The sequence below is a fragment of the Streptosporangium canum genome (assembly GCF_900113865.1).
Lineage (GTDB): Bacteria > Actinomycetota > Actinomycetes > Streptosporangiales > Streptosporangiaceae > Streptosporangium > Streptosporangium canum.
The window spans coordinates 252,548-309,421 of the sequence record NZ_FOQY01000001.1; the positions used below are offsets into that span (position 1 = coordinate 252,548).

Annotated in this window: 52 protein-coding genes (2 of these 52 only partly in view); 18 read left to right on the forward strand and 34 right to left on the reverse strand. The window is 70.1% G+C overall.

Annotated features, from left to right (window positions below; translation table 11 throughout):
* A protein-coding gene (locus tag BM085_RS01050; RefSeq protein WP_093885161.1) for an MFS transporter crosses the window boundary here: on the reverse strand, nt 1-444 show its start. It extends 1,008 nt beyond the left edge of the window; only the first 444 of its 1,452 coding nucleotides appear in the window; it begins with the start codon at nt 442-444; its stop codon lies off the left edge, out of view.
* A 60-nt stretch (nt 445-504) separates the two neighbouring features.
* Between BM085_RS01050 and BM085_RS01055 the strand changes: the two genes are divergently transcribed.
* Complete coding sequence (locus BM085_RS01055; RefSeq protein ID WP_245789048.1) at nt 505-933, forward strand: MarR family winged helix-turn-helix transcriptional regulator; 429 nt, start codon at nt 505-507, stop codon at nt 931-933.
* Between the two features lie 257 nt (nt 934-1,190).
* On the opposite strand, the gene BM085_RS01060 is transcribed toward BM085_RS01055, so the two are convergent.
* The 6 genes from BM085_RS01060 to BM085_RS01085 form a co-directional block, all read right to left on the reverse strand.
* Nucleotides 1,191-2,471: a thymidine phosphorylase gene (locus BM085_RS01060; RefSeq protein ID WP_093885163.1), complete on the reverse strand. Its 1,281-nt coding sequence runs from the start codon at nt 2,469-2,471 to the stop codon at nt 1,191-1,193.
* A gap of 2 nt (nt 2,472-2,473) precedes the next feature.
* Nucleotides 2,474-2,872 carry a cytidine deaminase gene (locus tag BM085_RS01065; RefSeq protein ID WP_093885164.1) on the reverse strand — a complete coding sequence of 133 codons (399 nt, stop codon included), beginning with the start codon at nt 2,870-2,872 and terminating at the stop codon, nt 2,474-2,476.
* On the reverse strand, nt 2,872-4,161 hold the full coding sequence (locus BM085_RS01070; RefSeq protein ID WP_093885165.1) for an ABC transporter permease: 1,290 nt from the start codon (nt 4,159-4,161) through the stop codon (nt 2,872-2,874). The genes BM085_RS01065 and BM085_RS01070 overlap by 1 nt, the downstream gene beginning before the upstream one ends.
* Nucleotides 4,158-5,303, reverse strand: a complete 1,146-nt coding sequence (locus tag BM085_RS01075; protein WP_245789049.1) for an ABC transporter permease — start codon at nt 5,301-5,303, stop codon at nt 4,158-4,160. The genes BM085_RS01070 and BM085_RS01075 overlap by 4 nt, the downstream gene beginning before the upstream one ends.
* Nucleotides 5,300-6,850, reverse strand: a complete 1,551-nt coding sequence (locus BM085_RS01080; protein WP_093885166.1) for an ABC transporter ATP-binding protein — start codon at nt 6,848-6,850, stop codon at nt 5,300-5,302. Before BM085_RS01080 ends, BM085_RS01075 begins: the two co-directional genes overlap by 4 nt.
* Nucleotides 6,851-6,986: 136 nt before the next feature.
* Nucleotides 6,987-8,054 carry a BMP family lipoprotein gene (locus tag BM085_RS01085; protein WP_093885167.1) on the reverse strand — a complete coding sequence of 356 codons (1,068 nt, stop codon included), beginning with the start codon at nt 8,052-8,054 and terminating at the stop codon, nt 6,987-6,989.
* A gap of 640 nt (nt 8,055-8,694) precedes the next feature.
* Here BM085_RS01085 and BM085_RS01090 point away from each other — a divergent pair.
* Nucleotides 8,695-9,000: a hypothetical protein gene (locus BM085_RS01090; protein ID WP_143120754.1), complete on the forward strand. Its 306-nt coding sequence runs from the start codon at nt 8,695-8,697 to the stop codon at nt 8,998-9,000.
* Between the two features lie 106 nt (nt 9,001-9,106).
* Here BM085_RS01090 and BM085_RS01095 read toward each other — a convergent pair whose 3' ends face one another.
* On the reverse strand, nt 9,107-10,348 hold the full coding sequence (locus tag BM085_RS01095) for an amidohydrolase (protein WP_093885169.1): 1,242 nt from the start codon (nt 10,346-10,348) through the stop codon (nt 9,107-9,109).
* 486 nt (nt 10,349-10,834) lie between these two features.
* Here BM085_RS01095 and BM085_RS01100 point away from each other — a divergent pair, with 486 nt between their 5' ends.
* Nucleotides 10,835-12,250 carry a peptide ligase PGM1-related protein gene (locus BM085_RS01100; protein WP_093885170.1) on the forward strand — a complete coding sequence of 472 codons (1,416 nt, stop codon included), beginning with the start codon at nt 10,835-10,837 and terminating at the stop codon, nt 12,248-12,250.
* On the opposite strand, the gene BM085_RS01105 is transcribed toward BM085_RS01100, so the two are convergent.
* Entirely contained in the window at nt 12,209-12,427 is a 219-nt protein-coding gene (locus tag BM085_RS01105; protein WP_093885171.1) for an SCO4848 family membrane protein, read from the reverse strand. The genes BM085_RS01100 and BM085_RS01105 overlap by 42 nt on opposite strands.
* A gap of 94 nt (nt 12,428-12,521) precedes the next feature.
* Between BM085_RS01105 and BM085_RS01110 the strand changes: the two genes are divergently transcribed.
* A complete protein-coding gene (locus tag BM085_RS01110) occupies nt 12,522-13,625 on the forward strand; it encodes a D-alanyl-D-alanine carboxypeptidase family protein (RefSeq protein ID WP_245789050.1) in 1,104 nt (367 codons plus the stop codon).
* Between the two features lie 71 nt (nt 13,626-13,696).
* On the opposite strand, the gene BM085_RS01115 is transcribed toward BM085_RS01110, so the two are convergent.
* From BM085_RS01115 to BM085_RS01125, 3 genes are all read right to left on the reverse strand, one after another.
* Nucleotides 13,697-14,632, reverse strand: coding sequence for a YihY/virulence factor BrkB family protein (locus BM085_RS01115; protein WP_093885173.1), 936 nt, complete (start codon nt 14,630-14,632; stop codon nt 13,697-13,699).
* Nucleotides 14,633-14,816: 184 nt separating this feature from the next.
* Entirely contained in the window at nt 14,817-15,821 is a 1,005-nt protein-coding gene (gene trpS / locus BM085_RS01120; RefSeq protein WP_177244907.1) for a tryptophan--tRNA ligase, read from the reverse strand.
* 14 nt (nt 15,822-15,835) lie between these two features.
* Nucleotides 15,836-17,302: a hemolysin family protein gene (locus BM085_RS01125; protein ID WP_281249800.1), complete on the reverse strand. Its 1,467-nt coding sequence runs from the start codon at nt 17,300-17,302 to the stop codon at nt 15,836-15,838.
* A gap of 155 nt (nt 17,303-17,457) precedes the next feature.
* On the opposite strand from BM085_RS01125, the gene galE reads away from it, so the two are divergent.
* Nucleotides 17,458-18,417, forward strand: coding sequence for a UDP-glucose 4-epimerase GalE (galE, locus tag BM085_RS01130; protein ID WP_093885175.1), 960 nt, complete (start codon nt 17,458-17,460; stop codon nt 18,415-18,417).
* A 110-nt stretch (nt 18,418-18,527) separates the two neighbouring features.
* Here the strand turns inward: galE and BM085_RS01135 are convergent, their stop codons facing one another.
* From BM085_RS01135 to BM085_RS01145, 3 genes are all read right to left on the reverse strand, one after another.
* The gene (locus BM085_RS01135; RefSeq protein WP_143120755.1) at nt 18,528-19,346 is read right to left on the reverse strand and encodes a DUF11 domain-containing protein; all 819 of its coding nucleotides are present in this window, start codon (nt 19,344-19,346) and stop codon (nt 18,528-18,530) included.
* 194 nt (nt 19,347-19,540) lie between these two features.
* A complete protein-coding gene (locus BM085_RS01140; protein ID WP_093885177.1) occupies nt 19,541-20,518 on the reverse strand; it encodes a malate dehydrogenase in 978 nt (325 codons plus the stop codon).
* Nucleotides 20,519-20,559: 41 nt separating this feature from the next.
* On the reverse strand, nt 20,560-22,017 hold the full coding sequence (locus BM085_RS01145) for an MDR family MFS transporter (protein ID WP_093885178.1): 1,458 nt from the start codon (nt 22,015-22,017) through the stop codon (nt 20,560-20,562).
* A gap of 55 nt (nt 22,018-22,072) precedes the next feature.
* Here BM085_RS01145 and BM085_RS01150 point away from each other — a divergent pair, with 55 nt between their 5' ends.
* Nucleotides 22,073-22,597 carry a PadR family transcriptional regulator gene (locus tag BM085_RS01150; RefSeq protein ID WP_093885179.1) on the forward strand — a complete coding sequence of 175 codons (525 nt, stop codon included), beginning with the start codon at nt 22,073-22,075 and terminating at the stop codon, nt 22,595-22,597.
* On the opposite strand, the gene BM085_RS01155 is transcribed toward BM085_RS01150, so the two are convergent.
* A complete protein-coding gene (locus tag BM085_RS01155; protein WP_093885180.1) occupies nt 22,584-24,875 on the reverse strand; it encodes a bifunctional serine/threonine-protein kinase/glutamate ABC transporter substrate-binding protein in 2,292 nt (763 codons plus the stop codon). The two genes, BM085_RS01150 and BM085_RS01155, sit on opposite strands and share 14 nt — an antisense overlap.
* 245 nt (nt 24,876-25,120) lie before the next feature.
* Here BM085_RS01155 and BM085_RS01160 point away from each other — a divergent pair, with 245 nt between their 5' ends.
* Nucleotides 25,121-26,677 (forward strand): sigma factor-like helix-turn-helix DNA-binding protein, encoded by a 1,557-nt coding sequence (locus BM085_RS01160; RefSeq protein WP_177244908.1) that lies wholly within the window; start codon nt 25,121-25,123, stop codon nt 26,675-26,677.
* Nucleotides 26,678-26,887: 210 nt separating this feature from the next.
* Here the strand turns inward: BM085_RS01160 and BM085_RS01165 are convergent, their stop codons facing one another.
* From BM085_RS01165 to BM085_RS01175, 3 genes are all read right to left on the reverse strand, one after another.
* Nucleotides 26,888-28,102: an NADP-dependent isocitrate dehydrogenase gene (locus BM085_RS01165; protein WP_031160870.1), complete on the reverse strand. Its 1,215-nt coding sequence runs from the start codon at nt 28,100-28,102 to the stop codon at nt 26,888-26,890.
* A 113-nt stretch (nt 28,103-28,215) separates the two neighbouring features.
* Nucleotides 28,216-28,485, reverse strand: coding sequence for a DUF3017 domain-containing protein (locus BM085_RS01170; protein WP_177244909.1), 270 nt, complete (start codon nt 28,483-28,485; stop codon nt 28,216-28,218).
* Between the two features lie 60 nt (nt 28,486-28,545).
* The gene (locus tag BM085_RS01175; RefSeq protein ID WP_093885183.1) at nt 28,546-29,667 is read right to left on the reverse strand and encodes a citrate/2-methylcitrate synthase; all 1,122 of its coding nucleotides are present in this window, start codon (nt 29,665-29,667) and stop codon (nt 28,546-28,548) included.
* A gap of 181 nt (nt 29,668-29,848) precedes the next feature.
* Here BM085_RS01175 and BM085_RS01180 point away from each other — a divergent pair, with 181 nt between their 5' ends.
* Nucleotides 29,849-30,502 carry an FHA domain-containing protein gene (locus BM085_RS01180; protein ID WP_037933708.1) on the forward strand — a complete coding sequence of 218 codons (654 nt, stop codon included), beginning with the start codon at nt 29,849-29,851 and terminating at the stop codon, nt 30,500-30,502.
* Between the two features lie 4 nt (nt 30,503-30,506).
* Here the strand turns inward: BM085_RS01180 and BM085_RS01185 are convergent, their stop codons facing one another.
* From BM085_RS01185 to purN, 4 genes are all read right to left on the reverse strand, one after another.
* Nucleotides 30,507-31,355: a bifunctional methylenetetrahydrofolate dehydrogenase/methenyltetrahydrofolate cyclohydrolase gene (locus tag BM085_RS01185; protein ID WP_093885184.1), complete on the reverse strand. Its 849-nt coding sequence runs from the start codon at nt 31,353-31,355 to the stop codon at nt 30,507-30,509.
* A 21-nt stretch (nt 31,356-31,376) separates the two neighbouring features.
* Entirely contained in the window at nt 31,377-31,550 is a 174-nt protein-coding gene (locus tag BM085_RS44120; RefSeq protein WP_177244910.1) for a hypothetical protein, read from the reverse strand.
* Between the two features lie 163 nt (nt 31,551-31,713).
* Entirely contained in the window at nt 31,714-33,258 is a 1,545-nt protein-coding gene (gene purH, locus BM085_RS01190) for a bifunctional phosphoribosylaminoimidazolecarboxamide formyltransferase/IMP cyclohydrolase (RefSeq protein ID WP_093885185.1), read from the reverse strand.
* A 46-nt stretch (nt 33,259-33,304) separates the two neighbouring features.
* The gene (gene purN / locus BM085_RS01195) at nt 33,305-33,925 is read right to left on the reverse strand and encodes a phosphoribosylglycinamide formyltransferase (RefSeq protein WP_093885186.1); all 621 of its coding nucleotides are present in this window, start codon (nt 33,923-33,925) and stop codon (nt 33,305-33,307) included.
* 79 nt (nt 33,926-34,004) lie between these two features.
* Between purN and BM085_RS01200 the strand changes: the two genes are divergently transcribed.
* The 4 genes from BM085_RS01200 to BM085_RS01210 all read left to right on the forward strand — a co-directional run bounded on the left by BM085_RS01200 (nt 34,005) and on the right by BM085_RS01210 (nt 37,854).
* The gene (locus BM085_RS01200; RefSeq protein WP_093885187.1) at nt 34,005-34,415 is read left to right on the forward strand and encodes a hypothetical protein; all 411 of its coding nucleotides are present in this window, start codon (nt 34,005-34,007) and stop codon (nt 34,413-34,415) included.
* A 183-nt stretch (nt 34,416-34,598) separates the two neighbouring features.
* On the forward strand, nt 34,599-35,060 hold the full coding sequence (locus BM085_RS42600; protein WP_143120756.1) for a hypothetical protein: 462 nt from the start codon (nt 34,599-34,601) through the stop codon (nt 35,058-35,060).
* Nucleotides 35,057-36,397 (forward strand): KGGVGR-motif variant AAA ATPase, encoded by a 1,341-nt coding sequence (locus BM085_RS01205; protein ID WP_093885188.1) that lies wholly within the window; start codon nt 35,057-35,059, stop codon nt 36,395-36,397. The genes BM085_RS42600 and BM085_RS01205 overlap by 4 nt, the downstream gene beginning before the upstream one ends.
* Nucleotides 36,397-37,854 carry a hypothetical protein gene (locus BM085_RS01210; RefSeq protein WP_093885363.1) on the forward strand — a complete coding sequence of 486 codons (1,458 nt, stop codon included), beginning with the start codon at nt 36,397-36,399 and terminating at the stop codon, nt 37,852-37,854. The genes BM085_RS01205 and BM085_RS01210 overlap by 1 nt, the downstream gene beginning before the upstream one ends.
* A gap of 125 nt (nt 37,855-37,979) precedes the next feature.
* Here BM085_RS01210 and BM085_RS01215 read toward each other — a convergent pair whose 3' ends face one another.
* From BM085_RS01215 to icmB, 4 genes are all read right to left on the reverse strand, one after another.
* Complete coding sequence (locus tag BM085_RS01215) at nt 37,980-39,641, reverse strand: cell division protein PerM (protein ID WP_093885189.1); 1,662 nt, start codon at nt 39,639-39,641, stop codon at nt 37,980-37,982.
* A 163-nt stretch (nt 39,642-39,804) separates the two neighbouring features.
* Nucleotides 39,805-40,680 carry a succinate--CoA ligase subunit alpha gene (gene sucD, locus BM085_RS01220; protein WP_031160883.1) on the reverse strand — a complete coding sequence of 292 codons (876 nt, stop codon included), beginning with the start codon at nt 40,678-40,680 and terminating at the stop codon, nt 39,805-39,807.
* Nucleotides 40,680-41,861, reverse strand: coding sequence for an ADP-forming succinate--CoA ligase subunit beta (gene sucC / locus BM085_RS01225; protein ID WP_093885190.1), 1,182 nt, complete (start codon nt 41,859-41,861; stop codon nt 40,680-40,682). Before sucC ends, sucD begins: the two co-directional genes overlap by 1 nt.
* A gap of 131 nt (nt 41,862-41,992) precedes the next feature.
* Complete coding sequence (icmB, locus tag BM085_RS01230; RefSeq protein ID WP_093885191.1) at nt 41,993-42,400, reverse strand: coenzyme B12-dependent isobutyryl CoA mutase small subunit; 408 nt, start codon at nt 42,398-42,400, stop codon at nt 41,993-41,995.
* Between the two features lie 244 nt (nt 42,401-42,644).
* Between icmB and BM085_RS01235 the strand changes: the two genes are divergently transcribed.
* Entirely contained in the window at nt 42,645-43,394 is a 750-nt protein-coding gene (locus BM085_RS01235) for a hypothetical protein (protein WP_093885192.1), read from the forward strand.
* Between the two features lie 60 nt (nt 43,395-43,454).
* Here BM085_RS01235 and BM085_RS01240 read toward each other — a convergent pair whose 3' ends face one another.
* A complete protein-coding gene (locus BM085_RS01240; protein WP_093885193.1) occupies nt 43,455-45,908 on the reverse strand; it encodes a PQQ-dependent sugar dehydrogenase in 2,454 nt (817 codons plus the stop codon).
* A 269-nt stretch (nt 45,909-46,177) separates the two neighbouring features.
* Between BM085_RS01240 and BM085_RS01245 the strand changes: the two genes are divergently transcribed.
* The 3 genes from BM085_RS01245 to BM085_RS01255 all read left to right on the forward strand — a co-directional run bounded on the left by BM085_RS01245 (nt 46,178) and on the right by BM085_RS01255 (nt 49,138).
* Nucleotides 46,178-47,035: a hypothetical protein gene (locus BM085_RS01245; protein ID WP_143120757.1), complete on the forward strand. Its 858-nt coding sequence runs from the start codon at nt 46,178-46,180 to the stop codon at nt 47,033-47,035.
* Nucleotides 47,036-47,201: 166 nt separating this feature from the next.
* Nucleotides 47,202-48,068: a hypothetical protein gene (locus tag BM085_RS01250; protein WP_093885195.1), complete on the forward strand. Its 867-nt coding sequence runs from the start codon at nt 47,202-47,204 to the stop codon at nt 48,066-48,068.
* Between the two features lie 155 nt (nt 48,069-48,223).
* Entirely contained in the window at nt 48,224-49,138 is a 915-nt protein-coding gene (locus tag BM085_RS01255) for a hypothetical protein (protein WP_143120758.1), read from the forward strand.
* Nucleotides 49,139-49,209: 71 nt separating this feature from the next.
* Here the strand turns inward: BM085_RS01255 and pcrA are convergent, their stop codons facing one another.
* A complete protein-coding gene (gene pcrA, locus BM085_RS01260; protein WP_425443252.1) occupies nt 49,210-51,462 on the reverse strand; it encodes a DNA helicase PcrA in 2,253 nt (750 codons plus the stop codon).
* A 122-nt stretch (nt 51,463-51,584) separates the two neighbouring features.
* Between pcrA and BM085_RS01265 the strand changes: the two genes are divergently transcribed.
* The gene (locus BM085_RS01265) at nt 51,585-52,304 is read left to right on the forward strand and encodes a PIG-L deacetylase family protein (RefSeq protein WP_031160900.1); all 720 of its coding nucleotides are present in this window, start codon (nt 51,585-51,587) and stop codon (nt 52,302-52,304) included.
* 49 nt (nt 52,305-52,353) lie between these two features.
* Nucleotides 52,354-53,094 carry an ABC transporter permease gene (locus BM085_RS01270; protein ID WP_093885198.1) on the forward strand — a complete coding sequence of 247 codons (741 nt, stop codon included), beginning with the start codon at nt 52,354-52,356 and terminating at the stop codon, nt 53,092-53,094.
* Here the strand turns inward: BM085_RS01270 and BM085_RS01275 are convergent.
* From BM085_RS01275 to BM085_RS01295, 5 genes are all read right to left on the reverse strand, one after another.
* A complete protein-coding gene (locus BM085_RS01275; RefSeq protein ID WP_093885199.1) occupies nt 53,048-54,133 on the reverse strand; it encodes a CPBP family intramembrane glutamic endopeptidase in 1,086 nt (361 codons plus the stop codon). The two genes, BM085_RS01270 and BM085_RS01275, sit on opposite strands and share 47 nt — an antisense overlap.
* Before the next feature lie 91 nt (nt 54,134-54,224).
* Nucleotides 54,225-54,488, reverse strand: coding sequence for a WhiB family transcriptional regulator (locus BM085_RS01280; protein WP_031160905.1), 264 nt, complete (start codon nt 54,486-54,488; stop codon nt 54,225-54,227).
* 101 nt (nt 54,489-54,589) lie between these two features.
* Nucleotides 54,590-55,243 carry a neutral zinc metallopeptidase gene (locus tag BM085_RS01285; protein WP_093885364.1) on the reverse strand — a complete coding sequence of 218 codons (654 nt, stop codon included), beginning with the start codon at nt 55,241-55,243 and terminating at the stop codon, nt 54,590-54,592.
* 85 nt (nt 55,244-55,328) lie between these two features.
* Nucleotides 55,329-56,798 (reverse strand): glutamate-cysteine ligase family protein, encoded by a 1,470-nt coding sequence (locus BM085_RS01290; protein ID WP_093885200.1) that lies wholly within the window; start codon nt 56,796-56,798, stop codon nt 55,329-55,331.
* A 38-nt stretch (nt 56,799-56,836) separates the two neighbouring features.
* A protein-coding gene (locus BM085_RS01295) for a response regulator (protein WP_031160912.1) crosses the window boundary here: on the reverse strand, nt 56,837-56,874 show its end. 601 nt of this gene lie beyond the right edge of the window; only the last 38 of its 639 coding nucleotides appear in the window; the start codon falls outside the window, past its right edge; it ends in the stop codon at nt 56,837-56,839.

Consider the following 56,874-nt stretch of genomic DNA (forward strand, 5'->3'; position numbering starts at 1 on the left):
GCGGGCCGGGCCCTCGGCGAAGGTCGTGGTGATGATGGACAGCGCGGCGGGAGCGGTGAAGGCGGCGCTGATCCCCTTGATGAAGCGGGCGGCGATCAGCAGCGTGCCGTCGCTGACCAGGCCGCCGAGCAGAGAGGCCACGGCGAAGACCGCCAGCGCGACCAGGAAGACCCTGCGCCGCCCGAGCAGGTCGGCGGTGCGGCCCCCGAGCAGGAGCAGACCGCCGTATCCGAGCACGTAGCCGCTGACCACCCATTGCAGGGAGGAGGTGGACAGGCCGAGGTCGGCCTGGATGGACGGCAGGGCGACGCCCACCATCGAGACGTCGAGGGCGTCGAGGAACACGACGGCGCAGAGCACCGTGAGCGCGGCCCAGAGGCGCGCGTCCCAGCGCCCGCCGTTGGAGGAGGGGATCATGTCGGCCAACAATACATGCAGACGCATCTAATGCAAGTGAATTTAATTCGCATGCATTTAATGTTCGCGCATGGTACGATCCGCGGCATGAGCGAGGAGTACGCCGTCCGCGCGTGGCGAGATGTGCTGGCCAAACATGCCGCTGCCGCCTGCGCGCTGGAGCGTGAGCTCTCCGAGCGACACCGGCTCGGGATGAGCGAGTTCGAGGTCCTGGAGCGGATGGTCGAGGGCGGCCAGGAGAAATACCGGGTCCAGGAGGTGGCCGACGCGGTCCACCTGAGCCAGAGCGCCTGCTCACGGCTGATCGCCCGCCTGGAGAAGTCGGGCCTGGTCTGCCGGGGCATGTGCGAGGCCGACCGGCGGGGCGTCTTCGTCCTCATCACCGACGAGGGCCGCGCGCGTCACGCGGCGGCGCTGACCACCCATCGCACCGTGCTGGCGGACATCTTCGGCCCCGAGCGGCCCACACACTCCGAGCAGCCCACACGGTCCGAACGCGCCGCCGTCCAGGCCTGAGCGCCTCACCGCCCGAGCCCGAACGGCCCGCCGTCCGAACGCGTGCCGCAGGACCCGCCGCCCCTGGGCGCCGCCGTACCCGGGCGGGTGCCAGAACGCCCCGGGAGGGCTCCGTGGGGCCGTCTCCCCTGCCTTGACAAGTCTCAGACGCCCCAGACGCGCCACCGGCGTCCGGACCCCTCTCCGGACCGTTCAGCCCCGCGGACAGGGCCGCCTCCCGGCCCTGCCGGGCGGGGAGGCGGTCCGTCGGGCGTCGCTCAGGCGGTGATGCGGTCGATCACCAGGGGGAGCAGACCGGGGTCGGCGGTCTCGCCGATCACGTAGGCGCCCTCCAGCGCGGCGAGCGCCCGCTCGAAGCGGGACGTCTCGTCGGCGTGCAGGGTCATCAGCGGCTGCCCCTCGCGGACCAGGTCGCCCGGCTTGGCGTGCAGCATGATGCCCGCGCCGAAGGACACCGGGTCCTCCTTGCGCTCACGGCCCGCGCCGAGCCGCCAGGCGGCCAGGCCCACGCCGTACGCGTCGAGTCCGGCCAGCACCCCGGACGAGGGCGCGGTGATCTCCAGGGTCTCGGCAGCCCTCGGCAGCAGGGCGTCCGGGTCGCCGCCCTGCGCGCTGATCATCCGGCGCCAGGCGTCCATCGCCGAACCGTCCTTCAGCGCCCGCTCCGGGTCCTTGCCCCCGGACAGGCCCGCGGCCTGCAGCATCTCGCGCGCCAGCCGTACGGTCAGCTCGACCACGTCGTCGGGCCCGCCGCCGGCGAGCACCTCGACGGACTCGGTGACCTCCAGGGCGTTGCCCACGGCGCGGCCCAGCGGCCGGTCCATGGCGGTGAGCAGCGCGACGGTCTCGACGCCGGCGTCGGTGCCCAGCTCGACCATGGTCGTGGCCAGCTCGCGGGCCCGCTCCACGGTCTTCATGAAGGCACCGGAGCCGACCTTGACGTCCAGCACCAGCGCCCCGGTGCCCTCCGCGATCTTCTTCGACATGATCGAGGAGGCGATCAGCGGGATCGACTCGACGGTGCCGGTGACGTCGCGCAGCGCGTAGAGCTTCTTGTCGGCCGGGGCCAGCCCGTCACCCGCCGCGCAGATGACCGCGCCGGCCGCACCGAGCACGTCGAGCATCTCCCGGTTGGACAGGGACGCCCGCCAGCCCGGGATGGACTCCAGCTTGTCCAGGGTGCCGCCGGTGTGGCCGAGTCCCCGGCCGGAGAGCTGGGGCACGTAGCCGCCGCACGCGGCGACCAGCGGGGCCAGCGGCAGCGTGATCTTGTCGCCGACGCCGCCGGTGGAGTGCTTGTCGGTGGTACGGCCGGGCAGCGCCGCCCAGTCCATCCGGGCCCCGGACCGGATCATGGCCTGGGTCCACTCGCCGATCTCCCGCCGGGTCATGCCGTTGAGCAGGATCGCCATCGCGAGGGAGGACATCTGCTCGTCGGCGACGACGCCCTTGGTGTAGGCGTCGATCACCCAGTCGATCTGCTCGACGGACAGCTCCCGGCCGTCCCGCTTGGTGACGATGACGTCGATCACGTCCATGCTCAAGCCCCCCGGCTCAGATCTTCGGGTCCGAAGGCGTACGGCAGGATCTCCGCCATCGGCTTGGGACCGTCCACGGTCTCCACGAGCAGCCCGGCACCGCCGAACTCGTACAGGAGCTGGCGGCACCGCCCGCACGGCATGAGCAGCTCCTCGTGCCCGTCCACGCAGGTGAAGGCGATCAGCCGGCCGCCGCCGGTGGCCTGCAGCGCGGACACCAGCCCGCACTCCGCGCACAGCCCGACGCCGTAGGAGGCGTTCTCCACGTTGCAGCCGGACACGATCCGGCCGTCGTCCACCAGCGCGGCGGCGCCGACGGGGAACTTGGAGTAGGGGGCGTAGGCGTTCGCCATGGCCCGTACGGCCTCCGCCTTCAGCGCGGCCCAGTCGATCAGGTCCATCAGTGCTGTTCCCCTCGGCGATAGCGCACACCGTCGGCCTTGGGCATTCGCAGGCTCTGCGAAGCCGCCGAAAGAACCAGCAGCGTCAGCACGTGCGGCGTGATGAAAACGAACTCGTTGGGCAGCTTGTCGACGGTCATCCAGAGCCAGAGCAGCACGATGGCGGCGAGCGAGGCCGCCACCGCGCCGGTGTACTGCCTGACACCGGGCTCGCCCGCGGCCAGGCGCCTGCGGACCTCCGCGCCGGTGTAGATGAGCAGCAGCAGTGCGCCGAAGAGCAGCAGCCCGGTGACGGCCTGGGAGCTGCGTAGCTGCAGGCCATCGGCATAGCCGAACAGGGAGGCGCCGGCGGCGAGACCGCCCGGCCGCCAGTTACCGAAGATCATTGCCGCCAGGCCGATGAACCCCCGGCCCGCGGTCTGCCCCTCGACGTACTTGGTGGTGACGAAGACCAGGAACACGCCGCCGAGACCGGCCAGCGCGCCCGAGATGACGGTCGCGACGTATTTGGTCAGGTAGACGTTGACACCCAGCGACTCCGCCGCCCACGGGTTCTCTCCGCAGGAGCGCAGCCGGAGCCCGAAGGCCGTGCGCCAGAGCACGAAGAACGTCAGCGGGATCAGCGCCACCGCCAGGATGACCAGCACGTTCACATCATGCGTGAGGCCGCGCAGGATCCCCGCGACATCCGAGATCAGGAACCAGTGCGTGCTCTCCAGCTTCCCGAGCAGATCGGGACCGTCGGACAGGAGCGGCAGGCTGACGCTCGGCGCCTCGGAGGCGAGTGTGGGCGACGTCGTGATGCCCGCGCCCTTCTCGGCCGCGGGCGTGCCCTGGGCGTACAGCACCTCGGACAGGAAGCGGGTGACGCCCGGCCCCAGGAGGTTGATCGCCACGCCGCTGATGATGTGGTCGACGCCGAACGACACGGTCGCGATCGCGTGGATCAGGCCGCCGAGCGCCCCGCCGATCAGACCGGCGATCAGCGCCGCGGCGGCTCCCCACTGGTAGCCGGCCCATCCGGCGAACCAGGTGCCGAGCACCATCATGCCTTCGAGGCCGATGTTGACGATGCCCGCCCGCTCGGCCCACAGGCCGCCGAGTCCGGCCAGCGCGATGGGCACGGCGAGCAGCAGGGCCGCCGCGAACGTTCCCGACGAGGTGAGATCGGGGGCGTCCGCGACGACGCGGGCGAGCGACAGGAGCAGGATGAGCAGCGCCACACCGATGAGCGCCAGATGGTAACGGCGCACACGGCGGGCCTCGGAGGCTGCCACGGACGTGGTCATGCGGCCACCTCTGCTTGGGCTTGGCTGGTGGTGTCGAGTTGGCGGGCGGCCCGCCGTTCCTCCTGGCGCATCGACATCCGGCTGGTGATCTCGTTGGCGATCACGACCAGGAGCACGATCGTGCCCTGGATGATGGCGATGACCGAGGGCGGGATGTCGGCGAACTGGAGCGGGGCGGCGGCCCGGTCGAGGAAGCCGAAGAGCAGCGCGGCCACCGCGATGCCGACCGGCTTGTTCCTGCCGAGCAGGGCGACCGCGATGCCGAGGAAGCCGAGGCCCGCGGTGAAGTTCGAGCCGTAGGCGTGGGTGCGGCCGAGGATCTCCGGCATGCCGATGAGGCCGGCGATGGCGCCGGAGAGGACCATCGCGGAGATCACCATGCGCTTGGGGTTGACCCCCGAGGCGAGGGCGGCCGAGGCGTTCAGGCCGCTGGCCTTGAGCTCGAAGCCGAACCTGGTCCGTTCGAGCACCACCCAGATGATCACACCCACCAGGATCGCGACGGTCAGGAAGCCCCACAGGCCACCGCGCGGGGCCGGCAGGCCGAACATCTCGAACAGGAAGTTCAGGTTGGGGAACCAGGCCGACTCGGGCAGCTGCGGGGTGGACGTCGTGAGCTGGCCGGCCTCCCGCTCCCCGGTGAACGGGCCCCGGACCAGGAAGGCGGCGAGGTTGATCGCGATGTAGTTGAGCATGATCGTGGAGATCACCTCGTTCACGCCGCGCGTCACCTTGAGCACGGCCGGAATCAGCGCGTAGAGACCGCCCACCAGCATCGCCACGACGACGATCAACGTGATCTGGATCGGGCCGGGCAGCACGAACTGGGAGCCCACGAACGCGGCGACGATCGCCGCGATGCGGTACTGGCCCTCGATGCCGATGTTGAAGAGGTTCATCCGGAAACCGATGGCGACCGCGAGACCGGCGATGAACAGCGGGACGGCGCGGTTGAGGATGAAGGCGACGGCGGTGGCCACCTGCGCCTGGGTGTCGCCGAAGTCGAACATCGCCTCCAGGGCGGTGATCGGGCTGGCCTCGGCCGCGAGGATCGCGACACTCGATATCGCGACGGCCAGCAGGACCGCCACCGCCGCGCCCGCCAGGGTCAGCAGCGTGCGTTGCAGCCTCGCGGGCATCATGACTGCTCCTCGGCGATGGCGCCGGTCATGTATCCGCCGAGCTGCTCGGGGGTGACCTGACTCGGGTCGAGGCGGGCGACCATGCGCCCGCTGTAGATGACGTGAAGACTGTCCGACAGGCCGATCAGCTCGTCGAGGTCGGCGGAGATCAGCAGTACGGCGAGACCCGCGGCGCGGGCGGTGCGCAGGTGGTCCCAGATCGCGGCCTGGGCGCCGACGTCCACCCCACGGGTCGGATGGGCGGCGATGAGGAACTTCGGCGCACCGCTCATCTCCCGCCCGACGATCAGCTTCTGCTGGTTTCCGCCGGAGAGCGCCAGGGCGAGGGTGTCGATGCTCGGCGTACGGACGTCGTATTCGGCGACGATGCGCTCGGTGTCCTTGCGCGAGGCCGTGCGGTTCACCCAGATCCCCTTGCGGGCGGGCTCCCTGGTCTGGTGGCCGAGCACCCGGTTCTCCCACAGGGGCGCCTCCAGCAGGAGTCCCTGGCGGTGCCGGTCCTCCGGGATGTAGCCGATCCCGGCCTCACGCCGGCGGAGCGTCGACCAGGTGGTGATGTCGTCCTCGCCGAGGACGATCCGTCCCCGGCTGAGCGTCTGCAGGCCCATAATGGCCTCGATCAGCTCGGACTGGCCGTTGCCCTCGACCCCCGCGATGCCCACGACCTCGCCGGCGCGCACCGGGAAGCTGACGTCCTCCAGGAGCGGCTTGGCGGCTCCCCGCTGGACCGTCACGTCCCGCACGTCGAGCACGACGCGGTCGGTGACCGTGGACTCCCGGGTCTCCGGGGTGGGCAGCTCGCTGCCCACCATCAGCTCGGCGAGCTGCCGGGCGGTGACCGAGGCGGGATCGACGGCGGCGACCGTGGTACCGCGCCTGATCACCGTGATCGCGTCGGCGATGCTCAGCACCTCGTCGAGCTTGTGCGAGATGAAGATGACGGTGAGGCCCTCGGCCTTGAGCTCGCGCAGGTTGGCGAAGAGCTCGTCGACCTCCTGCGGCACGAGGACGGCCGTGGGCTCGTCGAGGATGAGGATGCGGGCGCCGCGGTACAGGACCTTGAGGATCTCCACCCGCTGCCGGTCACCGACGCCGAGGTCCTCGACGATCCTGTCGGGGTCGACCCGGAGCCCGTGGCTCTCGGCCAGCTGGTTGATGCGCTTGCGCGCGCCCGCGGTGTCCAGCAGGCCGCCCTTGCCCGGCTCGGCGCCGAGGACGATGTTCTCCAGCACCGTGAGGTAGTCGGCCAGCATGAAGTGCTGGTGCACCATTCCGATCCCCGCCGCGATCGCGTCGCTGGGAGTGCGGAAGTTGACGTCCTCGCCGTGGACGCGGATCCTGCCCTCGTCGGGCCGCTGCATGCCATACAGGATCTTCATCAGCGTGGACTTGCCGGCGCCGTTCTCACCCACGATGGCGTGGACCGTACCGGGTTCGACGGCGATCCGGATGTCATGGTTGGCGACGACACCGGGGAAGCGCTTGGTGATTCCCTCCAGCTCCACGGCGGGTGGCGCCGCGGCGAGGGTGTCCGAGCTCGTCGACAATGCGTTCTCCTGGAGAGCCTGGCCGGCTCACGGAATCGTGGTGGAGAGAGGGAGGAAGGCGAGGGGCCAGGGTGTGGCCCTCGCCTTCCGGGGGACGTTCCCCCGCGTATCCGGCCGGATACGCGGGGGAACGGATTCACGGCTTCGCCGGAACGGTGACCGAACCGTCGACGATCTTCTTCTTGGCCTCGTCGACCTTGGCGGCGACGTCGTCGATGAACCCGCCGGAGGTGGACAGGCCCACGCCGTCGACCTTCAGGTCGTAGACGGTGTTGGAGCCGCCCTTGGCGCCGCCCTGGAAGGCCTTGATGAACTCGAACACGCCGACGTCGACGCGCTTGATCATGGAGGTCATGATGACCTTCTTGAGGTCGGCCTCCTTGACCGTCTCGTACTGGTCGGAGTCGACGCCGATGGCCTGCTTGCCTGCCGCGGCCGCCGCCTGGAAGACGCCCAGGCCCGAGTCGCCGGAGGCGTGGTAGACGATGTCCGCGCCGTCCTGGTACATCTTCTCGGCGGCGATCTTGCCCTTGTCCGGGGCCTTGAAGCCGCTGAAGTCGCCATCGGGGGTCAGGTACTTGACGTCGATCTTGATGTCCGACTTGACCGACTTGGCGCCCGCCTCGAAGCCGGCCTGGAACTTCTTGATCAGGTCGTTCTCGACGCCGCCGACGAAGCCCAGGTGGCTGGACTTGCTCTTGTCGGCCGCCGCCACGCCCGCCAGGTAGGAGCCCTGCTCCTCGGCGAAGAGCAGACCGGTCACGTTCGGCGCGTTGGAGGCCGAGTCGACCACCGCGAACTGGATGTCCGGGTATTCGGTGGCGGCCGCCTTGATGTCCTCGCCGTAGGCGAAGCCGACGCCGATGATCGGGTTGTAGCCCGCGTTGGCGAGCTGGCGGAGCAGATCACCGCGGTTGGAACCGTCCGCGGCGGGGCTGAGGTCCTTGATCTCGGCGCCCAGTTCCTTCTGCGCACGCTCCAGGCCCGCGTAGGCCGAGTCGTTGAAGGACTTGTCGCCGCGGCCGCCGACGTCGAAGGCGAGACCGATCTTGAGGCCGGCCGCCTTGGGGGCCTCGCTGCTCGCCCCCTGGGTCTCGGTGCTCGCTCCCGAATCGCCGCTGCCGCCACCACACGCGGCCGCAGCCATGAGCATGGCCCCCGCCGTAGTGGCCATTGCCATCTTGCCGAACCGACTGCGAAGCAAGGTGACTCCTCCGTCTCTCCGCCGTACCAAATTTTGTGCACGCGCGAAGAAACGCACGGCAACCCTGCACGGAAGATAGTTGGTCGGATAGAGCACTCCAAACCAGCACCCGAGTCCGCAACCTGCCTGTTACCGACCTCATTCGCGACTGTGACCAGAGCGGACGCCGCCCGACGGGACCTCCGGCCGGGGTGCATCCGCCACGGCGGGCCCGCCACCCGGCCCGCCAGGCCGACGTGAGACACCTCATCCCGCTACCTGTCGAGCCCCCTCCCCGCCGATGACACCCACGACGGACCGCCCGGCCCTCCACCTTCGCCGGCCCGTCGGGAGACATCGGGCACAGGGCTCGGCCCACTTCCTTGGCACATGCCTCTTAATACACGCTCCGGCCTTTCCGCGAAAGGTCCGCGCACGGATTCACCATTCGATTCCAGAAAGGCTCTCTCCGTACGGAAACGACTACGTCAGGCAACGACGCCCATACCGTTGACAATTCGGGGACCACACTTTTACATAAGAGAGGTTGATCATGGCGATGGCCTCCGCGGAGCGCCGTTCACATGGTCGGCCATGCGCTCGTGGACGTGCGACAACCGAAGGGAATTCGGCTATGGCTATGCGGAAGATCAGATCAGCCATGACGGCTCTGGCCGGCGCGGGGTTGCTTCTGACGGCGAGCGTCGTCACAGCTCCGGGCGCCCAGGCGGAAGTCTGGGACTGCCATGTCTCCTACGACAGCGAGGAAGCCTCGGCGTGGTGCAACGGGGGCTATGGGACCTACCGGGTGAAAGCCAATTGCGCTTCGCCCAGATATCCGTACAACATCACGATTTACGGCCCGACCAAGAGCAAACTCCGGGACCAGGATTACGGCCCCTTCTCCAGCGTGGCGGCGAGCGACTATAACTGCAACATCACCAGCGCGACTTATCAGATCTTCTGAGAACGGGCCCGGGTCGCGTATCCCCGATCCGGTTCACCGGTGATTGTCAGGCATGACCGCCCGGGTCCTCGGTATGAAAGCCCGTTGACCCCGGGCGGTCAGCGCGCTACTTGTCCAGGTTCAGTGCCACGAGCGGCTCGCTGACGCTGGGACGCCGCCCCTCCCAGAGAGCGGTCAGCGCGGTCGCCGCCAGGAACCGCACGCCGGTGCCGATGCAGGTCTCGTCCACGTCGAAGGTGCCCTGGTGGATGTCAGCCAGGTGGACCGAGCCCGGCTTACGGGTGCCCAGCCGGGCGTAAGCGCCGGGGATGGACTCCAGGTACCAGCCGAAGTCCTCGCCGCCGAGGCTCTGCGGCGTCGGCACGGGAGCGCCCTCGCCGAGCACGCCGACCGCGGCCTCGGTCAGCATCTGCACACTGACCTCGTCGTTGACCACCGGCGGCACGCCGCGGGCGTAGTCCATCCGGGCCTCGACGCCGTAGGCGCCCGCGACCGAGTCGAGCAGCTCCTTGATCAGGTCGGGGGCCGCGTGCCAGGCCTCCTCGTCCAGGCAGCGCACGGTGCCCTCGGCGACGCCGTCGTCCGGGATCGCGTTGGCCACCGAGCCCGCCTCGACCCGGCCCCAGACCAGGCTCAGCGACGAGCGCGGGTCCACCCGGCGCGAGAGCCCGGCCGGCAGCTCCGTGAGGATCTTGGCGAGGGCGAAGACCAGGTCGGCGGTGAGATGGGGCCGGGCGGTGTGCCCGCCGGGGCCGGTCACCCGGATCGAGACCCTGTCGCAGGCGGAGGTGATCGGCCCGGTCTTCAGGCCCACCTTGCCGACGTCCGTCCGGGGGTCGCAGTGCAGGCCGAAGATCCGGTCGACGCCGCTGATGCCGCCCGAGGCCATGACCTCCAGCGCCCCGCCGGGAAGCTCCTCGGCGGGCTGGAAGATCAGCCGGACCCGGCCGGGCAGCAGCCCGGCCGCCGCCTGCTGGGCCAGGAAGAGCCCGGTGCCGACCAGGATGGTGGTGTGCACGTCGTGACCGCAGGCGTGGCAGACACCGGGGACGGTGGAGCTGTAGGGCACGTCCTTCTCGTCCGGCACGGGAAGCGCGTCGATGTCGGCCCGCAGCGCCACGGTCGGCCCGTCACCGCTGCCGACCTCGCAGATCAGGCCGGTGCCACGCGGCAGGACCGAGGGCACGAGACCGGCCGCGGTCAGACGGTCGGCGACACGCTGCGTCGTGCGGTATTCGGCGAACGCGAGCTCGGGGTGCATGTGCAGGTCACGACGGAAGTCGATCAGTTCCTGCTCACGCCCGGCGAGGAACGTGTCGAGTTCTCCCCGAAAATTACGCCCCCGCATTGGTCACCGTCCTATCCGCGCCAGCAGCCTGAATCCTCGACGCACCGTGCCACTGCCCAGAATCACGTGATCCATGAGACAGCCCGAAAAAAAGTGATCGTCGCACCGGTGGGCCGGAGTGGGTGCCATGGGCCACGCCAGTGCGACTGATGAACCGTCGGCACAGGAGGGCGGACCAGTGTGAGGCCACCGGGCGTGCTGACGATGACATCGACTTTATCTCTCCTCCACGGCCCCTCGCCGACATCTGAGCCAAATGTTTTGCCGTCCCATCCCCTACTCCGGTGACTCCTGACCCACACGGACCAGAGGCGATGGCCCGGATGGGCTAGGGGCGGTAGCCGTACCGGGTGGTGCCGCGGCGGCGGTGGCCGCTTCCGGCCCCGTTGAAACCTCGGCGACCTGGCAATTTACGTGACCTCAGGTGCCAGTCATCGAACCCGAGGGAGTGATGCAAACCGGAAGAATGCGTGCTTCACTCCGCATATGATCACTAATATCCCGTTCGGGGAGAAGCATTCCAGATTAAGCATCTTCGAACCGAACGAGGGGACCCTGGTGGTCATCCCGTCACTCTCGCTCCCTCAGGACGAGCTGCGCAGGATCACCGGCGCCCTGTGCTACGAGGAGCGGCTGCTGTTCCTCCTGCTCACCCTCAGGCAGCCGGACGTCGAGGTCGTCTACCTGTCCTCGGCTCCGGTCGACACCGCGATCGTGGACTACTACCTGGGCTTCCTCGACGACCCCGACGAGGCGCGCACCCGCCTGCAAATGATCAGTTTGGATGATCCGCACACGGGGCCGCTCACCGTGTCGCTGCTGCGCCGCCCGGATGTCGTCGCGCGGATCCGCGCGGCGCTCGGCCGTACGGCGGGCGCCTGGATGGTGCCGTTCGTGGTCAGCGAGGCCGAGGAGCGGCTCGCCGAGATCCTCGGCCTGCCGATCTACGGCCCGGCCACCTCGCTGGCCCACCTCGGCTCCAAGAGCGGCGGACGCATGATCGCCGAGGAAGCGGGGGTGCCGATGGCCCGGGGCTTCGCCGACCTGCGGTCGCTGACCGAGGTGGAGCACGCGGCCCGTGCGCTGAGCCCCAGCGCCAAGCTGATGGTCAAGCTCAACAACAGCTACTCCGGGCTGGGCAACGCCGTCGTGATCAAGGATGAGCGGCCGCTCACCGCCTGCCACACGAGCTTCTCGGCGGCGGACGAGAACTGGACGACGTTCGCCGAGAAGATCGCCGAGCGGGGCGCGGTGATCGAGGAGTTCATCGAGGACCGGCCGTTGTACTCCCCCAGCGCCCTGGCCAGGATCACCCCCGGCGGCGCCTACGACGTGGTCGCCACCCACGAGCAGCTCCTCGGCGGCCCGAACGGCGACCTCTACCAGGGCTGCGCCTTCCCCGCCCGGCCGGAGTACCGGGCCCAGGTGGGCGAGTGCGCCGAGCGGATCGCCCGGGTCCTCGCCGGCCGGGGCGTGGTGGGCCTGTTCGGCATGGACTTCTTCGCCGTCAAGACCGACGCCGGCTACCGGGCCCTGCTGTGCGAGATCAACCTGCGGATCGGGGGCACCACGCACCCGTTCGGCGCCGCCCTGCTCACCACCGGCGCCTCCTACGACCCCGGCACCGGCACGCTCGTGCACGGCGGCCGGTCCAAGTACTACGTGGCGACCGACAACTGCACCGCCACCTGCCTGCGGGGCCGTACGCCCGCGGAGGTCGTCGAGCTGATCGACGACAGAGGTCTCGGCTTCGACCGCGAGGCCCGCACGGGCAACGTGCTGCACCTGCTCGGCGCGGTCCCGGAGTACGGCAAGCTCGGTTTCACCAGCATCGGCGACTCGGCCGAGGAGGCCGCCGAGCTACACCAGCGGACGCTTCGGGCGCTTAACCAGTCCGCGTAGGCCGATCACGCCCAGCACGACCGCCAGGACGAGGTTCACCGCGATCAGGATGCCGTGCACCACGTAGAAGGCCGTCGGGTGGCCGTCCGCGAGGTTGAAGCCGAGGCTGATCCACTCGAAGATCATGAAAGCGGCGAGGGCGACCAGGAATCCAGCGATCTTTCGCGACATTTGCATGACATCAGTATTCCGTTGCCTGCTCTGTTCCCAGGTCAGCGTGTGGGTCATCACATGCGAATCGGTACGAAGCTACCCTGAGATCACTATGGGGATGAAATACGTCGCGCCCGTTGGGGTGCTGCTCGCGGCGACCACCTTCCTGGGCGTTTCCGCGCACGCCGAGAGCGGGCCCGTCGGCGGTAAGGATCTCGGCGGCCGGGGCCTCGTCGTCCCGGCCGGAGTGAAGGCGCCTCCGAAGACGGCCGCGAAGTCCTACGTGATCGCGGACGCCGAGACCGGGGAGGTGCTCGCCGCCAAGGACCCCCACGGGCGCTACCTCCCGGCGAGCACGCTCAAGGCCCTGACCGCGCTCACCCTCATCCCCAAGCTCGACAAGGACCGGAAGGTCAAGCCGAGCAGCCGCGCCGTGAACGAGGAGGGCAGCGCCGTCGGCCTGGTCTCCAAACCCATCTACACCGTTGAGGACCTGTTCAAGGCGTTGATGCTGGTCTCGGGGAACGACTGCGCGATGGCGCTGGCCGAGGCCAACGGCGGCGTGGCCAAGACGCTGCAGGACATGAACGCCGAGGCCCAGCGGCTCCAGGCCTTCGACACGGTGGCCAAGACGCCGAGCGGGCTGGACAAGCCGGGCCAGAGCAGCTCCGCCTACGACCTGGCGCTGATCGCCCGGGCCGGGCTGGCCAATGACGATTTCCAGCGATATATCAGCACGAAGGTCGATAAGTTTCCCGCACCCAAGGGCTACTACGAGATCGGCAACCACAACAAGCTGCTCTGGCGCTACAAGGGCATGATCGGCGTCAAGAACGGCTGGACCTCCAAGGCCCTGGGCAGCTTCGTCGGCGCGGCCCGGCGGAACGGCCACACCGTCATCGTGTCGATCATGCGGCACAAGGGTTACTTCTGGGACGAGGTCGCCGACCTGCTCGACTGGGGCTTCGCCACCCGCGGCAAGGCCGTCCCGGTCGGCCGGCTGGTGGACCCGCTCCCCGAGCCCACCCCCCTGCCGACCGGTCCGGCCACCCCGCTCGCGACGCCCGCGCGTCCGGTGGCCTCGGCGCCCCCGACCGGCGGCACCGCGGGAGCCGCGTCCGGCTCCGGCGGGATCCCCGCCGTGGGCCTCTACGCGCTGGGCGCGGGCCTGCTCGGCGGCGTGATCTGGCTGGTGTACGGCATCCGCAGGCGGTCCCGCTAGACCTGCTCCCGCCTGCCCCGCCGCCTCGGGCGGGGAGCGCGGCGGCCGCCCCGCCCGAGGCGGCGGCCGCGCTACTGGACGGGGACGCCGCCGGTGGGGATCGGGGTGGGCTCGGGCGGAGGGCCGAGCGAGGCGGTCTCCGTCCAGGCCGCCGCGTAGAGGATCACGCGGGCCGAGAAGTTGATCCAGATCAGCAGCCCGACCATCACCGCGAACACCCCGTAGATGGGGTTGTTCAGCGTCCTCGACAGGATCAGCGCGGCGAGCTGCTTGAGAAGACCGAAGGCGAGCGCGCCCAGCAGCGCGCCGCGCAGCACCACCCGGAACGGCTGCCTCGACCGGCCCATCCAGCGCAGGACGATCACGAAGAGGACGGTGTCCGCCAGGATGCTGACGGCCAGGCCGACGAGCCAGATCGAGCCGCTGCCGATCACCGACTCCGACAGGCCCAGCCACTCGGACACGATCCCACTGGCCTGGGTGGCGAAACCGCCGACCAGCACCGAGGAGATCATCGTGATGCCGATCAGGATCAGGGCGGCCAGGTCACGGAGCTTGGCCAGGAAGAAGTTGAGGGGCGGCTCGGTGGTCATGGAGATCTCGCGCAGCGCGCCGCGCAGGGCGTCGACGGCGCCGAGCCCCGCGTAGAGCAGGCCGACCAGGCCGATGATCCCGGCGCTGGCCCGGGAGTCGGCGATCTGCTGGATCGGGAGCTGGTCGGCGAGGCCGGGCAGATACTGGTCGATGGCCTGCTGCAGGGTCCGGATGGCGTCCGGCCGGACGGACAGGAAGAAACCGAAGACCGCGAACGCCAGCGCGATGATGGGGAAGAACGACAGGAACGCGAAATAGGTCACCGCCCCGGCCAGCCGGTCACCGAACTGGATCTGGTACCGATGCACGGTCCTGATCAGATGATCGAACCAGGGCCACCGGACCCGGGTGGAGCCGACCTTCGACCGGCCCCACTCACGGAGCACCTCGATCCGTTCCTGCACGCTCGTCACTCGCGTCACCTACCCAATAACCGCCCCGCCGTACGTGGAGGAGACCACGTCCTGCGGGTGATCTCCGGCAGCGGCGGAGCGGCGGGCGGAACGAGCACCGGAGGGTCGGCGGACCGAACCCCGGGCAGGTCAGAGGATGGGCGGAACGAGCACCGGAGGATCGGCGGACCGAACCCCGGGCAGGTCAGGGGGTGGGCAGGAAACCCACCCGGTCGCGGACCTTGGCCATGGTCTCGGCGGCCACCGCGCGGGCCCGCGCGGCGCCGACGGCGAGCATCCTGTCGAGCTCGGCCTCGTCGGCCAGCAGCTTCTCGGTCCGCTCCCGGATCGGCGTGAAGGTGTCGACGACGGCCTCGGCCACGTCCTTCTTGAAGGCGCCGTACCCCTGCCCGGCGTAGCGGGCCTCAAGCTCGGGGATCGGCGTGCCGGTCAGCGCGGACTGGATGCGGAGCAGGTTGGTGACGCCGGGCTTGTTCTCGTCGTCGGCCAGGACCTCCGAGCCGGTGTCGGTGACCGCGCGCATGACCTTCTTGCGGAGCGGCCCCGGCTGCTCCAGCAGGTCCAGGATGCCGCCGGGCGAGGACGACGACTTGGACATCTTGGCCGTCGGGTCCTGCAGGTCGGTGATCTTCTCGACGCCCTCGACGATATGCGGCTTGGGCAGTGTGAAGGTCTCGCCGAAGCGGTGGTTGAAGCGCTGCGCGAGGTCGCGGGTGAGCTCCAGGTGCTGTTTCTGGTCGGCCCCGACCGGGACCTGGTCGGCCTGGTAGAGCAGGATGTCGGCGGCCTGCAGGATCGGGTAGGTGAACAGCCCGACGCTGGTGGAGCCCTCGCCGTATCTCGCCGACTTGTCCTTGAACTGGGTCATCCGGCCGGCCTCGCCCATGCCGGTGAGGCAGATCAGCACCCAGGCCAGCTCGCTGTGCTCGCGGACGTGGCTCTGCACGAAGACCGTGGAGCGCTCCGGGTCCAGACCGGCGGCGAAGAGCTGGGCGGCGGCGACCCTGCTGCGCCTGCGCAGCGTCTCCGGCTGGTAGTCCACCGTGATCGCGTGCAGGTCGACGACGCAGTAGAAAGCGTCGTAGCCCTCCTGCATCGCGACATACTGCCGCACGGCACCGAGGTAGTTGCCCAGGTGGAAGGAGTCGGCAGTGGGCTGGATTCCGGAGAGGACACGGGGACTGGCCATAGCAGGTAATTGTGTCAGGTGTCCGGAGTGAACGGCGCCTCCGGCCCGAAAGCGGCCGGCGTGTCCGGCGGCGAGGCGCCCCGGGCCCGAGTGCCCGGCGCGGAGTCCGGCGGGCAAGCGTCCGGTGTGCCCGGCGCGGAGTCCGGCGGAGGAGCGTGCGGTGTGCCCGGCGCGGAGTCCGGCGGAGGAGCGTGCGATGTGCCCGGCGGGGGAGTGTCCGGTGTGTCCGGCGGGACGGTCCGGCGCTTGATGCGGACCCGGGAGACCCGGCGGCCGTCCATGTCCGTGACCGACATCTCGAACCCGGGGATCTCCACCCGCTCCCCCAGCGTCGGCAGATGCCCCAGAGCCGCCATGACGAACCCGCCCAGGGTCTCGTAGGGGCCGTCGGCCAGCCGGATCCCGGTCTCGGTCGCCACCTCGTCGAGGTTGGCCAGCCCGTCGAGCTCGACCTCCCCGGCGGGCAGCACGACCTGCTCGTCCGCGACGTCGTGCTCGTCACGGATGTCGCCGATGAGCTCCTCGACCAGGTCCTCCAGGGTGACGATCCCGGCGGTGCCGCCGTACTCGTCGACCACGATCGCCAGGTGGTGCCCCTCCCCGCGCATCTCCGACAGCGTGGCCAGCACCCGCTTGCTGGTGGGGACCAGCTTGACCGGCCGGATCGGCACCAGCTCGCTGATCGGCTCGATCGACCCGGTCAGCACCGGATCCAGCAGGTCCCGGATGTGGATGAAGCCCACGATGTCATCGTAGGAGTCGCGGTAGACGGGGAAGCGGGAGTGCGGCATGGCCGCGGCCAGGACGGCCGCCTCGGCCAGCCGGGTGTCGACCGACATGAACTCCACCTCGGTGCGCGGCAGCATCACCTCGCGGAGCTGCCGCTTGCCCGCCGCGAAGACCTCCGCGATCAGGTGCCGCTCGTCCGCGGTGAGCTCCTGGTGGCCGGCCACCATGTCGCGCAGTTCCTCGGTGGAGATCTCCTCGCGGTCGGCCTCCGGGTCGCCGCCGAGCAGTTTGACCACGCCGTCGGTGGACTTGGACAGGGCCCAGATGATCGGCCGCGACAGCACGGCCATCCGGTCCAGGAACGGCGCGACCAGCAGCGAGATCCCCTCGGCCCGCTGCCGGGCGATCCGCTTGGGCGCGAGCTCTCCCAGCACCAGCGAGGCGTAGGAGATCGCCAGCGTCACCAGCACCAGGGAGAGGGGGGCCGAGACGGCTTCGGGCACGCCCCAGCCGTCCACGACCGGGATGAGGTCCTTGGCGAGGGTGTCGGCGCCGAACGCCGCCGACAGCATGGTCGCCACGGTGACGCCGATCTGCACCGCCGACAGGAACCGGTTGGGGTCGCGGGCGAGCTTGGCCGCCGTCGCCCCTCTACGGCCCCGGGTGTCGAGCCTGCGCACCTGGCTCTCCCTGAGGGAGACCATGGCCATCTCGGCGGCGGCGAAGAATCCCCCGATCAATACGAAAAGCATGACCAAGGCGGTGTTCGCCAGGACGCTGTTCACGAGACTGTCTCCGTCATGGCCGTCGCCCGTTCCGACTGTGGCCGATATTTGATGTGCCAGCATATGCTGGCAGTAGCCTTACAAAAATAAACACATTCAGACATCATCAAACAGGAGGCTCCGTGAAGCTGCTGGTCACCGGAGGCGCCGGATACATCGGGAGCGTCGTCGCGGCGCAACTCGTCGAGGCGGGCCACCAGGTCACCGTGCTGGACGACCTCTCCACCGGCCACGCGGACGCGGTGCCGGCCGGCGCCCGCTTCGTGGAAGGGTCGATCACCGAGGCCGCCGACGTGCTGCCCGGGATGGACGGCGTGCTCCACTTCGCGGCGAGGTCCCTGGTCGGGGAGTCGGTGGAGAGGCCCGGACTCTACTGGGCGCACAACCTCGGCGGGACCCTGGCCCTGCTCGACGCCATGCGGACCGCCGGGGTCGGCCGGATCGTGTTCTCCTCCACCGCCGCCACCTACGGCGAACCGGAGCGCTCCCCGGTCGTGGAGACCGACCCCACCCGGCCGACCAACCCCTACGGCGCGTCCAAACTGGCGGTCGACACCGCCCTGACCACCTTCGCCGGGCTGTACGGCCTGGCCGCGGTGAGCCTGCGCTACTTCAACGTGGGCGGCGCCCACACCGGCGGGGACGGGCGGGTCTACCGCGAACGGCACACCGTGGAGACCCACCTGATCCCCAACCTCCTCGCCGTCGCGCTCGGCGGGCGCGAGTCGGTCAATGTGTTCGGCACGGACTACCCGACCCCGGACGGGACATGCGTCCGCGACTACATCCATGTGGGCGATCTGGCACGGGCCCACCTGCTGGCCCTGGAGGCCTGCTCGCCGGGGGAACACAAGATCTACAACCTGGGCAACGGCACGGGTTTCTCGGTGCGCGAGGTCCTGGCGGTGTGCCGCGAGGTCACCGGGCACGAGATCCCGGCGGTCGTGCGCGAGCGCCGGGCCGGCGATCCGGCGGTGCTGGTGGCCTCCTCGGAGAAGATCCAGCGGGAGCTCGGCTGGAAGCCGGAGCATCCGTCCGTCCGGGACATCGTCGCCGACGCCTGGGCCGCCCTGCCCCGCTGACCGCAGCCCCGCGAGTCCCCGGACATCGATGATCAAGCGCCGTGACCCCGGGCCGCGCGGGGCTTTCCGCCGCCGGCCGCTCCCGTCCTCGATCTCCGTGGCCGATACGCCTAGCGCAGGTTGATACGGGCCATGTTGTTGGCGGGGCGGCGGTCGCCCACGTGGGTGGAGTAGACCGTCGCCTTGGCCCTCAGCGCGCGCCTGGGGGCGCGGAAGGCGAGGCGGAGGCTGACCCGCTTGCCGGAGCGGACCGCGCGCAGTTTGCAGCCGACCAGGCCGGGATACGACCGGCACCGCGCCCCCTTCGCCGACAGGAAGCGCGCCCTCTTGGTGTGGAAGAAGAGGGCGGCGTCACGGACGACCCGGGGCCCCCGGTTGCGGACCACGGCACCCATCATGAACAGCCGGCCGGCACGCGCCCTGCGCGACAGCCGGACCGCCAGGTCCGCCCCCTCGTCCACCGGGGTCAGCGTGTGGTCGGAGTTGTTCACCTCGTTCGCGTCGACGATCTCCGAGGAGAGCGTCGCGGTCGCCTCCAGCGGGCCGCGCGCCCCCGGACGGACCAGGCCGCTGATCGTCACCCCGCCGCTGGTCCCGGCCATGACGTCCTGCTGCGAGGCGCAGACCACCTCGCTGGCCGTCGCGCCCGGACGGCACTCGGCGACGTCGACGCGGAGGATCTCCACCCCTGCGGGCAGATTGATGGTGAGCAGGGGCAGCACGGCGTCCTCGGGCCCGGTGTTGTGCACCTCGGCCCGGTAGAGAAGCGGCTGCCCCGGTTGCGCGATCCTCGGCGAGGTCTCCAGCCGGACGGACAGATCCGCTCCGCTGACGTCCCTTTTCCCCGGCTCCGCCAGCACCACCCCGGGCACTCCGACGAGAGCAAGACTGACAATTCCCACGACGACCCGCGCCGCACCATGCGCCATGAACACCGATCCCCCGACCCTCAATGATCATTTAACGCCGGGGCGCGGTCTCACGGCACTATCGACACGCCGCCAATTCACCGTACGGGCTCGTCACGGCCGGGTTCTCCGGGGCCTCCGGGGCCTCCGGGCACACGAAGGGGCCCCGGCGGACCGGGGCCCCTCTCCGTGGGCTCAGCGGAGTTCGCGCGGGCTCAGATGAGACCGAGCTCACGGACGGCGGCGCGCTCCTCTTCGAGCTCGCGCACCGAGGCGTCGATGCGCTCGCGGGAGAAGGCGTCGATCTCCAGGCCCTGGATGATCTCCCACTTGCCGTCGCGCGAGGCGACGGGGAAGGAGGAGATGAGGCCCTCGGGCACGCCGTACGAGCCGTCGGAGGGGATCGCGGCGGAGGTCCACTCGGTGCCGTTGACCCAGTCGAAGACGTGGTCGATCGCGGCGTTGGCGGCGGAGGCGGCCGAGGACGCGCCCCGGGCCTCGATGATCGCGGCGCCGCGCTTGGCGACGGTCGGGATGAAGGTGTCGCGCAGCCAGACCTCGTCCACCTGCTCGGCCGCGACCTTGCCGCCGACCTCGGCGTGGAACAGGTCGGGGTACTGCGTGGCGGAGTGGTTGCCCCAGATGGTCATCTTCTTGATCTCGGTGACCGGGACCTGGAGCTTGGCCGCGAGCTGGGACAGCGCGCGGTTGTGGTCCAGGCGGGTCATCGCCGTGAAGCGCTCCGCCGGGACGTCCGGGGCGTGCTGCTGGGCGATCAGCGAGTTGGTGTTCGCCGGGTTGCCCACGACCAGGACGCGGATGTCGTCGGCCGCGTTGTCGTTGATGGCCTTGCCCTGCGGGCCGAAGATGCCGCCGTTGGCCTGGAGCAGGTCGCCGCGCTCCATGCCGGCCGTACGCGGGCGGGCGCCGACCAGCAGCGCGACGCTTGCGCCGTCGAAGGCCTTGTTGGCGTCGTCGGTGACCTCGATGCCGCTCAGCAGCGGGAACGCGCAGTCGTCGAGCTCCATCGCGGTGCCCTCGGCGGCCTTGACCGCCTGCGGGATCTCCAGCAGGCTCAGCTTGACCGGGACGTCGGCGCCCAGCAACTGGCCCGACGCGATGCGGAACAGCAGCGCGTAGCCGATCTGACCGGCGGCGCCGGTGACGGTGACCTTTACGGGAGTCTGGGCCATGACCTTCCCCCACTCGAAGGATGAATTGTGACGCTCGGATGTTACCCGTCCAGCGTCGCCGGTCCTGCGGCGAGTACCTTGATCCGGCCTCCGGGCAGAGCGATCAGCGCGACGAGGGCGACGAGCGCCCCGCCGGCGGCGAGCCAGGGGATGACGCTCGCGGCGGCGGAGGCGTGCGCGGCGCTCAGCCCGTGGGCGGGCGCCTCGTCCCTGACCACCGAGGCGTAGAGGATCCCGGCGAGGGCCAGCGCGACCGAGCCGCCGATCTGCCGGAAGAAGGTCAGGTTCGCGCTGGCGGTGCCGATGAACCGGCGCGGGACCGAATACTGGACCGCCACGGTCAGCCCGGACAGCATCGGCCCCATGCCCAGGCCGAGGAGCGCCATCCACCCGGCGAGGGCCAGGCCCGGGGTCTCGACGGTGAGCCCGGCGCAGAGCAGTGCCCCGAGCGCGATGAGGCCCGCCCCGGCGAGCAGCCACGGCTTGTACCGCTGGGTCCTGGACATGAGCACGCCGGCGATCCCGCTGCCGGCCACCATTCCGAGCATGAGCGGGTAGATTCGCAGGCCCGACTCGGTGGCGCTCAGCCCCAGGGACTCCTGGAAGTAGCGCGGCAGGAACACCACCCCGGCGTAGAGGCAGAACGCGGTGCAGAACGAGGTCGCGTTGGCCAGCGTGTAGGTCCGGTCGCGGAACAGCTCCAGGGGGATGATCGGCTCCGCCGCCCTGCGCTCGACGAGCACGAACAGCGCCAGGAGCAGGACCGACGCCACGATGGGCCACAGCACGGGACCGCTGGTCCAGGCATGGTCGTCCAGGCCCTTCTCGGTCAGGCCGAGGAGCAGCGCGCCGATCGCCCCGCTGAAGACGGCGATGCCGAGATAGTCGGGGCGGACGCCGCGCCCCTGACCGGCCACGTGCGGCAGCCGTGCCACGATGATCGCGATGAGGACCAGGCCGATGGGGAGGTTGACCAGGAAGGCCCAGCGCCAGCTGGCCTGGTCGGTGAAGACGCCGCCGAGGAACGGGCCGGCGATGTAGCTCAGCGCCATCACCCCGCCCAGCGCGCCCTGGACCCGGCCGCTCTTGCCCGGCGGGAACAGGTCGGCCACCAGCGCCAGGGAGAGCGGCAGCAACGCTCCCGCGCCCAGGCCCTGCAGCGCGCGGAAGGCGATGAGCTGGTTCATGTCCTGGGCGAGGCCGCACAGGAGCGAGCCGAGCAGGAACAGCACGACACCGGTGAGCAGCAGCGGCTTGCGTCCGTAGGTGTCCGACAGCCTGCCGTACAGCGGGACGGTGATCGTGGCGGTCAGCAGGTAGGCCGTCACGGCCCAGGTGTAGAGGCCCGTGCCGCCGAGCTCCTGGGTGATCCGGGGCAGCGCGGTGCCGACGATCGTCTGGTCGAGCATGGCCAGGAACATCCCGCCGAGGACGGCGAGGAGGAGCAGCCCGTTCTTGGGACTGGTCTCCGCTGGAGGGGCTGATACATCAGTAGACACATGTTGATATTGACGTGTCACTTTTTACATGTCAATCCATAGGTAAGATGAGGGCATGTCCCTTCGGATCGCGCTTCTCGGCCTGCTGACCGCCGCCGGCCCCGCCAGCGGCTACGACCTCACGAAACTCTTCGAGAGCTCGATCAGCAACGCCTGGCAGGCCCGGCACAGCCAGATCTACCCGGAGCTGAACAAGATGGCCGCCGAGGGCCTGATCACGGTCGAGGAGAAGGGCCCGCGTGGCCGGAAGACCTACGCGATCACCGACGAGGGTGCGCATGAGCTGCGCGTGTGGCTGATCGAGAAGGGGCCGTCACGGTCCTACCGCAGCGAAGGGGTGCTGCGCGCCTTCCTGCTGCCCACGCTGGAGCCGCACGAGGCCGCGGCGCTGCTCCGCGCGGAGGCCGCGTCCTACGGCGTCAGGCTGGCCGAACTGGAGGCGATCCGCGCGGCCAAGTCCTCGTGGAAGGAGCCCGGCTTCGGTCACCACGCCCTGGACCTGGGCATCCGCCAGACGCGGCTGATGCGCGACTGGGCCGAGGAGACCGCGGCCGAGATCGAGGGAACTACCCGCAGCTAGCCATGGCCGGGACGCCGTCCTCGCGGGTGGCGAAGTCGACCCTGGAGAAGTGCCGGTCGAGCAGCTTCGTCATCGTGCCGCTCTCGTAGAGGTCGGCGATCACGCCCTGCACGGCCTTGCACGTGCGCCTGTCGCCCTTCTTCACGGCCACCGCGTAACGCTCGTCGGTCAGCTTCAGACCGACCACCTTGTAGCCGATGCTCTCCCGGTTGCCGAACCCGGCCAGCACCAGGTCGTCACCGGGGATGGCGTCGATCTCGCCGGCCAGCAGCTTGTTCATGCAGCCGGTGTAGGTGTCGGCGGGGATCAGGACGAGCCGGTCCACCGCGCCCTGCAGGGCGCGGACCGAGCCGCTGCCCGCGGGCTGGCAGACCCGCTTGCCCTCCAGGCCGGCCGCGGAGACGATCGGGGAGCCGTCCTTGACGAGCACGTCGGCGTGGGCGAGATAGTACGGCCCGGCGAAGGTGACGTCGTCCTTGTCGTTGATCGAGTAGGTCGAGACGACCAGGTCGAGGTCGCCGGAGGCCAGAAGCTTCGGCCGCTCCTCCCGGCTGGTCGCCCGGAAGGTGACGCCGCTCGCGGGCACCCCCAGCGCCTTGGCGATCTCGGTGGCGAGGTCCACCTCGAACCCGCTCCACTTGCCGCCGCTGTTCAGCGCGACGCCCGGCAGGAAGTCACGCATGCCGACGGTGAGCCTGCCCGTCTTCGCCGCCTTGTCCGCCACGGAGGCGAACGTCGCCGGAGCGGATCCGGTGGGCTCGGGCTCGGTGCCGAAACGCGGCGGCCAGCCGGTGACGGCGACGGCGGCCGCCCCGGCGACCAGCAGCGCGGCGGCGGCCGCGGCCGCGATCCAGCGCCCCTTGGGTGAGCGCCTGGGCGGCGCCGAGTCCGGGACGGTGGCCTGCCAGCTCGGCGGCGGAACGGCCGCCGGAGGCTCACCGCGGCCGGGAGACGACACCTGGTCGCCGTAACCGGGTGACGACGGCCGCTCGCCGTACCCCGGGGACGACGCCGGCTCGCCGCGTCCGGGTGACGAGGGACGCTCGCCGTATCCGGGAGAGGAGGCGCGGTCCCCGTACCCGGGAGACGAAGGATGCTCGCCGTACCCCGGGGACGAAGACTGCCCGCCGTACCCGGGAGACGAAGGACGCTCGCCGTACCCAGGGGACGAAGGACGCTCGCCGTACCCCGGAGACGAAGACTGCCCGCCGTAACCGGGAGACGAAAGACGCTCGCCGTACCCCGGAGAGGAGGCGCGGTCGCCGGGGCCCGGTGACGACGGGTGCTCGCGCCGGGCCGGGGAGGGGCCGGGGTGCTGGGCACGGAAGCCCGTGGACGGCACGGGCGGATCGTCCGGGGCGGTCGTGGCCGGGGGCCGCATCCGGATGGGGGCGGTGGGCTCACCCGGGTCCGGGCCCGCGATCTGCGCTCCCTCGTTGAGGACGGCCGGCGACGCGTCCACGGTCTCGGGGTGGCCGAGCATCCGCAGCAGGATCTGGTCGGCCGAGGGCCGGGCGGCGGGCGACTTGGCCAGAGCCGAGCGGACCGCGCCGCGCAGCGGCTCCGGCATGACGCCGATGTCCACCTCGTGGTTGAGGATGCGGTTCAGCACCACCGCGATCGAGTCGCCGGCGAAGACCGTCTCCCCGGTCGCGGCGAACGCGATCGTCGCCCCCCAGGCGAACACGTCGGTGTGCGGGCCGACGTCGGCGCCGGAGATCTGCTCGGGCGCCATGTAGGCGGGAGTGCCGATCGCCCGGCTGGTGATCGTGCCGGTGGAGTCGATGATGCGGGCGATGCCGAAGTCCACCACGCGGGGCCCGTCGGCGGCGATGAGCACGTTGTCCGGTTTGAAATCGCGGTGCACGATCGCGGCGTGGTGGATCGCGGTGAGCGCGGTGGCCGTGCCGATCGCCAGCCGCTGCAGCGCCACACCCCGGAACGGGCCGTCGGTCTCCACGACCTCCCGCAGCGACCTGCCCTCGATGTATTCGCTCGCGATGTAGGGGGTGTCGCCTTCGAGATCGACGGCCACCACGCCCGCCGTGCAGAACGAGGCGACCCGCTGCGCGGCCCGCGCCTCCCGGGCGAACCGGGATCGGGCGATCGCGTCGCCGGAGAATTTCACGTGCAGCAACTTGATCGCCGCCCGCTCCCCCGACTCCTTCACCCCCAGGTAGACGACCCCCTGCCCGCCCTCACCGATCCGGCCGACGATGCGGAACGGCCCGAGCCGGCGCGGCTCCCCCGCTTCCAGCGGCGCGATCTCCGGCATCATCGTCCCTACGGTGTAGTAAATCTTCGACCAGCCAAACTTTATGATGCCGTAGCTCTTCCACCCGCCGCCTCACCCCAAGTGGCCGCACATTTCCTCCGGCGGGCGCCCCGGCGCCCACCAGGCCATCGGAGGACATGGCGGTCACTCCGACCCCCTCAATTACCGACAATCAGCCCAAGCTGGCGCTCCAGCCGCTTAGATCGCTACCGTTGACCGTCCCTTACGCAAGCCGGAGCAAATCCCTCATGCGCCGATATATCGGTTATCGCGAGTTCGTCCAGCGCGATCAGCGTTCCCTCGTCGGCACGGCCCTCCTCCTCACCGGCAGCCACGAGCAGGCCATCCGCCTGACCCTGTGGTCCTTGCGCACGGTCGGTCTCAGCTGGCCCCCGACCCTCTGGGAGAACACCACCACGCACGCCCACATCACCCTGTACCGCCGCTTCCTCCACAAGCCGACCGCCGCGGGCGCCACCGCCCTGGTACGGCTCCCGCCCCGCCAGCGCCTCCTCGTCGTGGCCTGCCTCCACGACGGCAGAACCCATGCCGAGATGGCCACCGTCCTCGGCATCCCGGTCGAGACCGTGAAGTCGGAGATCACCGAAGCGGTGGCCGTGCTCACCAAGGGCAACGTGGCCCGGCTGAAGACACGGCTGGCGACCGCGGCGGGCGAGGCGTCGGTCCCCGACCTCACCGCGCAGTCCATGCGCGCGCTACGGCGCCGCCGCAACCGCGGCGCCTTCCTGACGGCGGTCACGGTGCTCCTGTCGGTCTGCCTCGTCACCGCCTTCGTCCTGTTCCCGCAGGGAGAGGTGTGGAACTCGGCGCGGGGCGAGCGGAACCAGCCCGGTTCGACGGGGACTCCGGAGGCCATGGGCGTGATCTCCAGCCCGGAGCCGCGCCCCGGCCTCCAGCCGTGGCGAGCCCCCCGCACCTCCTTCGCGATCCGTTACGCGGTCCCCGGGAAATGTGCCGGCGACGACCCTGCGGGCGGCGGAGCCGTACCGTCACAGGCGGGGAAGGTCACCTGCGCGGGCTGGACGCTGAAGCTGGCCGGCGGCGGCACGGGCGGCTCGGCGCTCGACTCGGTGAAGTGCGCGGCCCCGGACCGCTGCGAGTCCACGGTGAGCGTCCCCGACGCGGCGGGGCTGCTGGCGCACGGCGACGGCCGGGGCTCCTGGCGGCTGAGTCCCGCCGTCAGCCCCGACGGGCACCGCATCGGCTACCTGAGTGCGGCCGAGGGAAGATATGTCGCCCACGACCTGCACAGCGGCGTGAAGCGGTATCTGTCGCCCGTCCTGGCCCCCTCGGACACCGAGACCGGCACCCGGGTGAGCGTCTCGCCGAACGGCCGCCACTTCACCGTCGAACTCGGCGCGCGCAGGCTGCGGACCGACTTCGCCACCGGGACCGTGACGTCGCTGCCCGCCGGGCGGGCGACAGCCGTGGAGGAGGCCGCGGACTGGCTCCGTAAGAGCTACCGCGTCTGGCGCGACTCCCCCAGCGGCAGGCACGCGGCCGCGATCGGGACCGAGGGCTCGGGGGCCGGCAGCCTCCACATCGTCGACGCCCGGTCACGGCGGGTGTTCAAGCGCCTGCAGCTCCCCTCCCCGGGCGGTCCCGCCAAGGCGGAGGTCGTCGGCTGGCTGAACAGCCATGAGGTGGTCGTCAAGATGACCGGCACGGCCGCCGGCCGCCCCGCCGGTTTCTTCCGGATGGACGCCGTCACCGGCAGGAAGCACCGCGTGACCGGCCTCGCCGACGACAGCATGATCGTGCTCGGCGCCGTGACGGCCCCCTGACGGCTCCCGTGACGGTCCCCTGACGACCGCCGGAGCCGCGCCGGCGACGGTCCGCCGGCGGCTCCGCGGTCGCCCGCACCGGACGGCGTGCGCGCCCGGCGGGAACGGGCCCGAAAAGCGGGAAGGGCCGGAAAACGGGAAGGGCCCGAAAGCAGAACGGGCCGGAAAAGCGGGAAGGGCCGCCCGGCGGGCGGCCCTTCCCGATGACGGCTAGGCCATCTTCTTCTTCAGGTTCTCGTCCAGCGCCGCCAGGAAGTCCTGGGTGGTCAGCCACTTGGCGTCGCCGCCGACGAGGAGGGCGAGGTCCTTGGTCATCTGGCCGCCTTCGACGGTCTCGACGCAGACCTGCTCCAGCTTCTCGGCGAAGTCGATCACCGCGGGGGTGTTGTCGAGCTTGCCGCGGTGGGCGAGGCCCCGGGTCCACGCGAAGATCGAGGCGATCGGGTTGGTGGAGGTGGGGTTGCCCTTCTGGTGCTCACGGTAGTGCCGGGTCACGGTGCCGTGGGCGGCCTCGGCCTCGACGGTCCGGCCGTCGGGGGTCAGCAGGACCGAGGTCATCAGGCCGAGCGAGCCGAAGCCCTGCGCGACCGTGTCGGACTGGACGTCGCCGTCGTAGTTCTTGGCCGCCCAGACGTAGCCGCCCTCCCACTTGAGCGCCGCGGCGACCATGTCGTCGATCAGGCGGTGCTCGTAGGTGATCCCGGCGGCCTCGAACTCGGCCTTGAACTCGGTCTCGAAGACCTCGGCGAAGATGTCCTTGAAACGGCCGTCGTATGCCTTCAGGATCGTGTTCTTCGTGGAGAGGTAGACCGGGTAGCCGCGGGACAGGCCGTAGCGCATGGAGGCGCGGGCGAAGTCGCGGATCGAGTCGTCCAGGTTGTACATCGCCATCGCGATGCCGGGCCCGGGGAAGTCGTAGACGTCGAGCTCGATCGGCTCCGAGCCGTCCTTCGGCGTGTAGGTGAGGGTCAGGGTGCCCTCGCCGGGGATCTTCAGGTCGGTGGCGCGGTACTGGTCGCCGAACGCGTGACGGCCGATGATGATCGGCTTCGTCCAGCCGGGGACGAGCCTCGGCACGTTGGACATGATGATCGGCTCGCGGAAGATGACGCCGCCGAGGATGTTACGGATGGTCCCGTTCGGGGACTTCCACATCTTCTTCAGGCCGAACTCCTCGACCCGCGCCTCGTCCGGGGTGATCGTGGCGCACTTGACGCCGACGCCGTACTGCTTGATGGCGTTGGCCGCGTCGATCGTCACCTGGTCGTCGGTGGCGTCGCGGTGCTCGATCCCGAGGTCGTAGTACTTCAGGTCGACGTCGAGGTAGGGAAGGATCAGCTGGTCCTTGATGAACTGCCAGATGATCCGGGTCATCTCGTCGCCGTCAAGCTCGACGACGGGGCCCTCTACCTTGATCTTGGGCATGCGTGTGGTTCCCCTTCTGAACTAACACTGGCCAGACAGTCCTTTTGAGGCTCACTGGCCGTTGAGGCTATCGGACGGGTATGAGCGCTTCGCGGCCCACCCGTGCATCCGGCTTAAAGCGGCATAAGCGACGGATATTGGAGTACCAGCGAGCCGGCCATCAGCGCGACGCCGAAGGCGGCGAGCGTGACGGTGTCGGTCGATCTGGTGCGTACGGCGAGCAGCCCGCCGCCGGTCAACCGGAACATGGCCCCCAGCGTCATGACCACGCCGAGGGAGAACCCTCCCCACTCGACGTCGAACAGGACCGCGAAGGTCACGGCGAGAACCGCACCCACCAGCACCAGCGGATACGGTCCCCATCGGTCTTCAGTTGTGCTCACCGTTCCCACCCATGGCCGCCGTTCACTCGGGCACTCATCGGCTCCTCTGCCGCACGCGGCTCATCGCTCGGCGAGCGGCTTCCACTTCTGGCCGCGCTCACCGATGTATTCGCTGTCCGGACGGATCAGGCGGTTGTCGGCGTGCTGCTCGATGACGTGTGCCGTCCATCCTGCCATGCGGCTGACCGAGAAGACCGGGGTGAACAGGTCTGTCGGGATACCGAGGTAGTGGTAGACGGTCGCCGCGTAGAAGTCCACATTGGGGTAGAGGCCCTTCGTCTCGAAGACGACCTCCTCCATCTCCTTGGACATCCGGTAGTACGTGTCGTCGCCGGAGGCCTCCGCGAGCTCCTGCGACATCTTGCGCAGGTGCGTGGCGCGCGGGTCCTCGGTCTTGTAGACCCGGTGCCCGAAGCCCATGATCTTCTCGCCGGCGGCGAGCCTGTCACGCACGGCCTGGGCGACCGCGGCCGGGTCGAGCGACTCCAGGGTCCGCATGACCTGCTCGTTGGCCCCGCCGTGCAGCGGGCCCTTGAGGGTGCCGATGGCCGCCACGATGGCCGAGTGCATGTCGGAGAGGGTCGCGGCGCACACGCGGGCGGCGAACGTCGAGGCGTTCATCGTGTGGTCGGCGTGCAGGACCAGGCAGGCGTCGAAGGTCTCGACCTCGTGCCGCCCGGGGGTCCGGCCGGTGATCTGGAGCAGGAAGTTGGCCGCGATGCTCAGCTCGGGATCCGGCTCCGGGATCGTGGTGCCCGTCCTGGCCGCGTGGTAGCGGGCGACGAGGATCGGCTGCTGCGCGGTCAGCCGGGCTGCCTTGCGCAGGTTGGCCTCGGGAGCGTTGGAGTCCTTGTCCGGATCGTCGCCCCCGGCCAGGGAGACCAGCGTGCGCAGCGCCTCCATGGGCGCCTGCTTCTCCGCGATCTCCGCGATGTTCGCTTCGGCCAGAGCGCCGATCTTACGGCCCCCGACGAGCTCGGCCCCGTAGGCGGCCAGCTGTTCCCTGGTGGGGAGGCTGCCGTGCTGCAACAGGTGGGCGATCTCTTCGAAGGTGGTGCGGCCGGCCAGATCGTGGATGTCGTAGCCACGATAGAAAAGGAGACCGGCCTGACCGTCGATGTCACTGAGCGCTGTGGACGCGGCTACGACATCGGCGAGGCCTTTTGTGGGCTTGTCCGCCATGAGTGTTTCCTCCGCTTATCTTCGCCCGAAGTCTACCCGTGAGCAGGGGAAACCCTCCCGAGAGGTCCAGACCAATTTCACGAGGGATTCTCCTTCTGGCAAAGGCGATTCCCCATCACCTCGTTTGGGTAAGCCGGAGCTGTAGGAATAGTTACGGCGGGCTACCTGGGGAGGAACTGCCGTGGAGGGGCCGTTCATACGCATCGAGGACACCGGCGAGGTGGTCCCGTTGCGCCCCGAGATCACGACGATCGGGCGTGGCCGGGGAGTTGACATCCGGCTCACTGATCCAAGTGTGTCCCGGCTGCACGCGGAATTCGTCCGGCGCGGACCCTACCTGTATGTCGTTGATCTGGGCCTGTCCCGCAACGGCACACGGGTGAACGGCAGGCCGATCGCCCGGAGGGTGCTCGACGACGGTGACGTCGTCTCCTTCGGCGCCGCGCGGGGCAGAATCGGCGGAGTCCCGCGTGAGGACTTCGCCCCCGAGGTCGAGCTCCGCCGCGCCGCGGCTCCGGAGCTGACCCGGCGGGAGGTGGACGTGCTGACGTCGCTGTGCCGTCCGGCGCTGTCGGACGAGGCGTTCGTCGCGCCCGCCACCGCGCGGGAGATAGCCGACGATCTGGTGGTGACGGAGGCCGCGGTCAAGCAGCACCTGCTCCGCCTCTACCAGAAGTTCCGGATCCCGGAGGGGACCAACCGGCGCACCAGGCTGGCCAACGAGGTGGTCGCCCTGGGGCTGGTCAGGCCCACCCCGGTGGTGCCGCCGCAGCGCGCGGCCGGCGCCCCGGAGCCTCAGGCGGCGGCGACCACCGCGAGCCGCCGGGCGTCCTGAACCGCTAGCCCCGCTTCTCGGCGGCCTCGACCACGTTGGTCAGCAGCAGGGCCCGGGTCATCGGGCCCACGCCGCCGGGATTGGGGGTGAGGAAGCCCGCGACGTCCTCGACGCCGGGGGCGACATCACCGGCGATCTTGCCGTCGACCCGGGAGACGCCGACGTCGAGCACGGCGGCGCCGGGCTTGACCATGTCGGCCGTGATCAGGTGAGGCACGCCCGCCGCGGCGACGACGATGTCGGCGCGACGGGTGTGGGCCGCCAGGTCCTGGGTGCCGGTGTGGCAGAGGGTGACGGTGGCGTTCTCCGAGCGGCGGGTCAGCAGCAGGCCGAGCGAGCGGCCCACGGTGATGCCGCGGCCGACCACGACGACCTCGGCGCCCTTGATGGGCACGCCGTACTCCTGCAGGAGCAGGACGATGCCGTGCGGGGTGCAGGGCAGCGGCGCGTCGACCATGTGCACCAGGCGGCCCAGGTTGACCGGGTGCAGCCCGTCGGCGTCCTTGGCCGGGTCCATCCGTTCGAGCAGCGCCATGGTGTCGAGGTGGCGGGGCAGCGGGAGCTGCACGATGTAGCCGGTGCACTCCCCGGCGGCGTTGAGCTCGTCGATGACCGCCTCGACCTCGGCCTGAGTGGCCGTCGCCGGCAGGTCCCTGCGGATGGAGGCGATGCCGACCTCGGCGCAGTCGCGGTGCTTGCCGGCCACGTAGATCTGGCTGCCCGGGTCGTCACCGACGAGGACGGTGCCCAGCCCGGGGGTGATGCCGCGCTCCCTCAGCACGGCGACCCGCGCCGTGAGGTCTGCCTTGATCTTCGCCGCGGTGGCCTTGCCGTCCAGAATCTGCGCGCTCATGGGTTCAATCCTTCCATGAGATCATCCGCGCTCCGCTTCCCGGCGCTCGATGATCCTGCGGGTGAAGGGGATGATCTCCACGATCTTGGCCCCCAGGTAGGCGGCGCCGAAGGCGAAGACGAGGAGCAACCAGGGGCTCTCCCAGAATCCACTCATGATCACAAAGACGTTCAGGACGGCGTCGAGCAGAGGCATGAGGGAGTCTCCACAGAGGCGGGGGCAGGGATGCGCTTCAGGTTAACCGGGGTTTAAACCTTCTCCGGCCAGAAAATCCTGTCCGCTCCGCCACTTTCCTGTCTCCGGTGTACGGCCGCCACACGTGTGCGTCGGCCGTACACCCTCCTGGAGATCGGCGGGATCAGTGGAAGAAGTGGCGGGTGCCGGTGAAGTAGAGCGTGACCCCGGCGGCCTCGGCCGCGGCGATCACTTCCCCGTCCCTGATGGAGCCGCCGGGCTCCACGATCGCCTTCACCCCGGCGTCGATGAGCACCTGCGGGCCGTCGGCGAACGGGAAGAACGCGTCGGAGGCCGCGGCGGAACCCCGGGCGCGCTCACCCGCGCGGGAGACCGCGAGCTGCGCCGAGTCGACGCGGTTGACCTGGCCCATGCCGACGCCGACACTCGCGCCGTCGGCGGCGAGCAGGATCGCGTTGGACTTCACCGAACGGCAGGCCTTCCAGGCGAAGGCCAGGTCGGCGAGGACCTCGGCGGAGGCCGCGGGGCCCGCCTTGAGCTCCCAGGAGGACGGGTCGTCGCCGGGGGCGTTCACCCGGTCGGCGGTCTGCACCAGCAGGCCGCCGTCGATCCGGCGGAACTCGGCCGGGTTGCCCGGCCCCTGCGGGCAGGACAGCAGCCGGATGTTCTTCTTCTCGGTGAGCACGGCCAGCGCCTCGGCGGTGAAGGCCGGAGCCACCACGACCTCGGTGAACACCTCGGCGATCTGCCGGGCCAGCTCCTCGGTGACCTCGCCGTTGACCGCGATCACGCCGCCGTAGGCGGAGACCGGGTCGCAGGCGTTGGCCTTGCGGTGCGCCTCGGCCACGTCGGCGCCGACCGCGATGCCGCACGGGTTCTGGTGCTTGATGATCGCCACGGCGGGCCCGGCGAAGTCCCAGGCGGCCCGCCAGGCGGCGTCGGCGTCGAGGTAGTTGTTGTAGGACATCTCCTTGCCGTGCAGCTGCTCGGCGTTGGCCAGGCCGTCCTGCCCGCCGGAGTAGAGCGCCGCGCCCTGGTGCGGGTTCTCGCCGTAGCGCAGCGGCGACTTGAGACTCCAGGCGGCGCCCATGTAGCGCGGCCAGGAGTCCTCCTCGGCCGCGTAGACGTCGGCGAACCAGGAGGCCACCGCGGTGTCGTAGGCGGCGGTGTGGGCGTACGCGGCCCCGGCGAGCCGGCGGCGCTCGGTGAAGGTGAAGCCGCCCTCGGCCACCGCGGCGAGCACGTCGCCGTAGGCGCCGGGGTCGACCACGATCGCGGCGGTGCCGTGGTTCTTGGCCGCGGCGCGGATCATCGCGGGGCCGCCGATGTCGATCTGCTCGACGCACTCGCGGTCGGAGGCTCCGGAGGCCACCGTCTCCTGGAACGGGTAGAGGTTGACCACCACCAGCTCGAAGGGGTCGATCTCCAGCTCTTCGAGCTGCTTGACGTGGGCGGGGTTGCCGCTGTCGGCCAGCAGGCCGGCGTGCACGCGCGGGTGGAGGGTCTTGACGCGGCCGTCGAGGCACTCGGGGAACCCGGTCAGCGCCTCGACCGGAGTGACGGGGACACCGAACGAAGCGATCTTCGCGGCGGTGCCGCCGGTGGAGACGATCTCCACACCCGCGGCGTCGAGGCCGCGAGCCAGCTCCTCCAGCCCGCTCTTGTCATACACAGCGATCAACGCGCGCCGGATGGCGATGCGGGTCACTTCTTGGTCCTCCTGTTTGGTTCCGGTTTCATCCGGGGCGCCCGGCTCATCCACCGGGTCGTCCGAAGCGAAAGGTCCTGCCGGTCACGGTCCAGCCCTCACGGGCCATCCGACCGACGGTGTCGACGAGCAGGCTCCGCTCGACGGTCTTGATGCGCTCGTGCAGGGCTGCCTCGTCGTCGCCGTCCAGCACGGGCACGGCCTCCTGGGCGATGATCGGCCCGGTGTCGACTCCGGCGTCGGCGAGCATCACGGTGCAGCCGGTGATCCGCACGCCGTACGCGAGGGCGTCGCGGACCCCGTGCGCGCCGGGGAAGGAGGGCAGCAGCGCGGGATGGGTGTTGAGAACGGGGAAGGCGGTCAGCGTCGGCGCGCCGAGGATCTTCATGAATCCCGCGCAGACGACCAGGTCCGGCCGGTGCTCGGCGATCCGCGCGGCGATCCCCCGGTCCCAGGCGTCCCGGCGCGGGTGGTCGGCCAGCCTCTCGACGAAGGTGGGGACACCGGCGCGCTCCGCGCGGGCCAATCCCTCGATACCGTCGCGATCGGCACCCACCGCTACGATCCGGGCACCATAAGCCTCATCTGCCACAGCGTCCAGTAAGGCCTGTAGGTTGGTCCCAGAACCGGACACGAGGACCACAAGCCGAGCGGCCTGGGATGACACCGACGCACTCCATTCGGACGGGGACTCACGCCGCTGCAAGGGTATCGGCCTGTCCACTCACGCGATGCAAGGAGGTCAGGTGACGACTCCCGTCCAGGCACGGCCGGCGGAGGGTGCGGGACGGCGGGCGTTGTGGCTCGCCTTCGCCTCGGTGGTGTTGACTCTGATACTCCCTCTGGCGGGGCTCGTCATGTCGGTTTTCGCCCTCGTCGTCTCGGTCCGCGCGATCCGGGCCCTGCGTTCGGTGACGAAGCCGGTGACCCCCGCGATCGTCGGCATCGTCGTGGCGTCGCTGGCACTGCTGATCTCCGCCGGGGTGACCGCGATGCAGTTCTACTTCAGCGACGAGCTGGCGGCCTACACCGAGTGCGGCAGGGGCGCGGGCACCGTCACCGCGCAGAACGAGTGCGTGGACCAGCTCGAACGGGCGATGGAGAAGAAGATGCCCTTCGTCCGGCCCGGCGACGTGCAGTTCCCGTTCCCTCCCTGAGCTCCGTACATTTCCTGCCTTAACCCCGGTACGGCTTCACCGTAATCGTCCACTCCGGACATAATCCCCGGTAGAACAGGCCAGAGGACGAGCAGCAGCATGAGCCGTGGCGGAGCCTCGTGAAGACTGCAGCGTTCCGAGCGAATGCTCCCCCCTTCCGGGGGTGCTCAATAAGATCCGAATGTGTCCCAGCCGCCGCCCCAAGCGCAGAACTACGCTCAAGCCGCCCGTCGTCATTACGACGACGCCGTCTATCTACACAACGACGGCCGACTGCCCAACGCCGACCACCACTACGGCTTCTCGGTGGAATGCGCCCTGAAAAGCCTTCTGCTGCGTTACCTCAACGCGACCATGGCGTCGCCTAACGGTATGCCATCGACCATCGATGCGAGCGGCAGGCCCAAGAAGCATGGACATCTTCCCGGCATCTGGTCCGACGTGGCGATTCTGGCCCACGGCCGATCTGGTAGCACACTGGCTGGTGTGCTGACCGCCTCCGCCCCCTTCGCCACCTGGGATGTCGCCGATCGCTACCACGGCAACCCGCCGCTCGGCACGACCACGGTGAACCAACGTAAAGCAGCCGCTACCCAGATCCTCGCTCTACACGAGCAGGCGCTCATTATCGGAGTTCTTCAGTGAGCCCTTCCTCTGTCACCGTCCGCTTCGACGAGGCTTGGCCCATCGCCGTCGCCATAGCTCGGAAGGCAGCCGCTCAGGGCATCGACAGCGTGCTGGTGCGCGATGTTCTCGGACGTCTCTGCCTCGCTCTCGACGATCGGCGCAGGGAGCTTTCGCAGGACTCCGTCGAGCGATGGCGCGCTGACATGACCGAAGGTCTCGGCCGGTACGCCGCCTCCAACACGGTGTTGCTGGCCTCCGATCTCTTCGCGGCAGGGGCCGTCTTCGATTCCCCCCGCTTGGTCGATGAACCGGGACTAGAGGGCAGTTCGGAGCAGGGACGCATCCGCGCGCTGGACAACACCGTGGTGGGTGAGGACTGGGCACGTGTCACCACGCCCTCGGCCGAGACCTCCGGCGGCCGGACCGCGCGTATAGCGCTGTATGGCTTCAAGGGCGGCGTCGGCCGATCAACGGCGACGTTCATGCTCGGCAAGCATCTCGCCGACCAGGGGCGGTGTGTCCTTGTAATCGATCTCGACCTAGAGTCACCAGGCTCCGGTCCTCTTCTTCTCATCGAGGATGAGATGCCCAAGTACGGCCTGGTCGACTATCTCGTCGAATCCGCCCTCGGCAACGCCGAAGGGCTAGACCTGGTGGCGCCGGCATCTGGCGTACCGGTTACCGGGAACGGCGAGCTATGGGTTGCTCCAGCGCGAGGGCACGGCTCCGACACGGTGCCGTATGCGTATGTCGACAAGCTCAACCGTGTCTACGCGGATGTTCCCGGCAGCGCATTCCCTGCCTTCGCTGACCGGCTGGAACAGGCCGTGGCAGCCTGTGAGTCAGCTGTCGCCGAACGGAGTCGCCAACCGGATGTCATCCTGCTCGATAGCCGGGCCGGTATTCACGACATCGCCGCGATCACCATCTCCAGGTTGTGCGACCTTGCGCTGCTCTTCGGCTCCGACAACAGCCAGACGTGGAATGGTTACCGTGATCTGTTCACCGCCTGGAGAACATCTGGCCAGGCGGTGGCGATCCGCGAGAAACTGCGGATGGTTGCCTCGATGGTTCCGGACAAGCAGCGCGCCGACTATCTGGAGTCGTTCCGTGAACATGCCTGGACGTGCTTCTCCACGCTTTACGACGACCTACCGGCCGGTGACCAGACCGGCTTCAACCCAAGCCCCGAGGACATCTATGCCCCTCATTCCCCTATTCCGATCCTGTTCACCCTGGACCTGGTCGGACTTGACGGAGCGACCAGCCAGGGATGGAGCCAACGGACATTCGTGCAGGCCGCATATGGTGAATTCTTGAACACCGCCACTCATCTCATCGGCGAAGGGCTGTGATGACCGCTCCTCTCGGAGCCGAGGAACTCCGCACGCTGCTCAACGACTCGCTGCCGAGTGCACAGGATGCGGACACCATCGAGCCGACCGTCAACACGCTGTTCACCCCGGATAGTCACCGCCGCGCGCTGGACGTGGACACTACTGTCGTCATGGGCGGGCGTGGCGTCGGCAAAACGTTCTGGTTCCGGTCTCTGCGCAACGACCGACTGCGTGCAGTGGCGGCCCACGAGTACCGTATCGACCGGCTCACCCGGGTGACAGTCGACGCGGGCTACGGTGCAGACATCGCCCCCGAGCGCTATCCGGGGTCCGCGGAACTGCGCAGCCTGATAGACGCCGACATCACCCCCCGGGATCTGTGGGACACAGTGCTACTTGTCGCACTCGGGCTGAGGGACCTCGACGGCATTCCCTCCTGGAAGGAGCGCATCCGGTGGGTGCGCGAACACCCCGCTGAGCGGGACCAGACCATCGCCGAAGCCGATCGCCAGGCCAAAACCGATGGGGTCTTGCGGATGATCCTCTTCGATGCCCTGGAGCATCTCCACCGCGACCGCCGTCAGGCAGACCAACTCGTCGCCGGCATCCTTCAGCTTGCTCTAGAACTACGGCTGAGCACTCGCAACATTCGCTTCAAGATCTTCATTCGGCCCGACATGTTCGATGGAGCGCTGCTGTCCTTCCCAGACGCGTCGAAGCTCGCTTCGAACGCAGCCAGCCTGAAGTGGTCGCCGCCCAATCTGTACGGCCTGCTCTTCCAATATCTCGGCAATCACTTCTCCTCTCTGGCAGAACGATTCCGGGCGACTCTCCCCGGCTGGACCGAACCCACCGCCGGCCGATACCTTCCGCCTCCTTCCCTTCTCGGTGACGAACAGCAGCAGTCCGCGTTGTTCGCGACGATCGCCGGCCCCTACATGGGAGCGAATTTCCGTAAAGGCCACACTTACACATGGCTTCCCAATCACCTGATGGACGGGGCCGAGCAAGTCAGCCCGCGCAGCTTCCTCAGTGCGCTGGCCAAGGCCGTGGAGGAGACGACCTCACAGTACGCGGCCCATGAATATGCCATCCATCACGAAGGCATCCGTCGAGGCGTACAGGCGGCTTCCACGACACGCGTGGCGGAAATCAAGGAGGACCTGCCCTGGGTGCAGACGGCCATCGCCCCCTTGGCCGGCCAGCAGGTACCGATCGACGAGAGCAGCGTGATCGGCCTGTGGACCGAGCACGAGCTGACGAAGTCGCTCCAACGACAGGCAGCAGATCTCGTCGAAGGTGAGACGGTGAGGACCGGCCCACGGTATCCCGACCGCTACCCCGGCCTCATCAAGGAACTCATCGACCTGGGCGTGATGAGACGCCGTAAGGACGACCGTATTGACCTTCCCGACGTTTACCGCATCGCCTTCTCCATCGGTCGCAAGGGTGGCGTGCCAAAGGTCAAGGCATAGCCCTCGACCCATGCGACAGCCGCGCCCGGAAGCAGACGGCGGACCCGCCGGGCCGGATGCCGCCGCGCTATTCCAGACCTCCATCTCCATGATGCAGATCGCGGGGGGATACCGGCGCGGGAGACTCAGTCGCGGTCCCAGGCGTAGGGGTCCAGGTAGATCACGTGGCCGCCCTTGTCGTCGGACTCGTCGACGATGTCGCGCCGGGGCGGGCGCGGCGGTTCGCGGTCGCGGGTCTTCGGAGGGTTCTCCGCCGCCGCCGAGGCGTGCTCGTCCTCCCAGTCGTCCCTGATGACCGGGATCGGCTGGGTGTCGCACTCGGTGGCGTCCAGCCAGTGGCCGGGGAGCATGCAGGGGCTGTCCGGCTCGGCGAGCCCGACCTTGCCCGCCACCGTCCCCGCGGCCTTGGCGATCTTCGCTCCCGCCTTGCGGACCGGCGCGGTGGCCGTGCCGACCTTGGCGGCGGCCTTGGTCACCGCCGTGTTCTGCCCTCGGAAGATCAGCCACCAGTTGGCCAGGCCCGCCGAGATGCCCGCGGCGACGCCCACCTCCAGCGTCACCGAGAGCATGACCTCCCACGCCGCCGGGCCGACCGCGGCGAGTCTCGTCCCGCCCAGCGAACCGCCGGACAGCGCGGCCAGCAGCCCGGCCGTCGCGCCGGTCGCCAGCCCGCAGACGAACCCCCACAGCGGCGCGCCCTCGAACGAGGGCGACGGCGCGATCCTGACACCCAGGACACCCGCCACCGCTCCGGCCGCGAACGGCAGCGCGATCACCGCCATCACCCACGCCGGGGTGGGGCCCGCCTCCGGCAGGGCGCCCAGGATCGGCAGGCTCGGCACGGTCCCGAGCTGGACCCCGGTGGGCGCGACCAGCGTGCCGGCGCCGACCGCGAAGCCCGGACCGGCGATGTAGGCCATCCCCCAGATGACCGCGTTGAGCAGGTAGAGCCCCTGGACCAGCAGGAGCAGCAGGCCGCCGACGAAGCCGGGCGACAGGATGTCGGACAGCTCCTGGACCTGCTTGAAGTTGACCACGATGGCGCCGACCACCATGACGGCGCCCGCCATGAGCATGATGCCCAGCGCGGCGGCCGAGGCCACCACGACCGAGCGCAGCCGTTCGGGCAGCAGGCGCAGCATCGACCGCCACGGCCCGATCGTCCTGGCGGTGGCCAGCGAGCCCGCGAGGAAGGCCACCACCAGGTGACTGACCAGCACGTCGCCGAGGAACGGCTGGGTGACCTCGTTCCGGGTGACCAGCGCGACGATCCCGGCCAGCAGCGCGTACGGCGCCGCCAGCGAGATGCCCGCCTGGGCGACCAGCACGAGCTGGGCCCGGCGCCGGGCGTTGGCCTCGTCCTTCGGGCTGTTCTTGGGTAGCCGGGCGGGCAGCCGCAGGCGCAGGTCGGCGTCGCGGGCCATCCAGATCCCGGCCCGGTACAGCAGGAAGGCCGGCAGCACCGTCAGGCCGAGCGGGAGCAGCCCGACCGCCCCGCCGGGGATCGCGAACCCCGCGTGGTGGGCCGCCAGCCAGATCTGCGCCGCCGTGCGGAACACCCCCGGCAGGCCCGGACCGAGCGAGCCCTTGGGGGAGGCGATCCAGCCGACCAGGGTGAGCGTGGTGAGCACCGCCACACCTACGCCGAGCGTCCACGCGGCTGCGAGCATCCCGGAGACGGGAAGCGGCCGACGGACGTCGTCGTCGTCACCCGTGACGCCGGGCAGGGGGATACGGCTGAGGACGTTACGGGGAGCCGTCCGGAGCTGATCGAGAAGGGCCGTCACAATAGTCGATGGTCTCAGGATCTTCCGCGTGGGAGAGACTCCTTCGCCCCGCGTGTCGCGTGCCGTACGGACAGCCGTCTGACGACAGGCGCCTGCCGTACGGGGAACCGCCGGGGAACAGGAAAGGCGCCCGGCAGGACATCGGGCGCCTTTTCTGGTGAAACTAGCGGGCCTGCATGACCTCGCGCATCAGGCGGGCGGTCTCGCTCGGGGTCTTGCCGACGCGGACGCCGACCTTCTCCAGAGCCTCCTTCTTCGCCTGGGCGGTGCCGGCCGAGCCGGACACGATCGCGCCCGCGTGGCCCATGGTCTTGCCCTCGGGGGCGGTGAAGCCCGCGACGTAGGCGACGACCGGCTTGGTCACGTGCTGCTCGATGTAGGCGGCGGCGCGCTCCTCGGCGTCTCCGCCGATCTCGCCGATCATCACGATCGCGTCGGTGGCCGGGTCGTCCTGGAAGGCCTGGAGGGCGTCGATGTGCGTGGTGCCGATGACCGGGTCGCCACCGATGCCGACGGCGGTGGAGAAGCCGAAGTCGCGCAGCTCGTACATGAGCTGGTAGGTCAGCGTCCCGGACTTCGACACCAGGCCGATGCGGCCGGCGGTGGTGATGTCGGCGGGGATGATGCCGGCGTTGGAGGCGCCGGGCGAGGCGATGCCGGGGCAGTTCGGCCCGATGATGCGGGTCTTGTTGCCCTTGGCGACCGCGTAGGCCCAGAACTCGGTGGTGTCGTGGATCGGGACACCCTCGGTGATCACGACGCAGAGCGGGATCTCGGCGTCGATGGCCTCCTTGACGGCGTCCTTGGTGAACGCCGGGGGCACGAAGACGACCGACACGTCGGCGCCGGTCTCCTTGACGGCCTCGACGACGGTGCCGAAGACGGGCAGACCCTCGTGGGTGGTGCCGGCCTTGCGGGCGTTGACGCCGCCGACGACGCGGGCGCCGGAGGCGAGCATGCGGCGGGTGTGCTTGGTGCCCTCACCGCCGGTCATGCCCTGAACAATGATCTTGCTGTTCTCGGTCAGCCAGATAGCCATTACGCACCTACCGCGGCGAGCTCGGCGGCGCGCTTGGCCGCATCGTCCATGGTGTCCACCAGCTCGACGCCGGAAAGCCTGGCGTCGGCGAGAATCTGACGCCCGAGTTCGGCGTTGTTGCCGTCCAGCCGGACGACCAGCGGGCGGCTGACGGCCTCGCCGCGGCTCTCCAGGAGCTGGAAGGCGGAGACGATGCCGTTGGCGACCGCGTCGCAGGCGGTGATGCCGCCGAAGACGTTCACGAAGATCGACTTCACGGACGGGTCGGAGATGATGATCTCCAGGCCGGCCGCCATGACCTCGGCCGAGGCGCCGCCGCCGATGTCGAGGAAGTTGGCGGGCTTGGGCTGGCCGGGGAAGGCCTCACCGGCGTAGGCGACGACGTCGAGGGTCGACATGACCAGGCCCGCGCCGTTGCCGATGATGCCCACGCTGCCGTCGAGCTTGACGTAGTTGAGGTCCTTCGCCTTGGCCGCGGCCTCAAGGGGGTCCTCCGCGGCCTTGTCCTCCAAGGCCGCGTGGTCGGACTGGCGGAAGGTCGCGTTGTCGTCGAGGGTGACCTTGCCGTCGAGGGCCTTCACCTGGCCGTCGGCCGACAGGATCATCGGGTTGACCTCGACCAGGGAGGCGTCCTCGTCGACGAAGGCCGCCCAGAGCTTCTCGATCAGCTCCGCGGCGCCGTCGAGCGCGGCCGCCGGCAGGCCACCGGCCTCGGCGATCTCGCGGGCCCTGGCGCGGTCCACCCCGTCCAGCGGGGAGACCGGGATCTTGGCGACCTTCTCCGGGGCGCTGTGCGCGACCTCTTCGATGTCCATGCCGCCCGCGGCGGAGCAGATGGCGAGGAAGGTGCGGTTCGCGCGGTCGAGCAGGAAGGAGAAGTAGTACTCCTCCGCGATCGCGCTGGCCTCCTCGATCAGGACCTTGTGGACCGTGTGGCCCTTGATGTCCATACCGAGGATCTGGGTGGCCTTCTGCTCGGCGTCGGCGGCGTCGTCGGCGACCTTGACGCCACCGGCCTTACCGCGGCCACCGGTCTTGACCTGTGCCTTGACGACGACACGGCCGGTCAGCTGCTCGGCTGCCGCGCGTGCCTCCTCCACGGTGTGCGCGACAATGCCACGCGGCACCGGGATGCCGTACTCCGCGAAGAGCTCCTTCGCCTGATGTTCGAACAGGTCCACGAGGGTCCGTCCTTGCTTGTCCGGCTGGTGTACAGATGTCGGCGGACCGGCTCCATGATCTGAAGGGGAGCCTGGTGTTTTGCGCCAATGAAGCCTAGCCCCCTGAGAGGCGTGAGCAGGTCACCGGGTCCTTAAACGCGGGCGGGAACGGCACTCCGCACCCATTCGACGATCTCCTGGGTGGTCGCGCCCGGTGTGAAGATCCGGGCCACGCCCATCCGCTGGAGCTCGGGCATGTCCGCTTCGGGGATGATCCCGCCGCCGAACACCACGATGTCGCCCGCGTCGTCATCCTTCAGCAGTTCGAGGACCTTGGCGAACAGCGGCATGTGCGCGCCCGACAGGACGGAGAGCCCGATCGCCGCCGCGTCCTCCTGGATGGCGGTGCGCACGATCTGCTCGGGCGTCTGGTGCAGGCCGGTGTAGACGACCTCCATCCCCGCGTCCCGCAGGGCCCGCGCCACGATCTTCACACCGCGGTCGTGCCCGTCGAGCCCGGGTTTGGCGATGACCACACGGATCCTCGGCACGGCGTCCATCCAGACCTCCTCGTCCGCGCTCCACCCGCAACATGAGGGCTGTACGCAGCGTAACCGCCCGCGCGGACGGGGTCCCGTCCGTGCCGGCGTCCTCATCCGGCGTCCAGCGGGCCGGATCTCCGGCATCCGATCCAGGAGGACACCCGTTCCACCCTTTTATTAGCATTTATAAGTATTAATTCCACATTTCGCTACGTCATGCCCTAGGGTTTTTGATCTTCTATCCTCAGGAGGAGAACCCCCCATGAAGCGATGGATCATCTTGGCATCCGGCGCGCTGATCCTGCCCGCGACCGCTGTCCCCGCGGACGCCCGGACCGCACCCGCCGATCCGGTGGCCACGCTGAAAACGCAGTTCGTCGCCCAGCGCGGCGTCAGGATCGTCGAGAGCGGCAAGACCGCGTCCGGCGGCAGCCCCCTCTCCGCGCAGAAGCGCGGCGGCGTCGTGCAGTTCGGCGTCTCGGGTGTGGCGGGATACGACATCCTGACCAAATCCGCTCTCGCCGGGGAGACCGCCAGACCGCTGCGCACCCTCGCCGTCGGCGGGAGCGTCCACACGAGCGGCGGAGTGATCGGCGAGGGCCTTCCCGACGGCCGCAGGTGGATGAGGGCGCCCGGCGGAATCCGCGACCTGTCGCCCTTCCTGACGCCGGTTCTCGTCCTGGAGCCGGCCACGCTGAAGACCCTGCTGTCGACCAGCACGGCCAAGAAGCCCGGTGCGACCCTGCACGGGGGCAAGGTCACCTTCGGCGCGCTCTACCGCGCCTCGCCGTCGTACCGGGCACGCCTCCACAAGAGGCCCAGCGCCAAGGTCGCGGCCATGACCGTGACCTGGCGGCTGTGGCTGGGGCGCGACGGGCTCCCCAGCAGGCTGGTCACCTCATGGGCGGAGCCGCCGCTCGCCATGAAGGTCACCCGCGTCAGCGACGTGCGGTTCGCCTCGTGGGGGACCCCGGTGAACCTCACCGCGCCGGTGGAGGAGGCGGCCGGCTGACGGCCGCCTCCCGCGCCGGACACCGGTGGGCCCGGCCGGGTCGGATCCGTCCCGGCTCGATCAGCCGGTCGCGCCGCCGGCCGGTACGGCCGACGCGGCGGCGAACTTCAGCCGCACCACGGTGTTGTCCAGGACGGACGGCGTGCCGCCGTTCTTGTCGTTGTTGGTCGAGGTGAGCCAGAGTCCCCCGTCGGGGGTCTTGACGACGGTGCGCAGGCGGCCCCACCGGCTGTTGAAGAATGCCCGGGGCGTGTCGGTGGTGCTACCGGTGATCTTCATGACCCAGAGCCGCTGGCCGCGGACGGCCGCCATGTAGATCCAGCCGTTGACGATCTCCAGACCGCTCGGCGACGCGGCGGCCACGTCCCACTGCTGGACCGGGTTGACGTAGGCCGAGTTGCCGCACCTGCCCTCGCAGTTGGGCCAGCCGTAGTTCTTGCCGGGTTGGATCAGGTTGAGCTCGTCCAGGGTGGCGTCGCCGAACTCCGACTCCCACAATCGGCCCTGGGAGTCCCAGGCCAGGCCCTGCGGGTTGCGGTGGCCGAGGCTGTACACCCTCGGCGCGGCCGGGAACGGGTTGCCGGGCGCGCCGGCGCCGGTCGGCGTCACGCGCAGGATCTTGCCGTTGAGCGAGTTGAGGTTCTGCGCCCGGTTGCCGTCCTGGGCGTCGCCGGTGGTGACGTAGAGGAAGCCGTCCGGGCCGAACTTGATCCGGCCGCCGTTGTGGAACTTGTTCTTGGCGATGCCGGTGACGAGCGGCTCACGGGCGCCGATCCGCCCGTTCTCGTACGTGAACCGCACGACACGGTTGTCGGACGCGGCCGTGTGGAAGGCGTAGACGTAGTGGTCGGTGGCGAAGGACGGCGAGATCGCCAGGCCCAGGAGCCCGCCCTCGCCGCTGGTCGTCACCGCCTCGGTGATCTTTCCGGCCACGGTCTTCTGCCCGCTCTGGGTGACGCGGACGATCTCGAACCGGTCCCGCTCGGCGACCAGCGCGCTGCCGTCGGGCAGGAAGGCGACGCCCCACGGCAGGTCGAGTTCGGCGACGTCCCTGTCGTAGACGGGATCGCCGCCGCCCGCCGTACCACTCGTCTTCACCGCCAGCGGCGCGCTGCGCGGCGAGAGGTTGCCGTTGGCGTCGAACGCCTCGACGGTGAACGCGTAGGTCGTGTTGGGCGCCAGCCCGTCCGCGGTCGCGGTCAGGTCGGGCACGGTGGCGAACTTCGTGCCGTCACGGTAGACGTTGTAGCCGGTGACCCCGATGTCGTCGGCCGAGGCGTTCCAGGCCAGCGTGACCGTGGCGGCCGCGACGCCGGTCGCGCGCAGGCCGGCCGGCGTGCTCGGGGGCCGGGTGTCGTCGCTCGGCGGCGTGGTGACGTCGACGTTGTTTCCCCCCTGAGAGGCGTTGCCCGCCGCGTCGTAGGCGAGCACGCTCAGCACGTACCTGGTGTTGGGCGTCAGGCCGGACAGTGTGGTGGCGGTGACGTTGCCGCCCACGGTCATGAGCACGTTGCCGCCGTTGTAGATCTTGTACTGCGACACGCCCACGTTGTCGGTGGACGCGTCCCAGGCCAGATCGGCCGAGGTCGGCTTGACCTCGCCGACGAGGCGCAGGTTCGCCGGGGCGGTCGGCGGCTCGGCATCGGCCGGCGCCGCCGCGCTCAGCCGGTCGAGGTTGGGGCCGCCGCCCGCGGTGGTGGCGGTGGCCCGGACCTTGTTGGCTCCGGCGACGAGGCCCGCGGTGACGGATCTCTCCACCCAGGTGGTCCACGCGCCCGTGCCGGGGAAGGACAGCCCGGCCGAGACCCTCACGCCGTTGACGGAGACGTCCATCGGCCTGTCGGCCGTGCTGCCGTTGGCGAAGCGGAACGCCAGGCCGTAGTTGCCGGCGGTCGCCGCGTTGACGGTGAACTCGACGGAGGAACCGGCGACGTTGGCGTAGTCGACGAAGCCGGTGCCGGTGAACCCGGCGTGCTTGTCGTCCACAATGCCCTGGGAGATCGTGGCGTTCTCCGCCTGGTAGTCGTCGCCGGCCACCGTCACCTCGACGTCGGCGAAGTCCAGGTTGGGCGTGCCGCCCGCGGTGGTGGAGGTGATCCGGACGGTGTTGGCCCCGGCCTTCACCGGCGCGGTCAGGGTGGAGGTCGCCCAGGCGTCCCAGCCGCCGGTGCCGTTGAACGCGCGGCCGGCCGAGACGACGACGCCGTTGACGGCGACGTCGGCGGGGCGGTTGACGGTGGTGCCGTTGGCGTACCGGATGGCGATGGCCGCGGATCCGGCGCCGGCGGCGTCGACGGCGAACTCGACGTAGGAACCGGCGACGTTGTCGGTGTTGACGAATCCGGTGCCGGAGAAGCCGGCGTGGTTGGCCTCCACCGCACCCTGGAAGACGGTGGCGCCTTCGGCTTCGTACCTGGTCGGCGCGGCGGTCGCGGGGAGCGCGGCCAGCAGGCCGAGCACCAGCCCGGCCACGAGCGCGCCGGCCAGCGAGCGCGCCCGGATAGGAGATCTCATCGATCCTCCTGCTGTTGTCTTGGGGGGAAGAAGAGCGAGGAGAGCTAGTTAGGAAGGCTTCCTAACTATAGGAGGGATGGGACCATTTCCACCGCCCCCTGTCAATAGAGCCGACAGGGCCCGTGACGCCGGCGCAGGCGGCGGCCGGCGCGGTGCCGTACGGCTCACGCACGCGCAATCCACGGACGGGACTTGTTGGCCCACGCCATAGCCGGGGCCCCGGCGGTTGGCTAGCTTGGCGGATCTTGACCCCGGGGAGGGAGATCCCGATGAGACGGTGGATTGCCGCGGTGGCGGCCGTGCTGGCCGGTTCGGTGCTGTCGACGGGGGTGGCGCAGGCGCAGGCTCCACCGTCCCCCGTGCAGAGACTGAAGCAGCAGTTCGGCGAGCACGTGGGACTGCGGATCTCCGACCTCGGCCGGGTCTACCGGGACGGCAAGCCGGCCGTCACCATCTGGCGCAAGGGCCGGGTGGAGTTCGACGCGGCCGGGGTGTACGGCACCGACACCGTGGGGCGGACGGAGCTGGGCAAGGGGGTCGTCAGGGAGCTGGAGAACCAGCTGGGACAGCGGCTCGGCTCGACCCGGGTGATCTGCTTCCCGGACGAGGCGTACCTGTCCGGCCCCGGCTACGAGACGTGGCTGCCGGAGGGCAAGACCTGGCTCGGCCTGATCGGCCCGGCGAACATCAAGCAGACGGCCGCGCTGCCCCAGATCGTGAACGTCTTCGAGCCCGCCACCCTGGGCACCCTGCTGTCACACGCCACGTCGAGGAAGAAGGGCTCGTACGGGACGATCCTCCAGGGCGCCGTCACGCTGCGCACCCTCTACAAGGTCTCCCCCAGCTTCCGCGACCGGCTCGCCGGCCCGCCCAGCGCGCGCAGCGGCCGGATCCCGATCGGCTTCCGGCTCTGGCTCGACCGGGCCCACCTGGCCCGCCGCCTGACCACCACCTGGAAGCAGCCCCTCCCCGGACGGCCCCGGAGCCACACCACCACGGTCGCCGACACCCGCTACACCGGCTGGGGTTCGCCCGTCACGCTCACCCCGCCGCCTCCGGAGGACACCGCCGACGCCGGCCGCGTCGGCCCCGACTTCCCCGAGCCCGCGGTGCTGCCCATCGGATAGGGCGGAGCGATTTTCTCCACCGTTAACGGAGCCGGGTTCTGCACGAAATATCCACAAGTCATTCAAGGCAAAACTCCGCATATGAGATTTCATCGTGATCTTGATGCGCAATAATTCCGACATCTCTCCCACACGGGGTGGAGGGATTATTCAGGAGGATTTTTCCTTGAAGCGATACATCGCCGGCCTGGCGTGCGCCGCGACGGCCGTACTGGGCGCCCCCGCGCTCGCCTCGACCGCGCATGCCCAGGCCGCCGATCCGATCACCGCGCTGAAGAGCCAGTTCAGCAGCGGACGCGGCGTGAACTTCGTCGACACCACGAAGGTTCAGGGCACGCAGGGGAACATGGTCCTCGTCAAGCGCACCGGCGCGCTCCAGTTCGGCCCCTCCGGAATCAGCGCCTCCGACCAGACCGCCCAGCTGCGGTTCAAGGAGAGCGATTTCGAGGGCCTCCTCATGGAGGACGGGGAGGACGAGGGGTTCTCCAAGGTAGTCAGAGGGCTGGCCAAGCCCGAGCGGGTCGTCCGCATCAAGAACACGACCTACGTCTCCGGTGGCGTCATGGGCGAGTTCATGCCCGCGGACAAGACCTGGGTCCGGTTCCCTGACGGCCTGCTCGGCCTCACCGGCACGATGAGCCAGTTCGTCAACGCGGCCGAGCCCGCGACGCTCAAGGCCCTGCTGGCGCACGCCACCAAGAGCGCCGGGACCTACAGCGGAAAGATCACCTTCGGTGAGCTGAACAAGGTCTCGCCGTGGTTCCGGGCCTCCATGGGCGCCCCGACCGCGAAGACCGCCAAGACCGTGGTGAGCTGGAAGCTGTTCCTCGGCTCCGACCGGCTCGCCAAGCGCCTGGTGACGACCTATTCCGGGGCCGGCTCCGACGAGAGCGCGGTCACGGTCGACACCCGCTACACCGGCTGGGGCTCCAAGGTCACGGTCAAGGCCCCGCCCGCCGACCAGGTCGCCGACCTGAAGGAGCTGGAGGAGGGCGCGGAGACCGCCACCTCCATCCCCCTGCTCGGCAACTGATCACCCTGCGCTGACCGCACCACCGCGCCCGGCAGGCACCGCCTGCCGGGCGCACCTTATTGATCAGCTTTTGGCCCGAAATGATGTTAATTGAGCAAGAATCTCGGGTGATCCCTCAGCGACGACGCGAGGACCCATACAGGAGGACCCCCTAGATGAGGCGAATGATCGCCACTCTGACCGGCGCCGCCGCGGCGGCGCTGATCGCCCCCGCACTCGTGGCCGCCGCCGCTCCCGCGAACGCCCAGCCCGCGCGGGCGAGCGCCCAGCCCGCGCAGACCGACCCGGTGTCCGCGCTGAAGAGCCAGTTCAAGCTCCACCGCGGCGTCAGGCTCGCCGAGAACGCGAAGATCATCGGCGAGGGCAAGAAACAGCGAGCGATCTTCAACCGGCGCGGCGGCGTGCTGGAGTTCGGCACGTCGGGCGTGGTGGCCTCGGACGTCACCGACGAGTTCACCCTGCCCGGGGCCGACAAGGAGCTCAAGGGCCTGTTCGGCCCCTCCCGCACGATCACGGTGAAGGGCACCACCTACACCTCCGGCGGGTTCTACGCCGACTCCATGCCCGAGGGCAAGAAGTGGCTGCGCGCCAAGGGCGGCACGGTGGCCCCGGGCAACCCCGCGCAGCAGATCCTCAACCCCCTCGAACCCGCCACCCTGAAGGCGGCGCTGGCCCACACGGCGACCAGGCGTCCCGGCGGCACCTGGGACGGCGCCCGGACCGTCGTCCACTCGGGCACGATCACCCTGGGCGAGCTCTACAAGGTCTCCCCCACGGTCCGCGCGCTGCTGAGCGGCAAGCCCTCGGCCGCGTCCGCCACGCTTCCGGTGAGCTGGAAGCTCTACCTCGGCCCCGACCAGCTCGTACGGCGGGCCGTCTCGTCCTGGACGCAGTCCCTGCGGGGTCTGACCAGCCTGGACATGACCTACCTCAACGACAGCCGCTACTCCGGCTGGGGCGTGAAGTCGGCCATCAAGGCTCCGCCCGCCTCCCAGGTCGCGGACTTCGACGACCTCGTCCTCGGCGAGGAGCAGACCGAGGACCCGTTCGTCCGCGTCTTCAAGGACTGATCCCGCTCTCCGGACAGGCCGATCCCGGACAGGCCCGGTGAGCCGGAGCTCACCGGGCCGCCCGGCGTCCGTCAGAGCTTCTCCAGCGACGCGTAGGCCAGCAGCAGGGTCTTCTCCCCGCCGCTGCCGAAGTCGATCTTCGCCTTGGTCTTCTCGGCCACGCCGTCCACCGACACGACCGTGCCCAGGCCGAACTGGTCGTGGGTGACCCGGTCGCCCGGGGTCAGGTTGGGGATCGGCTTCCCGCCGGGCTTCCTGGCGGGAGCCGGACGGGTCTCGCGGCGGGAGGCGCCGGCGCTCCAGGCGTTCTTGCCGGGGTCGCTGCGCCAGTCGACCAGGTCCCCCGGGATCTCGGCGACGAAGCGGGAGGCCGGGTTGAACGCGGGCGCCCCCCAGGAGCTGCGGACGGCCGCCCTGGAGACGTAGAGGCGCTGCTCGGCCCGGGTGATGCCGACATAGGCCAGCCGGCGCTCCTCCTCCAGCTCCTTCGGCTCGCCCAGCGAGCGCATGTGCGGGAAGACGCCGTCCTCCATGCCGGTGAGGAACACCACCGGGAACTCCAGCCCCTTGGCGGTGTGCAGGGTCATCAGCGTGACCACGCCCTGGCCGCCGTCGCCCGCCGGGATCTGGTCGGCGTCGGCCACCAGGGAGACCTGCTCCAGGAACTCCACGAGCGTGCCCTCGGGGTTGGCCTCCTCGAACTCCGACGCCACCGAGATCATCTCGTCCAGGTTCTCCAGGCGGCTCTCGTCCTGCGGGTCACCCGAGGTCGCGAGCTCCGTCCGGTAACCGGTGCTCTCCAGCACCTCCTGGGCCAGCTCCGACGGCGGCGTGCCGGCGGCCTTGGCCATCAGCTCCTCCATCAGCGCGACGAACTCCCTGATGGCGTTGAGCGACCGGGTGGCCATGCCCGGCGCCTCGTCCGCCCGGCGGAGCCCCTCCCAGAACGGGATCCGCTCGCGGGACGCGAACGCCTCCACCATCGCCTCGGCCCGGTCGCCGATGCCGCGCTTGGGCACGTTCAGGATCCGGCGCAGCGACACCACGTCGTTGGGGTTGGCCAGCACCCGCAGGTAGGCCAGCAGGTCACGGACCTCCTTGCGCTCGTAGAAGCGCACCCCGCCGACCACCTTGTAGGGCAGGCCGGTCCGGATGAAGATCTCCTCGAACACCCGGGAGGCCGCGTTGGTCCGGTAGAACACCGCCACCTGGCCGGGCACGACGCCCTCGTCGTCGGTGAGCTTGTCGACCTCCTGCGCGACGAACATGGCCTCGTCGTGCTCGTTGTCCGCGACATAACCGACGATCTTCGGGCCGGCGCCCTGGTCGGACCAGAGGTTCTTCGGCTTGCGGCTCTCGTTGCGCGAGATCACCGCGTTGGCCGCGCTCAGGATCGTCTGGGTGGAGCGGTAGTTCTGCTCCAGCAGGATCGTCCTGGCGTTGGGGTAGTCGCGCTCGAACTCCAGGATGTTGCGGATCGTCGCGCCCCGGAAGGCGTAGATCGACTGGTCGGCGTCGCCGACCACGCAGAGCTCGGCGGGGGCGACCGCGCCCTCCCTGACCAGGTCGCCGTCGGCGGTGCGCAGCTCGGGGGCGCCGACGAGCTCGCGGATCAGGGTGTACTGGGCGTGGTTGGTGTCCTGGTATTCGTCCACCATGACGTGGCGCCAGCGGCGCCGGTAGTGCTCGGCCACGTCGGGGAAGATCTGGAACAGCGTGACCGTCAGCATGATGAGGTCGTCGAAGTCCATCGCCCCGGCCTCGGTCAGCTTCCGCTGGTAGTTGCGGTAGGCCTCGGCGAGCGTGCGCTCCAGGTGACTGGAGGCCTGCCCGGCCGCCGTCTCGTAGTCGATCAGCTCGTTCTTGAAGTTGCTGACCTGGGCGGAGAAGGAGCGCGGCGGGTAGCGCTTGGGGTCGAGGTCCATCTCCCGGCAGACCATCGCCATCAACCGCTGGGAGTCGGCCTGGTCGTAGATGGAGAAGCTCGACGGGAAGCCCAGCCGCTTGGCCTCGCGCCGCAGGATCCGCACGCACGCGCTGTGAAAGGTCATCACCCACATCGCCGCCGAGCGCGGGCCGATGAGGGTGTCGACCCGGTCCTTCATCTCCCGCGCGGCCTTGTTGGTGAAGGTGATCGCCAGGATCTCCTGCGGCTGCGTGCCCCGCTCGCCCAGCAGGTAGGCGATGCGGTGGGTCAGCACCCGTGTCTTGCCTGATCCGGCGCCCGCGACGATGAGCAGCGGGCTGCCGTGATGCACGACGGCCTCCCGCTGCTGGGGGTTGAGCCCGTCGAGCAACGGGTGGGTCAGGGAAGCGGCTGGGATCGACACGCTCCCTAGGTTATGGCGGTCCGCCGACAACCGGGTCCAGCCGAGGAAAGGAATGCCGACAGACTTGTCAGTGGTTGTGAGAATTGATCGATACGCGGAGAACAGAGGGGCCTCTCATGCTGTCTGAGAACGAGATCAACCGGGTGCTCGTGGTGACCGCGCACCCGGATGACGTCGACTTCGCCGCCGCGGGATCGATCGCGCGGTTCACCGACCGGGGCGTCGAGGTGACCTACTGCGTCGTCACCGACGGCGACGCGGGCGGCTTCGACCGGGAGCTGGACAACGGGGGCATGGCGGGGCTGCGCCGTACCGAGCAGACCAACGCGGCGAAGATCGTCGGCGTGACCGACCTGCGCTTCCTCGGCTACCACGACGGGACCGTGGTGCAGAGCCTGGACCTGCGGCGCGACATCACCCGGGTCATCCGCCAGGTCAGGCCCGACCTGGTGATCACCCACACCCCGGAGCGCAACTACGGGTTCATCGCCCCCAGCCACCCCGACCACCGCGCGGTCGGCGGCTCCGCGCTCGACGCGGTCTACCCCGACGCGCGCAACCCCTACACCTTCCCCTCGCTCCTGCTGGAGGAGGGCCTGGAGGCGTGGACGGTCCGGGAGGTCTGGCTCAACGGCGGCCAGACCCCCGACCATCACATCGACATCACCGACACCTTCGAACGCAAGCTCTCCGCGCTGCGCGCCCATGTGAGCCAGACCAGCCACATGGAGGGGTTCGACGACTTCCTCCGGACCCGGTTCTCACAGGTCGCGGCCGAGGCGGGCCTCGGGGAGGGCCGGTACGCCGAGGCCTTCCAGCGGGTCCCCACGGCCTGAGCCGGTCGGCGATGAGGATCGCCCGGCCGGCGGGAGAAGAGCCACTTCCGTGAGCCCCATCGAGCTGTCACCGGTCACCGCCGTCGCCGTCGTCCTCCTGGCCCTCGCGGGCGCCGCCGTCGCCCTGCTCGGCCGCCTCGGGCACGCCCGCGCCGTGCTCACCGCGTGCCTGCGGGCGGCCGTCCAGCTCGGCGCGGTGGCGCTGATCATCGTCTGGGCCGTCGATCGACCGCTCGCGGTGGCGGCCTTCGTGCTGGTCATGTACGGCGTCGCGAGCCTGACCGCGGGGCGCAGGATCACTTCGGGCCGGGCGGTCCGGTGGGCCGCCGTACCCGTCGCGGTGGGGGCCCTGCCGGTCCTCGCGCTGCTCGTCGGCACCGGGACCGTCCCGCTGAAGGGCATCACGCTGATCCCCGTCGCGGGCATCCTGCTCGGCGGGTGCCTGACGGTCACCGCGCTCGCCGGACGGCGGGCGGTGGACGAACTGGTCCAGCGGCGCGGCGAGGTCGAGGCGGCGCTCGCGCTGGGATTCTCCGAGCGGGACGCGGCGCTGGAGATCTGCCGCCCGGCGGCGGCTCAGGCGCTGGTGCCCGCGCTGGACCAGACCTCGACCGTGGGACTGGTCACGCTGCCGGGGGCCTTCGTCGGGATGCTGCTGGGCGGGGCGAGCCCGCTCCAGGCCGGGGTCGTCCAGCTCGTCGTGCTGGTCGCGCTGCTGGCGGCCGAGGCCACGGCCGTACTCGTCACGATCGAACTGGCGGCTCGGGGCCGGTTCCCGGCGCGCCGGTGAGACGGCCGCCCCCGGAGCCGGGCTCGGCGGGGGCGAGGCGGGCGAACAGGTAGCCCAGCGAGTTGGTCGCGACGTGGAACAGCGAGGGGGCGGCCAGGCCTCCCCGGCGGCGGAGCTCGGCGAAGAACACCCCGGCCACCCCGGTGGCGGCCACCGACCCGGCCACCACCCGCGCCGCCTCCCACGGCGACGCCCGCACCGGCGGGCCCGGCGCGGCCCCGTCCCCCCGCCCGTCCTCCCCCTGGCGCCCGTCTTCCCTCCGCGACCCGTCTTCCCTCCGCGACCCGTCTTCCCTCCGCGACCCGCCTTCCCTCCGCGACCCGCCTTCCCTTCGCGGCCCGTCTCCTCTTCGCCGCTTGTCTTCCCCCTGGCGCTCATCTTCCCTCCGCCGCCCGTCGCCCCTCCGCGGCCCGTCGCCGGGCGGCTCCCCCGCCGCCAGTCCGCTCAGCGCGGGATTGGCGGCCATCATGTCGATCGCGGGGAGCACGTGCCAGAGGCCGAACAGGGCCGAGGAGACGGCGGTGGCCGTACGGGGGCCGTGGGAGCGGGCGAGGAGGGCGTGCAGGACCCCGCGGAAACCGACCTCCTCCAGCAGGACCGTGCCGACCGGCACCTGGAGCAGGGCCTCCTCAAGCGCACGGGCCCGGGAGAGCGACAGCGCCCGCTCGTCGCGGAAGAAGCGGCGGGTGGCCGGGACGGCGATCCCCACGGCGTAGACCCCGGCCACGGCCGAGGCGAGGGCGCCGCCGATCCGCAGGCCGCGCGGGCCTTCATGGAACCCCAGCTCGGACCAGGACAGCCCGGAGCGGCGGGCCAGGGCGAGCAGCGCGCAGGTGGCGGCGGTCGAGGTCAGGGGGGCCAGGCGCGGCGCGACGCGGTTGTTGAGGACGTTGGCCGTCGCCAGGACGGCCACCGCGCTCGCGAGCACCGCCCTCCGGTCCGTCGTCAGGACGGCCACCGCGCCCGCGGGCACCGCCCTCCGGTCCGCCGTCAGGACGGCCACCGCGCTCGCGAGCACCGCCCTCCGGTCCGCCGTCATGGCCGTGCCACCCTGCTCCGCCCGCTCCGCGTCCCGGATCCGCGCACCTTGATCCTCCTCAGCCTCGGGTCCGAGGCTATGCGGGGCGGGCTCATCCCGCGGCGGGCTGCCGCCATCCGGAGGGGAACCGCAGGCTGCGCCGTTCCTGGACGGTGAGGCCGCCCCAGATCCCCTCGGGCTCCCCCGCCCGCACGGCGTAGGCCCGGCAGTCCGCCAGCACCGGGCATCCCGCGCAGACCGCCTTCGCCCGCGCCTCCTGCTCGGCCGACTGCGCCAGTGGAAAGAACAGCTCGGGATCGCTCGCGCGACAGGCGCCCCGTATGGCCCAGCCGATCTCGCGCACCTTCCGCCGCATGACATCGCCCCCTGATGGATCGCCGGCCCTCAGACTAGGCGGATCCCAGCGGTACGGCATCAGCCTCCCGGCGGATTCAGGGGTAACCGCCGGGGTGTATCTCAGCAGGCCGCGGCGCCCTCGGTGTATCCCTTGGCGAAGAGCGCCTGGCGCTGCTCCGCCGTACCGTGGGCGTCGGGGCGCAGCCAGTCGTCGGTGGGGTCTCCCGCCGCGGCGAGGTTGAGGAACAGCTCGTCCCTGTCGCCCGGCTCCGCCTCCAGCGACCCGCCTGCGACGAGCGCGCCGAGGGTGCCGCCCGCGTAGCAGTCGGCCTGGAGCTCGCGCTCCACGTTGAGCCGGAAGCCGCTGTTCAGCTGCGCCTGTACGGCGTGCCCGAACTCGTGCGGGATGATCACGTAGACCGAGCCGTCGCCCATCTCGTCGTAGAGTTTGCGCATCCAGCGCTCGTCGTAGGCGATGAAGTGCCCGTCCGCGCAGTAGAAGGCGTTGTTCGGCACCGAGGGCAGGCCGCCGCAGTCGGGGCCGTCGTCCCCCCGGTAGGCGGTGAAGGCGGTGACCGGGCGGTAGGCCAGCCCGTCGGCGGCGAAGGCCTGCCGCCAGTAGGCCTCGCTGAGCTCCTTGGCCAGCCGGAGGTCGGACTCGAACGTCTGCCCCAGCGGGGCGGGCGTGGCGGCGTCGGGGCCCGGCCGGTCGCTCCCGCAGGCCACGGCTGTGGCCATCAGGAGCAGCAGCAGAAGGCAGCGGCGGACTTTCATGCGCCTCATCCTGACCCAGCCGGCCGCTCCGTGCGACAGCTCTCCCACCGCTGACCGGTTTCCTCCCGGAATCCCGCCGCGGGGGTCAGGGGGACGGCCAGGTGTGCACGGGCTCGTTGGTGTGCATGTGCTCGATGTAGCGCAGGGTCATCCGGCGCAGCGCCTCGTGCCTGTCGAGGTCCCCCAGCTCCTTCACGGTGTCGATCTGCCAGCTCGCCCCGGTCCTGCCGGTCACGCACCGCTGCTCGATGATCCCCAGCAGCCGGTCCCTGGGCTCGGGGTTCACGCCCCACAGGTCGAGGCCCTCGTAGGCGAGCGGCAGCAGCCGGCGCAGGATCAGCTCGGCGGCGGCCACCTCGCCGAGTCCCGGCCAGTAGAGGCGCGCCTCCAGCCCGTGCCGGGCGGCGGCGTGCAGGTTGTCCCCGGCCGCGGCGAAGGACATGCGCGTCCACACCGGCCGTTCGGCGTGGGGAAGCACGCGCATGAGGCCGTAGTAGAACGCGGCGTTGGCGGCGACGTCGGCGACCGACGGCCCGGCGGGCAGCACCCGGTTCTCCACCCGCAGGTGCGGGATGTCGCCGACGACGGCGTAGACCGGCCGGTTCCACCGGTAGACGGTGCCGTTGTGCAGGGTCAGCTCGTCCAGCGCGGGGGTCACGCCGCGGGCCAGCTCCTCACGCGGGTCGGCGTCCTCGCAGATGGGCAGGAGCGCGGGGAAGTAGCGCGCGTTCTCCTCGAACAGGTCGAAGACCGAGGTGATCCACCGCTCGCCGAACCACACCCTCGGCCGCACGCCCTGGGTCTTCAGCTCCACCGGCCGGGTGTCGGTGGCCTGCTCGAACAGCGGGATCCTGGTCTCCTGCCAGAGTTGCCGGCCGAACAGGAACGGGGAGTTGGCCGCCACCGCCACCTGGGCGCCCGCGATGGCCTGGGCCGCGTTCCAGTGGGCGGCGAAGGCCGCGGGGCTGACCTGGAGGTGGAGCTGGAGGCTCGTGCAGGCCGCCTCGGGTGTGATGCTGTCGGCGTAGGTGTCGAGGGTCTCCTCACCGTCGATCGACAGGTGCAGGTCCTCGCCCCTGGCCTCGAAGATCTGCTCGTTGAGCAGCTTGTAGCGCGGGTTGGCCGACAGCGTGCCCTCGTGCACGTCGCTCTCCCGCAGGGTGGGCAGGATGCCCACCATCACCAGGTGCCCGCCGACCGTGTGGGCCCGGCTCTCCGCGTGGTTGAGCCGGTCCCGCACGACCTTCTCCAGCCGCACGGGGCCGTCCCCCTCGAGGGACTCCGGCATGACGTTGATCTCCACGTTGAACTGGCCGAGCTCGGTGGCCCAGTCCGGCTCGGCGATCGCCGCCAGCACCTCGGCGTTCTTCATCGCGGGATCGCCGCGGTCGTCCACGAGGTTGAGCTCGATCTCCAGCCCGGCCTTCGGCTGGTCGAACTCGAACCTCGCCTCGCGCAGCATCTGCGCGAAGACGTCAAGACATCGGCGGACCTTGTCCCGGTATCGCCGTCGGTCCTCCCGGCTGAACACCATCGCAGGCACATCGCGACCCATACTTCGCAGAGTCGCACATAAGTTACAGATAGTACAGGTCAGACCAGGCGTCGCGCGGTGGCCCACCGGGAGAGCT

Bases quoted from the DNA above. Each gene is read 5' to 3' on its own strand.
- BM085_RS01155 (WP_093885180.1), bottom strand. From the start codon at position 24,875: ATGATGCCGGAGATCGCGCCGCTGGAAGCGGGGGAGCCGCGCCGGCTC.
- BM085_RS01090 (WP_143120754.1), top strand. From the start codon at position 8,695: ATGACGGCTCTGGCCGGCGCGGGGTTGCTTCTGACGGCGAGCGTCGTC.
- BM085_RS01235 (WP_093885192.1), top strand. From the start codon at position 42,645: ATGAAGCGATGGATCATCTTGGCATCCGGCGCGCTGATCCTGCCCGCG.
- BM085_RS01110 (WP_245789050.1), top strand. From the start codon at position 12,522: ATGAAATACGTCGCGCCCGTTGGGGTGCTGCTCGCGGCGACCACCTTC.
- BM085_RS01140 (WP_093885177.1), bottom strand. From the start codon at position 20,518: ATGGCCCAGACTCCCGTAAAGGTCACCGTCACCGGCGCCGCCGGTCAG.
- BM085_RS01255 (WP_143120758.1), top strand. From the start codon at position 48,224: ATGAGGCGAATGATCGCCACTCTGACCGGCGCCGCCGCGGCGGCGCTG.
- BM085_RS01290 (WP_093885200.1), bottom strand. From the start codon at position 56,798: ATGGGTCGCGATGTGCCTGCGATGGTGTTCAGCCGGGAGGACCGACGG.
- BM085_RS01240 (WP_093885193.1), bottom strand. From the start codon at position 45,908: ATGAGATCTCCTATCCGGGCGCGCTCGCTGGCCGGCGCGCTCGTGGCC.
- BM085_RS01100 (WP_093885170.1), top strand. From the start codon at position 10,835: ATGATCACTAATATCCCGTTCGGGGAGAAGCATTCCAGATTAAGCATC.
- trpS (WP_177244907.1), bottom strand. From the start codon at position 15,821: ATGGCCAGTCCCCGTGTCCTCTCCGGAATCCAGCCCACTGCCGACTCC.
- BM085_RS01150 (WP_093885179.1), top strand. From the start codon at position 22,073: ATGTCCCTTCGGATCGCGCTTCTCGGCCTGCTGACCGCCGCCGGCCCC.
- BM085_RS01060 (WP_093885163.1), bottom strand. From the start codon at position 2,471: ATGGACGTGATCGACGTCATCGTCACCAAGCGGGACGGCCGGGAGCTG.
- BM085_RS01135 (WP_143120755.1), bottom strand. From the start codon at position 19,346: ATGGCGCATGGTGCGGCGCGGGTCGTCGTGGGAATTGTCAGTCTTGCT.
- sucD (WP_031160883.1), bottom strand. From the start codon at position 40,680: ATGGCTATCTGGCTGACCGAGAACAGCAAGATCATTGTTCAGGGCATG.
- BM085_RS01065 (WP_093885164.1), bottom strand. From the start codon at position 2,872: ATGGACCTGATCGACTGGGCCGCGCTGAAGGCGGAGGCCGTACGGGCC.
- BM085_RS01075 (WP_245789049.1), bottom strand. From the start codon at position 5,303: ATGATGCCCGCGAGGCTGCAACGCACGCTGCTGACCCTGGCGGGCGCG.
- BM085_RS01280 (WP_031160905.1), bottom strand. From the start codon at position 54,488: ATGCGGCGGAAGGTGCGCGAGATCGGCTGGGCCATACGGGGCGCCTGT.
- BM085_RS01285 (WP_093885364.1), bottom strand. From the start codon at position 55,243: ATGAAAGTCCGCCGCTGCCTTCTGCTGCTGCTCCTGATGGCCACAGCC.
- BM085_RS01165 (WP_031160870.1), bottom strand. From the start codon at position 28,102: ATGCCCAAGATCAAGGTAGAGGGCCCCGTCGTCGAGCTTGACGGCGAC.
- BM085_RS01160 (WP_177244908.1), top strand. From the start codon at position 25,121: ATGCGCCGATATATCGGTTATCGCGAGTTCGTCCAGCGCGATCAGCGT.
- BM085_RS01265 (WP_031160900.1), top strand. From the start codon at position 51,585: ATGCTGTCTGAGAACGAGATCAACCGGGTGCTCGTGGTGACCGCGCAC.
- BM085_RS01055 (WP_245789048.1), top strand. From the start codon at position 505: ATGAGCGAGGAGTACGCCGTCCGCGCGTGGCGAGATGTGCTGGCCAAA.
- BM085_RS01275 (WP_093885199.1), bottom strand. From the start codon at position 54,133: ATGACGGCGGACCGGAGGGCGGTGCTCGCGAGCGCGGTGGCCGTCCTG.
- BM085_RS44120 (WP_177244910.1), bottom strand. From the start codon at position 31,550: ATGCCTCTGCTCGACGCCGTCCTGAACGTCTTTGTGATCATGAGTGGA.
- BM085_RS01185 (WP_093885184.1), bottom strand. From the start codon at position 31,355: ATGAGCGCGCAGATTCTGGACGGCAAGGCCACCGCGGCGAAGATCAAG.
- BM085_RS01125 (WP_281249800.1), bottom strand. From the start codon at position 17,302: ATGCTTTTCGTATTGATCGGGGGATTCTTCGCCGCCGCCGAGATGGCC.
- BM085_RS01245 (WP_143120757.1), top strand. From the start codon at position 46,178: ATGAGACGGTGGATTGCCGCGGTGGCGGCCGTGCTGGCCGGTTCGGTG.
- icmB (WP_093885191.1), bottom strand. From the start codon at position 42,400: ATGGACGCCGTGCCGAGGATCCGTGTGGTCATCGCCAAACCCGGGCTC.
- BM085_RS01095 (WP_093885169.1), bottom strand. From the start codon at position 10,348: ATGCGGGGGCGTAATTTTCGGGGAGAACTCGACACGTTCCTCGCCGGG.
- BM085_RS01210 (WP_093885363.1), top strand. From the start codon at position 36,397: ATGACCGCTCCTCTCGGAGCCGAGGAACTCCGCACGCTGCTCAACGAC.
- BM085_RS01175 (WP_093885183.1), bottom strand. From the start codon at position 29,667: ATGGCGGACAAGCCCACAAAAGGCCTCGCCGATGTCGTAGCCGCGTCC.
- BM085_RS01105 (WP_093885171.1), bottom strand. From the start codon at position 12,427: ATGCAAATGTCGCGAAAGATCGCTGGATTCCTGGTCGCCCTCGCCGCT.
- BM085_RS01070 (WP_093885165.1), bottom strand. From the start codon at position 4,161: ATGACCACGTCCGTGGCAGCCTCCGAGGCCCGCCGTGTGCGCCGTTAC.